The sequence below is a fragment of the Halioxenophilus aromaticivorans genome (assembly GCF_042850945.1).
In the GTDB taxonomy this organism is placed as follows: Bacteria; Pseudomonadota; Gammaproteobacteria; order Pseudomonadales; family Cellvibrionaceae; genus Halioxenophilus; species Halioxenophilus aromaticivorans.
The window spans coordinates 1-57671 of record NZ_AP031496.1; the positions used below are offsets into that span (position 1 = coordinate 1).

Annotated in this window: 55 protein-coding genes and 1 pseudogene (1 of these 56 running past the window's edge); 25 read left to right on the forward strand and 31 right to left on the reverse strand. The window is 50.9% G+C overall.

Features of this window, described 5'->3' with window-relative positions; translation table 11 throughout:
- The first annotated feature begins 10 nt into the window (after positions 1-10).
- The 4 genes from dnaA to gyrB all read left to right on the forward strand — a co-directional run bounded on the left by dnaA (position 11) and on the right by gyrB (position 6649).
- Positions 11-1798, forward strand: coding sequence for a chromosomal replication initiator protein DnaA (dnaA, locus tag ACGHM3_RS00005; RefSeq protein ID WP_345427099.1), 1788 nt, complete (start codon positions 11-13; stop codon positions 1796-1798).
- 165 nt (positions 1799-1963) lie between these two features.
- Positions 1964-3070, forward strand: a complete 1107-nt coding sequence (dnaN, locus tag ACGHM3_RS00010) for a DNA polymerase III subunit beta (protein WP_345427101.1) — start codon at positions 1964-1966, stop codon at positions 3068-3070.
- Positions 3071-3107: 37 nt separating this feature from the next.
- Positions 3108-4199 carry a DNA replication/repair protein RecF gene (gene recF / locus ACGHM3_RS00015; RefSeq protein WP_345427103.1) on the forward strand — a complete coding sequence of 364 codons (1092 nt, stop codon included), beginning with the start codon at positions 3108-3110 and terminating at the stop codon, positions 4197-4199.
- A gap of 32 nt (positions 4200-4231) precedes the next feature.
- On the forward strand, positions 4232-6649 hold the full coding sequence (gene gyrB, locus ACGHM3_RS00020) for a DNA topoisomerase (ATP-hydrolyzing) subunit B (RefSeq protein ID WP_345427105.1): 2418 nt from the start codon (positions 4232-4234) through the stop codon (positions 6647-6649).
- A 105-nt stretch (positions 6650-6754) separates the two neighbouring features.
- Here gyrB and ACGHM3_RS00025 read toward each other — a convergent pair whose 3' ends face one another.
- Positions 6755-7354, reverse strand: coding sequence for an NAD(P)H-dependent oxidoreductase (locus ACGHM3_RS00025; protein ID WP_345427107.1), 600 nt, complete (start codon positions 7352-7354; stop codon positions 6755-6757).
- Between the two features lie 149 nt (positions 7355-7503).
- Here ACGHM3_RS00025 and ACGHM3_RS00030 point away from each other — a divergent pair, with 149 nt between their 5' ends.
- A complete protein-coding gene (locus tag ACGHM3_RS00030) occupies positions 7504-7866 on the forward strand; it encodes a helix-turn-helix domain-containing protein (RefSeq protein WP_345427109.1) in 363 nt (120 codons plus the stop codon).
- Between the two features lie 126 nt (positions 7867-7992).
- A complete protein-coding gene (locus ACGHM3_RS00035) occupies positions 7993-9564 on the forward strand; it encodes a DUF2235 domain-containing protein (protein WP_345427111.1) in 1572 nt (523 codons plus the stop codon).
- Here ACGHM3_RS00035 and ACGHM3_RS00040 read toward each other — a convergent pair.
- Entirely contained in the window at positions 9561-11591 is a 2031-nt protein-coding gene (locus ACGHM3_RS00040; protein WP_390517729.1) for a methyl-accepting chemotaxis protein, read from the reverse strand. The two genes, ACGHM3_RS00035 and ACGHM3_RS00040, sit on opposite strands and share 4 nt — an antisense overlap.
- Before the next feature lie 132 nt (positions 11592-11723).
- Between ACGHM3_RS00040 and ACGHM3_RS00045 the strand changes: the two genes are divergently transcribed.
- From ACGHM3_RS00045 to ACGHM3_RS00065, 5 genes and pseudogenes are all read left to right on the forward strand, one after another.
- Positions 11724-12305, forward strand: a complete 582-nt coding sequence (locus ACGHM3_RS00045; protein ID WP_345427116.1) for a rhomboid family intramembrane serine protease — start codon at positions 11724-11726, stop codon at positions 12303-12305.
- A 92-nt stretch (positions 12306-12397) separates the two neighbouring features.
- Positions 12398-12966 (forward strand): annotated as a pseudogene (locus tag ACGHM3_RS00050) (zinc-dependent peptidase); the annotation flags it as partial.
- On the forward strand, positions 12940-13131 hold the full coding sequence (locus ACGHM3_RS00055; protein ID WP_390518280.1) for a zinc-dependent peptidase: 192 nt from the start codon (positions 12940-12942) through the stop codon (positions 13129-13131). The pseudogene ACGHM3_RS00050 and the gene ACGHM3_RS00055, both read left to right, overlap by 27 nt.
- 166 nt (positions 13132-13297) lie before the next feature.
- Positions 13298-13816 (forward strand): hypothetical protein, encoded by a 519-nt coding sequence (locus tag ACGHM3_RS00060; RefSeq protein WP_345427120.1) that lies wholly within the window; start codon positions 13298-13300, stop codon positions 13814-13816.
- 68 nt (positions 13817-13884) lie between these two features.
- Positions 13885-14727: a hypothetical protein gene (locus ACGHM3_RS00065; protein ID WP_345427122.1), complete on the forward strand. Its 843-nt coding sequence runs from the start codon at positions 13885-13887 to the stop codon at positions 14725-14727.
- Between the two features lie 2 nt (positions 14728-14729).
- On the opposite strand, the gene ACGHM3_RS00070 is transcribed toward ACGHM3_RS00065, so the two are convergent.
- The 6 genes from ACGHM3_RS00070 to glyQ all read right to left on the reverse strand — a co-directional run bounded on the left by ACGHM3_RS00070 (position 14730) and on the right by glyQ (position 21625).
- Positions 14730-15518 (reverse strand): enoyl-CoA hydratase/isomerase family protein, encoded by a 789-nt coding sequence (locus ACGHM3_RS00070; RefSeq protein WP_345427124.1) that lies wholly within the window; start codon positions 15516-15518, stop codon positions 14730-14732.
- A gap of 33 nt (positions 15519-15551) precedes the next feature.
- Positions 15552-17174 carry a sodium:solute symporter family transporter gene (locus ACGHM3_RS00075; protein WP_345427126.1) on the reverse strand — a complete coding sequence of 541 codons (1623 nt, stop codon included), beginning with the start codon at positions 17172-17174 and terminating at the stop codon, positions 15552-15554.
- Positions 17175-17279: 105 nt separating this feature from the next.
- Positions 17280-18026: a lysophospholipid acyltransferase family protein gene (locus ACGHM3_RS00080; RefSeq protein WP_345427128.1), complete on the reverse strand. Its 747-nt coding sequence runs from the start codon at positions 18024-18026 to the stop codon at positions 17280-17282.
- 27 nt (positions 18027-18053) lie between these two features.
- On the reverse strand, positions 18054-18572 hold the full coding sequence (locus ACGHM3_RS00085; protein WP_345427130.1) for an HAD-IIIA family hydrolase: 519 nt from the start codon (positions 18570-18572) through the stop codon (positions 18054-18056).
- A 9-nt stretch (positions 18573-18581) separates the two neighbouring features.
- Entirely contained in the window at positions 18582-20654 is a 2073-nt protein-coding gene (gene glyS, locus ACGHM3_RS00090; RefSeq protein WP_345427132.1) for a glycine--tRNA ligase subunit beta, read from the reverse strand.
- Positions 20651-21625, reverse strand: a complete 975-nt coding sequence (glyQ, locus tag ACGHM3_RS00095; RefSeq protein ID WP_345427134.1) for a glycine--tRNA ligase subunit alpha — start codon at positions 21623-21625, stop codon at positions 20651-20653. Before glyQ ends, glyS begins: the two co-directional genes overlap by 4 nt.
- 196 nt (positions 21626-21821) lie before the next feature.
- On the opposite strand from glyQ, the gene ACGHM3_RS00100 reads away from it, so the two are divergent.
- A complete protein-coding gene (locus ACGHM3_RS00100; RefSeq protein ID WP_345427136.1) occupies positions 21822-22787 on the forward strand; it encodes a lysophospholipid acyltransferase family protein in 966 nt (321 codons plus the stop codon).
- Between the two features lie 38 nt (positions 22788-22825).
- Here ACGHM3_RS00100 and ACGHM3_RS00105 read toward each other — a convergent pair whose 3' ends face one another.
- From ACGHM3_RS00105 to ACGHM3_RS00125, 5 genes are all read right to left on the reverse strand, one after another.
- Positions 22826-23518, reverse strand: coding sequence for an SCO family protein (locus ACGHM3_RS00105; protein WP_345427138.1), 693 nt, complete (start codon positions 23516-23518; stop codon positions 22826-22828).
- Positions 23519-23535: 17 nt separating this feature from the next.
- Positions 23536-24456, reverse strand: coding sequence for a heme o synthase (cyoE, locus tag ACGHM3_RS00110; RefSeq protein ID WP_390518282.1), 921 nt, complete (start codon positions 24454-24456; stop codon positions 23536-23538).
- On the reverse strand, positions 24425-25534 hold the full coding sequence (locus ACGHM3_RS00115) for a COX15/CtaA family protein (protein ID WP_345427143.1): 1110 nt from the start codon (positions 25532-25534) through the stop codon (positions 24425-24427). Before ACGHM3_RS00115 ends, cyoE begins: the two co-directional genes overlap by 32 nt.
- A gap of 4 nt (positions 25535-25538) precedes the next feature.
- The gene (locus tag ACGHM3_RS00120; protein ID WP_345427145.1) at positions 25539-26156 is read right to left on the reverse strand and encodes a hypothetical protein; all 618 of its coding nucleotides are present in this window, start codon (positions 26154-26156) and stop codon (positions 25539-25541) included.
- Between the two features lie 63 nt (positions 26157-26219).
- Entirely contained in the window at positions 26220-26948 is a 729-nt protein-coding gene (locus ACGHM3_RS00125) for an SURF1 family protein (protein WP_345427147.1), read from the reverse strand.
- Positions 26949-27035: 87 nt separating this feature from the next.
- Here ACGHM3_RS00125 and ACGHM3_RS00130 point away from each other — a divergent pair, with 87 nt between their 5' ends.
- Positions 27036-27287, forward strand: a complete 252-nt coding sequence (locus tag ACGHM3_RS00130) for a DUF2909 domain-containing protein (RefSeq protein WP_345427148.1) — start codon at positions 27036-27038, stop codon at positions 27285-27287.
- A 16-nt stretch (positions 27288-27303) separates the two neighbouring features.
- Here ACGHM3_RS00130 and ACGHM3_RS00135 read toward each other — a convergent pair whose 3' ends face one another.
- The 4 genes from ACGHM3_RS00135 to coxB all read right to left on the reverse strand — a co-directional run bounded on the left by ACGHM3_RS00135 (position 27304) and on the right by coxB (position 31665).
- Positions 27304-28224 (reverse strand): cytochrome c oxidase subunit 3, encoded by a 921-nt coding sequence (locus ACGHM3_RS00135; protein WP_345427149.1) that lies wholly within the window; start codon positions 28222-28224, stop codon positions 27304-27306.
- A gap of 101 nt (positions 28225-28325) precedes the next feature.
- Positions 28326-28904 carry a cytochrome c oxidase assembly protein gene (locus tag ACGHM3_RS00140; RefSeq protein WP_345427150.1) on the reverse strand — a complete coding sequence of 193 codons (579 nt, stop codon included), beginning with the start codon at positions 28902-28904 and terminating at the stop codon, positions 28326-28328.
- Between the two features lie 12 nt (positions 28905-28916).
- Positions 28917-30467 carry a cytochrome c oxidase subunit I gene (gene ctaD / locus ACGHM3_RS00145; RefSeq protein ID WP_345427151.1) on the reverse strand — a complete coding sequence of 517 codons (1551 nt, stop codon included), beginning with the start codon at positions 30465-30467 and terminating at the stop codon, positions 28917-28919.
- A gap of 40 nt (positions 30468-30507) precedes the next feature.
- Positions 30508-31665: a cytochrome c oxidase subunit II gene (gene coxB / locus ACGHM3_RS00150; protein ID WP_345427153.1), complete on the reverse strand. Its 1158-nt coding sequence runs from the start codon at positions 31663-31665 to the stop codon at positions 30508-30510.
- Positions 31666-32188: 523 nt separating this feature from the next.
- On the opposite strand from coxB, the gene ACGHM3_RS00155 reads away from it, so the two are divergent.
- A complete protein-coding gene (locus tag ACGHM3_RS00155) occupies positions 32189-33517 on the forward strand; it encodes an MATE family efflux transporter (protein WP_345427155.1) in 1329 nt (442 codons plus the stop codon).
- Between the two features lie 139 nt (positions 33518-33656).
- Positions 33657-34343 (forward strand): hypothetical protein, encoded by a 687-nt coding sequence (locus tag ACGHM3_RS00160; RefSeq protein WP_345427158.1) that lies wholly within the window; start codon positions 33657-33659, stop codon positions 34341-34343.
- Positions 34344-34362: 19 nt separating this feature from the next.
- Here ACGHM3_RS00160 and nadS read toward each other — a convergent pair whose 3' ends face one another.
- The 4 genes from nadS to prlC form a co-directional block, all read right to left on the reverse strand.
- Complete coding sequence (nadS, locus tag ACGHM3_RS00165) at positions 34363-34650, reverse strand: NadS family protein (protein WP_345427160.1); 288 nt, start codon at positions 34648-34650, stop codon at positions 34363-34365.
- Position 34651: 1 nt separating this feature from the next.
- A complete protein-coding gene (locus ACGHM3_RS00170; protein WP_345427162.1) occupies positions 34652-34867 on the reverse strand; it encodes a type II toxin-antitoxin system RelE/ParE family toxin in 216 nt (71 codons plus the stop codon).
- 440 nt (positions 34868-35307) lie between these two features.
- Positions 35308-35568, reverse strand: coding sequence for a YheV family putative zinc ribbon protein (locus ACGHM3_RS00175; protein WP_345427164.1), 261 nt, complete (start codon positions 35566-35568; stop codon positions 35308-35310).
- Positions 35569-35585: 17 nt separating this feature from the next.
- A complete protein-coding gene (gene prlC / locus ACGHM3_RS00180; protein WP_345427166.1) occupies positions 35586-37670 on the reverse strand; it encodes an oligopeptidase A in 2085 nt (694 codons plus the stop codon).
- 74 nt (positions 37671-37744) lie between these two features.
- Between prlC and ACGHM3_RS00185 the strand changes: the two genes are divergently transcribed.
- Together ACGHM3_RS00185 and ACGHM3_RS00190 are read left to right on the forward strand one after the other, a co-directional pair.
- Positions 37745-38296 carry a gamma carbonic anhydrase family protein gene (locus ACGHM3_RS00185; protein WP_345427168.1) on the forward strand — a complete coding sequence of 184 codons (552 nt, stop codon included), beginning with the start codon at positions 37745-37747 and terminating at the stop codon, positions 38294-38296.
- Positions 38297-38348: 52 nt separating this feature from the next.
- Entirely contained in the window at positions 38349-38915 is a 567-nt protein-coding gene (locus tag ACGHM3_RS00190; protein WP_345427170.1) for a GNAT family N-acetyltransferase, read from the forward strand.
- A gap of 28 nt (positions 38916-38943) precedes the next feature.
- Here the strand turns inward: ACGHM3_RS00190 and ACGHM3_RS00195 are convergent, their stop codons facing one another.
- The 6 genes from ACGHM3_RS00195 to ACGHM3_RS00220 form a co-directional block, all read right to left on the reverse strand.
- A complete protein-coding gene (locus ACGHM3_RS00195; RefSeq protein WP_345427173.1) occupies positions 38944-39906 on the reverse strand; it encodes an RES family NAD+ phosphorylase in 963 nt (320 codons plus the stop codon).
- 95 nt (positions 39907-40001) lie between these two features.
- On the reverse strand, positions 40002-40937 hold the full coding sequence (locus tag ACGHM3_RS00200; protein ID WP_345427175.1) for a sce7725 family protein: 936 nt from the start codon (positions 40935-40937) through the stop codon (positions 40002-40004).
- A gap of 18 nt (positions 40938-40955) precedes the next feature.
- Positions 40956-41795, reverse strand: a complete 840-nt coding sequence (locus ACGHM3_RS00205; RefSeq protein ID WP_345427177.1) for a sce7726 family protein — start codon at positions 41793-41795, stop codon at positions 40956-40958.
- 191 nt (positions 41796-41986) lie between these two features.
- The gene (gene aroE / locus ACGHM3_RS00210; protein WP_345427179.1) at positions 41987-42808 is read right to left on the reverse strand and encodes a shikimate dehydrogenase; all 822 of its coding nucleotides are present in this window, start codon (positions 42806-42808) and stop codon (positions 41987-41989) included.
- Positions 42805-43713 carry an oxygen-dependent coproporphyrinogen oxidase gene (gene hemF, locus ACGHM3_RS00215; protein WP_345427181.1) on the reverse strand — a complete coding sequence of 303 codons (909 nt, stop codon included), beginning with the start codon at positions 43711-43713 and terminating at the stop codon, positions 42805-42807. The genes aroE and hemF overlap by 4 nt, the downstream gene beginning before the upstream one ends.
- Before the next feature lie 60 nt (positions 43714-43773).
- Positions 43774-44343: a Sua5/YciO/YrdC/YwlC family protein gene (locus ACGHM3_RS00220; RefSeq protein WP_345427183.1), complete on the reverse strand. Its 570-nt coding sequence runs from the start codon at positions 44341-44343 to the stop codon at positions 43774-43776.
- Positions 44344-44635: 292 nt separating this feature from the next.
- Here ACGHM3_RS00220 and ACGHM3_RS00225 point away from each other — a divergent pair, with 292 nt between their 5' ends.
- Entirely contained in the window at positions 44636-44785 is a 150-nt protein-coding gene (locus ACGHM3_RS00225; protein ID WP_345427185.1) for an entericidin A/B family lipoprotein, read from the forward strand.
- Positions 44786-44988: 203 nt separating this feature from the next.
- Here ACGHM3_RS00225 and ACGHM3_RS00230 read toward each other — a convergent pair whose 3' ends face one another.
- From ACGHM3_RS00230 to ACGHM3_RS00240, 3 genes are all read right to left on the reverse strand, one after another.
- The gene (locus tag ACGHM3_RS00230; RefSeq protein WP_345427187.1) at positions 44989-46131 is read right to left on the reverse strand and encodes a carbohydrate porin; all 1143 of its coding nucleotides are present in this window, start codon (positions 46129-46131) and stop codon (positions 44989-44991) included.
- Positions 46132-46448: 317 nt separating this feature from the next.
- Positions 46449-47582 (reverse strand): DNA-processing protein DprA, encoded by a 1134-nt coding sequence (dprA, locus tag ACGHM3_RS00235; protein ID WP_345427189.1) that lies wholly within the window; start codon positions 47580-47582, stop codon positions 46449-46451.
- Between the two features lie 42 nt (positions 47583-47624).
- A complete protein-coding gene (locus tag ACGHM3_RS00240; protein ID WP_345427191.1) occupies positions 47625-48680 on the reverse strand; it encodes a LysM peptidoglycan-binding domain-containing protein in 1056 nt (351 codons plus the stop codon).
- A gap of 362 nt (positions 48681-49042) precedes the next feature.
- Between ACGHM3_RS00240 and def the strand changes: the two genes are divergently transcribed.
- The 3 genes from def to rsmB all read left to right on the forward strand — a co-directional run bounded on the left by def (position 49043) and on the right by rsmB (position 51891).
- Positions 49043-49552, forward strand: coding sequence for a peptide deformylase (def, locus tag ACGHM3_RS00245; RefSeq protein ID WP_345427193.1), 510 nt, complete (start codon positions 49043-49045; stop codon positions 49550-49552).
- 66 nt (positions 49553-49618) lie between these two features.
- On the forward strand, positions 49619-50572 hold the full coding sequence (gene fmt, locus ACGHM3_RS00250) for a methionyl-tRNA formyltransferase (RefSeq protein WP_345427195.1): 954 nt from the start codon (positions 49619-49621) through the stop codon (positions 50570-50572).
- Positions 50573-50574: 2 nt separating this feature from the next.
- Positions 50575-51891 carry a 16S rRNA (cytosine(967)-C(5))-methyltransferase RsmB gene (rsmB, locus tag ACGHM3_RS00255; protein ID WP_345427197.1) on the forward strand — a complete coding sequence of 439 codons (1317 nt, stop codon included), beginning with the start codon at positions 50575-50577 and terminating at the stop codon, positions 51889-51891.
- A 12-nt stretch (positions 51892-51903) separates the two neighbouring features.
- Here rsmB and ACGHM3_RS00260 read toward each other — a convergent pair whose 3' ends face one another.
- Positions 51904-52830: a signal protein PDZ gene (locus ACGHM3_RS00260; RefSeq protein WP_345427199.1), complete on the reverse strand. Its 927-nt coding sequence runs from the start codon at positions 52828-52830 to the stop codon at positions 51904-51906.
- A gap of 102 nt (positions 52831-52932) precedes the next feature.
- Between ACGHM3_RS00260 and trkA the strand changes: the two genes are divergently transcribed.
- The 4 genes from trkA to ACGHM3_RS00280 all read left to right on the forward strand — a co-directional run.
- Positions 52933-54318: a Trk system potassium transporter TrkA gene (trkA, locus tag ACGHM3_RS00265; RefSeq protein WP_345427201.1), complete on the forward strand. Its 1386-nt coding sequence runs from the start codon at positions 52933-52935 to the stop codon at positions 54316-54318.
- A gap of 30 nt (positions 54319-54348) precedes the next feature.
- Positions 54349-55797, forward strand: a complete 1449-nt coding sequence (locus ACGHM3_RS00270; protein ID WP_345427203.1) for a TrkH family potassium uptake protein — start codon at positions 54349-54351, stop codon at positions 55795-55797.
- Positions 55798-56109: 312 nt separating this feature from the next.
- Positions 56110-56784, forward strand: a complete 675-nt coding sequence (locus tag ACGHM3_RS00275) for a response regulator transcription factor (protein WP_345427205.1) — start codon at positions 56110-56112, stop codon at positions 56782-56784.
- Positions 56781-57671: the 5' portion of a HAMP domain-containing sensor histidine kinase gene (locus tag ACGHM3_RS00280; RefSeq protein WP_345427207.1), read on the forward strand. It continues 486 nt past the right edge of the window; 891 of the gene's 1377 nt are visible here — the first part of the coding sequence; its start codon is at positions 56781-56783; its stop codon lies beyond the right edge, outside the window. Before ACGHM3_RS00275 ends, ACGHM3_RS00280 begins: the two co-directional genes overlap by 4 nt.

Here is a 57671-nt window from a genome sequence, read left to right on the forward strand (position 1 = left end):
GGGCCCCATCTTGCCGCATTCAGTGTGGGAAAAATGCGTTTCAGCATTACAGAGTGAACTTCCCAGCCAGCACTTTAATACCTGGATTAAGCCGTTGGAGGTGGATCCTAATCCGTCCTCTGGCGGTGAGTTGCGCCTGGTGGCTCCAAACCGATTCATCTTGGATTGGGTAAACAACAAGTACCTCACCCGCATAGAGCGTTTGGTAAGCGAGTATAACCAAGGGCAGGTGCAATCCATTGGTATCAGCGTGCGGCCCAAGCAATCGCTAGCTGGTCGCCAACAACGCAGTGTTTCTAGGCCGCTTAACGTAGGTGCCAGTTCAGCGCAGCCGGGGGCCGGTGGCTTTGGCAGTAGCCCCAACAACGCTTTTTTAAGCACTAATGGTAACAACAGTGGTGGGCGCAATAACAATCGTAGCGCGCCGGTGTCTGCAGCGCAGCTGTTGGCCGGTGATCATTCTGCCAATTCGTCCCCCATGCCGAATGCCAATCGTTTTGAAATTACCGGCGGCGAGCTAACTAACCGAACGTCATCCGGCGGCGATGATGATTGGGCGGATTTTGATTGGTCTGAAGTTCAGGGCGCTGGTGATTCGCCCAGCAAGAATAATCAGGGGCCCAGTGCCGCGGCTCAATCTGTGCACAGTACGAATACCCTGAATAGTGCTGCACCGCCGGTTCGTAGCCTTGGTGGCATGGGTTATGGCGCTGGAGCCGATTTGGGCTCCAGCCGGAGAGAGACACCGCGAGCCCAGGTTGAAGGAGCAATTAATCATGCTGGTGGTCTTAACACAACTTTTACGTTTAAGAGTTTTGTTGAGGGTAAGTCCAACCAGTTAGGTTTGGCTGCTGCCCAGCAGGTGGCAGAGAACCCCGGCGGTGCCTACAACCCGTTGTTTATCTACGGTGGTGTGGGCTTGGGTAAAACGCACTTGATGCACGCCGTGGGTAATGCCATACAGAATAGAAACCCCAACGCTAAAGTTATCTATTTGCATTCCGAACGCTTTGTTGCCGATATGGTGAAGGCGCTGCAATTAAACGCCATTAACGATTTTAAACGCTACTACCGCTCCGTTGATGCCTTGCTTATTGATGATATCCAATTTTTCTCTGGTAAAGAGCGCTCCCAAGAAGAGTTTTTCCATACCTTTAACGCGCTACTCGAAGGCGGTCAGCAAATTATTTTGACCTGTGACCGTTACCCCAAAGAAATTAAAAATGTAGAAGAGCGATTGAAATCTCGCTTTGGTTGGGGGCTTACCGTTGCGGTTGAACCGCCGGAGCTGGAAACCCGAGTAGCGATTTTGATGAAAAAGGCGGTGTCCGTGAATATGGATCTGCCAAACGAAGCGGCCTTTTTTATTGCCCAACGCGTGCGCTCCAATGTGCGTGAGTTAGAAGGCGCGTTAAAAAGAGTGATTGCGCACTCGCATTTTACCCGCCGTCCCATTGATGTGCCCTTGGTGACCGAAGCGCTGAAAGACCTGCTTGCTTTGCAATCTAAGCAAGTCAGTATCGATAACATTCAACGTGTGGTCGCTGAATACTACAAAATCAAAGTTAGCGATCTACACTCTAAGCGTCGCAGCCGTTCTGTTGCGCGGCCACGCCAAGTAGCCATGGCCTTGGCGAAAGAGCTCACCAATCACAGCTTGCCTGAAATTGGTGAGGCCTTCGGTGGCCGTGACCACACCACTGTGTTGCATGCCTGCCGAAAAATTAAAGAGCTCAAGGAGATCGACGGTGAAATGCAGACCGACGTGAAAAACCTGATGCGCTTGTTAACAACCTAAGGCCAGGAAATTAACTTACTAGTCCTGCAAACTTTCGTAAATATCTTCGAAACCGCCATAATCTCCAATCGTTACCGCTAATAGGGTTCTGACAAAGGCCCTATGGTGAGGTAAAATTGACTCGTTATTGATCCCCAATTTGCTGACATCGTTCGAGAATCTTCCATGAAATTTACCCTAGCACGAGAGCAACTTTTAAAGCCATTACAACTGGTGGTAGGCGTTATTGAGAAACGCCAAACCATGCCGATCTTGGCCAATGTGTACATGGTGCTTAGGGATAATGAGTTGTCTTTAACCGGTACCGATATGGAAGTTGAAATGGTGGTGAGGGTACCATTGGACGGTGAGTTCGAAGACGGCGAAATTACGGTCCCAGCTAAAAAGCTCACCGACATCGTCCGCTCACTGTCTGAAGATAGCCAAATCAAGTTTGAGTTAAAAGACCAGCGCGTGGTGGTAAAAGCCGGCCGCAGCCGCTTTCAATTGTCCACTCTGCCCGCCAGTGATTACCCGGCCACAGAGCAGGGCGACAAAGACATAGTGTTCTCCGTTACCAAGGGCGGAGTGAAAAGGTTAATCGACCGTACGGCCTTTGCTATGGCGCAACAAGATGTGCGCTATTATTTAAACGGCATGTTGTGCGAAGTGGCTCCGTCACATTTCCGCTCTGTTGCCACAGATGGCCACCGTTTGGCGCTGTGCGATTTAAAAGAAGTGTCCATTCCCGTTGCTGAAAAGCAGCTTGCTATTGTTCCGCGTAAGGGCATTATGGAACTGGCTCGGTTGTTGGACGACTCTGCCGAGCTGGTGGAGATTGCTTTGGGTGCGACTCATATCCAAGTTCGTTCCGATGTCTTCACCTTCACTTCTAAGCTGATCGACGGCAAATTCCCAGAGTACGAGCGCGTACTGCCTAAGGGCGGAGACAAGGTTTTGTTTGGCGCTAAATCCGATCTGAAACAAGCTTTTGCTCGTGCGGCTATTCTATCCAACGAAAAATACCGCGGGGTGCGCCTGCTGCTGAGCCAGGGCTTGCTAACCATTGTTGCCAATAACCCAGAGCAAGAAGAAGCCACAGAAGAAGTCCTAGTAGATTACGATGGTGAAGAAATGGAGATCGGCTTTAATGTAAGCTACTTACAAGACGTGGCCAATGTTATCGACGCCGATTCTTTGAAGCTCACGCTGTCTAACGCCAACGCCAGTGTACTGATTGAGGAGCCCAATGGTGGCGACTCCATGTATGTTGTTATGCCAATGCGTATGTAGCATTGGGCTGTAGCCGTCCCACTAACGAGACTTCCTTTTGATTTTAGATCGCTTGGTAGTACAGAATTTTCGTAATATCGAGAGCGCTGATCTTAAGGTAAACCCACAAGCAAACGTCATCTACGGTGCCAACGGTAGCGGAAAAACCTCAGTTCTAGAGGCAATTTCGCTCCTGGCCCACGGTAAATCCTTCCGTTCCCACCTGTCCACGCCGCTTGTGAAACACGGGCAAAGTTCCACTGTGTTGTTCTCAACTCTAATTGATCCAGTTACTGGTACTGCAATACCCGTTGGGATAGAAAAGCACCTGCGCAAGGGTACTAATATTAGAATAAATAAATCCAATGCCAAAAGCACCTCCGAGCTAGCCCGATTGCTCCCGTTTTTGGTGGTGGATGGTGCAGCTTTCACCGTTATCGATGGTGCTTCTAAGTATCGTCGAAAGATTTTGGATTGGTTGGTGTTTCACGTGGAACCAAGGTTTCACCGGGCTTGGTTAGGATATCAGACAGCGTTAAAGCAGCGTAATGCGTTACTCAGACGTGGTATACTTAGCGGCCACGAATTTGATATATGGGGCCAGCAGTGCGTCGAATACGGTGATTTGGTAACGCACCTTAGGATGCAGTGGTTTAGCCGCTTACAGGCCGAATTAGAGGGACTCTGGGCCGATTTGGGGTTATCTATCAATCTCTCGTTTCACAAGGGTTGGAAAGAACCATTGTCTTTAAATGACGCCTTCATTGAATATCACGAAGGCGATTGTCAGCGGCAGACTACACGTAATGGCCCCCACAGAGCTGACCTTCTTCTTAACTGTGACGAAGGGAAGGTAGCGGAAGTCTTCTCCCGAGGGCAAAAAAAGACTGCAATCCTAGCGCTGTATTTGGCCGTGGTTAGCCAATTTATCAAAGCTAACAACAGCAAGCCGGTGATTGCTCTGGATGATCTCCCAGCAGAGCTTGATAAGAATCATATTCAGTCGGTACTAGCGGTGTTGCTTGAGAGAGCGCACCAGGTGTTTATCACCACCATTAACAAAGAGCAGGTTCTTGAACTACTGCCTGCAGATATACAACTGTCTGTGTTTCACGTGGAACACGGCCGCATAACACAAGAATCAATCTAATAACGTCCGACTTATAGTCTTCGGAGCATTTTATGTCAGATGAGCAAAACTACAATTCCGATAGCATCAAGGTGTTAAAGGGCCTAGATGCTGTGCGCAAGCGCCCCGGCATGTATATCGGAGATACCGACGATGGCACGGGTCTACACCACATGGTATTCGAAATTGTAGATAATTCTATCGATGAGGCCCTGGCTGGCCATTGTTCGGAAGTTAAAGTTACCATCCACACCGATGAATCCGTGACCGTGAGCGATAACGGCCGTGGCATACCGACAGAGATGCACGAAGAAGGTGTTTCCGCTGCCGAGGTTATTATGACCGTACTTCATGCAGGTGGAAAATTTGATGACAATACCTACAAGGTCTCTGGCGGCCTACACGGTGTGGGTGTATCCGTAGTTAACGCTCTATCCGAAACCTTAAAGCTGACAATACGACGTGAAGGTAAGATACACGAGCAAGTGTACAAGCACGGTGTACCGGAAGCCCCGTTGGCCGTGGTGGGGGAGAGTGAAACTACCGGAACCATGGTGCACTTCAAGCCTTCGGACAAGACCTTTACTAATATCGAATTCCATTTTGACTACCTAGCCAAGCGCCTACGCGAGCTGTCGTTCCTCAATGCCGGTGTGCGCATTGTGTTGGCGGATGACCGTAGCGGCGAAAAAGAAGTATTCGAATACGAAGGTGGCCTTAAAGCTTTTGTTGAGCACCTTAATCAAGCGAAAACGCCCATTAACAATGTGTTGCACTTTAACAACCAGCGGGAAGACGGCATTAGTGTTGAAGTGGCTTTACAGTGGAACGATGGCTTCCAAGAGAACTTATTCTGTTACACCAATAACATTCCTCAGCGCGATGGAGGTACCCATTTAGCGGGCTTTAGAGCAGCGTTAACCCGCGGTCTTAATGGTTACATCGAAGCCGAAGGCTTTGCTAAGAAGCAAAAGGTGAATACCACAGGCGACGATGCTCGTGAGGGTATCACCGCAATTATATCGGTCAAAGTACCAGATCCTAAATTCTCCTCTCAGACTAAAGATAAGTTGGTTTCTTCTGAGGTCAAGTCCGCTGTGGAACAGGAGATGGCTTCAGCCTTTAGTGAATACCTGCTAGAAAACCCCGGCGACGCCAAAGCCATTGTCTCTAAGATGATAGACGCCGCCCGGGCTCGTGAGGCAGCCCGTAAGGCAAGGGAGATGACCCGACGTAAGGGGGCCCTGGATATTGCTGGTCTGCCGGGTAAGCTGGCAGACTGCCAGGAAAAAGACCCTGCGTTATCTGAAATATACCTGGTGGAGGGTGACTCCGCTGGGGGATCTGCAAAGCAGGGCAGGGACAGACGTACTCAAGCTATTCTGCCGTTGAAGGGTAAGATTCTGAACGTAGAAAAGGCCCGCTTTGACAAAATGCTATCCTCCGCTGAGGTGGGCACCTTAATCACGGCGCTAGGTTGCGGTATTGGTACCTCGGAATTCAGCGCAGACAAGCTGCGCTACCACTACATCATCATTATGACCGACGCCGACGTGGATGGATCGCACATCCGTACCTTGCTGTTAACTTTCTTCTTCCGCCACATGCGTGAGTTGATTGAGCGTGGTCATGTGTACATCGCCCAGCCGCCGCTTTATAAAATTGCCAAAGGTAAGTTCGAGGAGTACCTGAAAGACGACGATGCACTCACCGCATTCCTATTGCGTGCCGCTATGGAAGGTGCCGCACTGCACGTCAATGCCGATGCACCGCCTATGCAAGGGGCTGCGTTAGAGAGCCTAATCACCGAGTACCGCGCGGTTATGGCCACCATCCAGCGCCTAAATAAGATCTACCCGCCAGAAGTACTGGAGCAAATGATTTACCACGAGCATCTCAGCGTTGAGGATTTAGCCGATCAGTCTAAGGTGAGTGAGTGGTGCAGTAAATTGGAAGGCACTCTACTGGGTGAATCTCGTTCGGGTGATGCCTCTTACGTATTGGTGGCCAGGGAAGATACGGAGCGCAGCCTGTATGTGCCCAGGCTCACAGTAACTACACACGGCATTGCCAGCGACTACACCTTTGAGCACAGCTTCTTCAACAGTGGTGAATACCGCTCTATTGCTGAGCTAGGTGATAAACTGAGCGACTTATTAGAAGAGGACGCCTTTGTGGCCCGTGGAGAGAAACAGGAGCCGGTTACGTCCTTTAAAGATGCCTTGGATTGGTTAATGACGGACTCTAAACGCGGCTACGCCATACAACGCTACAAAGGTTTAGGCGAAATGAACCCAGACCAGCTATGGGAAACTACCATGGACCCAGACTCACGCCGCATGCTGCAAGTAACTATCGAAGATGCCATTGGTGCTGACCAAATGTTCGCCACGCTAATGGGCGACCAGGTAGAACCCCGAAGAGACTTTATCGAAACCAATGCCCTGTCGGTGGCCAACCTCGATATCTAAAAGGACCTGGCCTGTTTTTATTGACTAAACGTGAAATACCCCGTGTTCTTCATAGGCACCGCGGGGTATTTTTTTGCTTCTAAAAGCCTCAAATGAACGGTGTGGTTAGGTTAAACACGGTTCAAAATTCTGTTCCAAATGCGCCACAAACCGCACCAGATCACTCTCGGTGGTAGGGTTCTTCATTACGTCGTAGCAAACAAAAGTCTCCATCCCCTCCATAGCGAAGAAGCGGAAGTTCATATGCAGTGGGAAAAACAAATCGTCTACGCTCTTACCTTGAAACAAATACTCTCTGGGGTTGTTAAAGGCTTGCTTGGGAGCGTTAAACGTCAGCGACAGCATGTATTTTTTACCGTGTAGGCTACCACCGGTACCATAACCCAGGGCAGGGGCTTTGCTGCTGCGGCCGTCGCCATTGCACAGCTCGCCACCCATGCCGGCGGTATATACGTCATCCATATACTTTTTAAAGGTCCAGGGCACGTCCATCCAATTTACAGGCGTTTGCACTAGGATCACATCCGCCCAGAGGTGGTTTTGCACCTGCTCATTGGCATCCCAGGGCTCATCCACAACCACTAACCGCGTGGCATGACCCCTAGATTCCAATACCTCAACGGCCCTGGCTGCCAGTGCAGCGTTGAGTTCGCCCTTAGAAAAACTGTAATAATGATGGGCATTAATGATTAAAATATTACTCATAATATTTGGTATCCGGGTATGAGAAAGGCCTAGTTAGGCCGTTGTTTAGTGAGGAACACTGTTTGGTGATATAGGTATATTCTGGTAACCTAGGTTATTTAGTCAACCAGTATACTTTTGGTAACCACAAGAGTGTTGGTGGGTAATTTATGAAAAACGAAGAAAAATCAGAGCGTTACAGAGAGAAAAAAAATTTAGAAACTTGCCTCGAGCCCTGCTCAATTGAAAAGGGCATGCGCATTTTGGGGGGTAAATGGACCGGCTCCATTATTTACCACCTAAAAGATGGACCAATACGGTTTAACGACCTAACCCGAGCACTGGGCGGCGCCAGCAAGAAAATCATTGATCAACGGCTAAAGGAGCTGGAAGCCAGGCACATGGTAAAACGGACGGTGATCAGTGAGCGGCCCATCGCAGTGACCTATGCGCTGACGGACACCGGCGCCAGCGCATTGGACTGCCTGGAGGCATTGCGGGCATGGTCGGAATCCGTGCACGGGCCGGCGTAGATGCTGGCTGTAATACATAGGCTTTAGTACTTAGGCTGTAGTAATTACCGGCCATAGGTGAGACTATTTTCGAGCACTAACACAAGATCATAAAATAACCGAAAAATGGCGCTTCAAGGATGGGCTATGAAACGAATCATTGTGTGTTGTGATGGTACCTGGAACGACCTAGACATGCGGTATATCACCAACGTTGGTCGCTTGGTGCAATGCTTGGGCAAGACCGGTAAATCAAAATCCACCAGCGTCAAACAAAGTGTCTACTACGATGACGGCGTAGGCGCGGCCGCCAGTGGTGTACGGCGAGCCCTGGAGGGCGTCACCGGCATCGGCATCGACGAGCAAATCTACAGTGCCTATCGCCATATCTGTATCAACTACGAGCCCGGCGATGAAATTTGCCTGTTTGGCTTTAGCCGCGGCGCCTTTGCTGTGCGCAGCATCGCCGGCATGATTGGCCGCTTAGGTTTGGTGGCTCCCACCAATTTAAAGCATCTGTCCCAAGCCATGGATGTGTACCGCAACAAAAACACCAAGCAGCAAAACACTTTTAAAAAACAACAGGCCAGCTTTAGTAACGTAAAAGTGACCTTGCTCGGTTGTTGGGATACCGTGGGTGCCCTGGGTATTCCGGATAAAATTCCGTTTTTCCCCCTCGATAATATTTTTCGTAAACGCTACGAATTCCACGATACTGAACTGGGCAACCACATCGAACGGGCCTTACATGCCGTGGCCATTGACGAACGCCGCAAAGAATTTGGCGTTACCATGATGAATAAGCCCAAGGGTGCCCCGGCCAGCCAGAAATTAATTCAAACCTGGTTCCCTGGCGACCACGGTTGCGTGGGGGGCGGCTCGTGGGAGAAGCGGGCGTTCTCTAACCACTGCCTGAAATGGATGATAGACCAAGCTCAGTCGCTGGGTATCGACCTTGGCGCCAATGTAGACCTGCTGCACGATGCCGCCATCACCGACCCCGGCGTATTTTTTAGCCAGCAGATCAATATCATCTACGGCCGAAAAGATCGCCCCATGCCAGACAAACTGGTGCAATGGAAAGACATCGACGCGACCGCAAAATATCGTTGGCAAGAGCTGCCCGATTACCGACCGTCGGTGTTAAAACGCCGGTTTAAAAAGCAACTGGATGCGTGGCAAGCCAGTGAGGTGCGGGTACCGGCACAGGAGGTTACCAGCTTAGCGACAGACCAGTCGCTGCCTGTACGGGTATTTTCCAAGGATTTGGTGAACCGTAGCTATGTGCAGGTTAGCCAAGGGGAACGACTGATAATAATGGTTAATCGGGTGCAAGTTTGGAAAGACGGCGGGCTGGACCCCTGCGATATTCAGGGTTGGAACACCATCACTGGTAGCGACGCCAAACCGGCTTATAAAGATGGTGAACAGGTGGATTCCGGGGCGTTGAAAAAACGCTTTATACGCTCCGCCAACAGCAAGCGGGTGGTGAAAACCGCCGATTGGTTTGAGTTGATTATTAGCTGTGGTGAAGACAACTACGAGCGCTTGGCGATAAAACAGCCCAAGTTAGAAGCAGAACCCTACGCTATTGAGTACCAAGCCAAACGCGACGGCGAGTTGCTATTTACCGCCAACGATCTCTCCCACACCATTAACGCCATCGATAAATACGACAACAATACCGGCTGGGTGTGGCTCACCGTTACTAAGCGCTAGTGCGCTTGGCTGGCGGTGAGCTTTTCAATGGCGGAGATTTGCTCGTCGATGGCATTGATATCGGCGGATACTTTGGCGATGTGATCGATGCTTTCTCTAACCTTGCGATTGGCGTCGATAGACTCTGATACCAAATTGGATAGGTTGCCCTGCAGTACCTGGGAACCTTGATGAATCGCTGTTAGGAATTTTTCGTTGTTACTGATGGCCGTATGGATGGATTGGATCGAGCTGGTCACGGTATTAATGGTGTCGCCGGTTTTGTTTAAGCTGTCTTGGGTACTGTGAGAAAGCTGACGTACTTCATCGGCCACCACGGCAAAACCGCGCCCAGCGTCGCCGGCCCGGGCGGCTTCAATGGCTGCGTTCAAAGCCAGTAAATTGGTTTGCTCGGATATCCCTGATATTACTTTTAAGATGGTGAGCACTTCTTCGGAGTTGGATTTTAAATCCTCCACCTTGCCGCTTAATACCTTACGTTCGTCGCCACTTTGTTCAATATCATTACTGAATTTGGAAAACTGCTCCTGAATATTATTAAGAATATCCACACTGTTGCTAGCAAACCCAGATAGGTGATTAAAACTCTCTACCATGATGTTTAATAAGTGGCGATATTCAGCCAGGTTAGTGATCAGCTTAGATTGAATTTTATTGACGTACTTCAAACTGTTTATCTTTGAGTGCAGGTAATGCTCGCTAAACTGGCTGGAGTAATAGGGGAATCGGTTGGCGTATTCGTCGTAAAAGGTCTCACCGGGTTGCACATGAAAAAACATCACCGCGGTAAGGGTTTGATTCATATGGACGCCCAGCAGCTCACCAAAAGTGGAAAACCCAGCCACTGGCGTGTTATCAAATAGTTTTACCCGGCCCAATTGATTGGCGTTATTGAGGCGGCGCAAAATGCAGTCGTTGGCGATAACGGCCACGGGTTTGCTGGATTTGCGTTGCATAAATTGGTCAACCGAGTGGCTGGTGGCCGAGGCAATATCCGTGGCTTGCATCAAATACAGTTGGTCGCCAAAATTTAAATCACAAAAAAACACGCAACTATTGGCTTCAAAATCCAACCCAGCCACGGAGCGAATATTAAAATCGCCATCCACATTGACCGCAAAGGTGTACTTTTCCAAAGCCTGGTTTAATTGATCTCTGCCGCATTTAAAGTGTTGGCACAGGCTATCGATAAAGCTACGGACCTCAAAGGTATCCGGGTCAATTACCGAGGTTACAGTGCGCTTGTGAGGGTCGGATTCGGCAATAATAAAGCTCTTTTGGGTAGGCTTAAAATTGTGTGATTTTAATAATCCGTATTTAATATTCTGCGCAAGTTTCACAAATATCAACATCGCTTTATTCTTGGCAATGCCGCGCCCGTCATAAACCTGGGCACTCTTAAAATCCAGTTTGCCACCGGCGGAGCCACCCACAAAGTAGCAAGGGAAGCGGCCACTGGCGTACAAAGCCTGCACAAAGAAGCTTTCACTGCCGCACAGACCGTCGAAAAACGTCAACGCTAGGGTATTTTCATAGTTGATATCAAACGGCACTGAAACCCGATTGATCTCCTCTTTAATCTTCTCAATACGCTGTTCGCTGCTGTACTGCGGGTTGGGCAGGGCTAAGTCCTCGCAGTGCAAAGGCACACTGCGAACCTCGACGTGGGCAAACAAATCTGGGCTAAAGGCCTGCACCACAATATTGTCCCAGCTGCCGTTGGCGGGATGATAAAGCGATTGGCTGCAGCTACTCAATTCGCCTGCGGTCATCACGCCAATTACGTGGTCCACACCGGGTAAAGCCTGCTGAATTTTCTTAACGGTGGGTTCAAAGGGCACGTTTGGCGATACGTAGGCAATCACCAGCTGTGGCGGCCTGCTACTAAACGAAAGTTGCTCGGCCAGAGAGTTGAGCTGATGGCTTGAAACCGATATGACCTGGGTAAAGGGGCCGTTATACCCCGTAACTTCGTCTTTTTGTCGCCTAAATAAACGCATCGTGTGTATTCCGTTCAATAAAGTCATTGCTACAGTGGGATAGCGGCAAGGAATTGCGTATCTTAAATAGGTATAAGTTATAAACGTTTGGCACTATTATGCGTATGGCATAATTCTAAGAAATAACACAGTGACAGGTTTTGAAAGGTGTCTACCAAGGTGTCTAGAAATAGGGCCACATCCGCTGGAATTGGCCGCAGCAGAGTTCTGATAACAGTGGTCGCCGTGCTTATAGCGGTGCATTTGTTGAATATGATGTCCGGCGGCGTACTGGTGGCTTACGGCATCTTCCCTCGTCAGCTCGGCACATTGCCCCATATCATCACCGCACCGGCCATTCACGGTGACGTTAGCCATTTGCTAAACAATCTTATCGGCTTTTTGATCTTTGCTTCTTTGTGCTTGTTCAACTCCGTTTCGCAATTTGTTAGAGCCAGTGTGTTCATCATTTTTCTTAGTGGGCTGTTGGTGTGGTTGTTGGGGCGGCCGGCTTGGCACATCGGCGCCAGTGGCTGGGTGTATGGCCTGTGGAGCTTTGCCATATTTAGAGCGTGGTACCATCGCAGCTTAACCAACTGTATCGCCGCCATGGTGGCGTTGTGTTTTTACGGGGTAATGCTCTATGGCATTCTGCCGGCTTACCCCGGCGTATCGTTTGAGTCTCACTTGTTTGGTGCCATAGCCGGCGTTATCGCTGCGGCTCTCATTACGCAGAAGGGTAGGCGGTTTAAATTCCTGTGATTGGTCGGTTTTTTAGGTGGTCGCTAGGATTGGAGCGTTCTCAACCCCAGGTACAGTGGCAGCAGCGATGGACGGATATTCTCACGCAAAAAGTGGCGTTTTATCGAGCCCTGAGTAGCGATAACCAAACGCTATTTAATCAGCGGGTGTTGTTGTTTTTACACACCACCGCAGTGGAAGCCGGGCAATTTGAAGTCACCGAGGAAGATCGCTTACTAGTGGCCGCCAGTGCCATCATTCCGGTGTGGGCGTTTCCAAAATGGCACTATTTCAACGTACACACGGTTTATCTATTACCGGCATCGTTTAACCAACAATTTGAATGTGGTCAGCCGGATTCTCTTATCACCGGTATGGTAGGCACCGGCCCTATGAGTGGTAAATTGGCACTGAGCCGCCCGCACTTGCATCTAGGTTTTAGCAACAGCCGAGACAAGCGCAATGTGGGGATACATGAATTCATCCACTTAATCGATATGGCCGATGGCGACTGCGACGGTTACCCAGAGGCGCTAAAAGAATTTGCTTACGCCATCCCTTGGTTTGAACTGGTCGATAAAAAACCGAACAGATTTACCAAAAAGTTTCCAACATAGATGACTACGCTACCATTAATAAAGCAGAGTTTTTATGTGTGGTATCGGAGTATTTTTTTGAGCGGCCTAAAACGCTTAAGCAAAAACACCCAGCTCTATATAAAAGCCTACAAACCCTTTATCAACAGGATACCGCCGCCATCGGTTTGGATGTAATAACCGCACGCAACGCGCAATGCCCATGCGGTAGCGGCAAGAAATTCAAACGTTGTTGTATGCCTAAAGACTAAATTAGACACCAAAAGTTACCGGCGTAAAAATAATAATAAATTTTGCGCCACGCCAATTTACGCAGCTATACTTTTAATGAGATTAAAAATAAAGCGAAAAATAAAAAGCCAAAGAGACAGGCTAATTTAACTGTTTCTATATTAGGATTGGTTAAAAGAGGTGTTTATGCATTGTCCACAGTGTAAAGGCATGGAACTTCAACTCAGTGCCTTAGAACTCGAACTTTCCGCCAGCAGTTGCCCTCGCTGTGATGGCACCAGCCTGCCATTGCAACACTACAAATACTGGGCAAAAAATCATTTTAATGGCCAAAGCGTCTACCTTAATACTTTCTCTAACAGTAATACCAATAGTTGCACCAATAAGCCCAAGGCGTGCCCTAAATGCTGTGAGTTAATGTACTGCTACGATGTGCACTTGGATTTAGGTAACCACCTACACGCCTGCGACGAATGCGAACTGGTGTGGCTTACCCATGCGCAATGGGGCACCTTAAAAAACTTTTATTTAGAAAGCGCCTATCCGCCAGCCTTTGATGGCAATTGTTCAGTGTTCAACCACGGGCCCCGTGGTCAAAGCATTCGAGATTTGCTCGGTAGAGACGACTATCGCACCGCTGCTGAATTCAAACTTTGGCTAAAGCGACATCCGTTGCAAAGCGATATTCTGGATTTTTTGGAATAGCCCGGCTATGACAGCAGCAACCACCAACGTTAGATTGCTTGATAGTTTGAATGGTAAGGATGTATTCGGTGACTGCTTTTTATGAGGAAACCAAAGCCTGTATAGACGCGGTTTTTGAGGCCCACGCACCGTCTGAAGTGACGCTCACCTTAGATGCCACGGGTGTTAATGGGCACGTACAGTTGCTGGTGCTCTCCATCATTGGTTACCAGCGCCTAACCCAGTTAAAGCGGGTAAATGCCATCTCTGGTAGTTGCTATGCGTATTTGGTTTACCACGCACTCAATACCACGGGCATTGAGGGCTTAGGGGCTATAATGCAGAGGTGGGATTCTAATATGCGCAGGCATTTTCATAAAACCCGTGTCTTAAAAACCCTGGCTAAATTGCCCATGGCAGCGGTGGGGAAGGGCAATATTTTTAATCCGCAATGCCTTGAGGCCATGTTGCGAGGAACGGTAAACGACCATAACGCTAATAGGCCGTTGTCTACAGTGCCCGATAACGCGGTTTTTTGGGTGTACAACCAAACCCGGGGCTGCCCGGTGGGCTTAAACGCGCGTGGCGAATACCAAGATTACTCCATGGCAGAATTGGCCAGAACCTTTGCCGCTATTCCTAAATTGTATGGCGCGGCCAAGCTCGGCGATGATTGGTTTATAGACCCGGTGTTTTCCAAGGACTACAGTGCTCTGCGTACGGCGCTAAAAAAAGACGCAAAGCCCGGCCATCATATTTATTCAAACATTGCCTTTGCCAAGCAAACGCCCAATATTACCTATATAAAAACACATCAATACGGCGATGGAAAACGCATGGTGGTGGCAGACTTCATTAAACTCATGTTGAATATTCCAAACAGAAAAATCTACCACGCGTTTCAGCAAGCCAATATTCCGTTTTCGAAATAGGTTTAACGTTTCACAAATACCCCGGGCCGTTTTTGTGCTAGTGACAGTATCCCTTCTTCGGCATCCTGGGTCACTCTAAGGCGGCTTTGTTCGGCGATCTCAACCTCGATAGCGGCGGTAACCTGGGCTTGTAATCCCTCCCGCACGGCGGCTCTGATGCTCTCCACGGCCAGTGGCGCATTGGCGGCTATCTCTTGCGCCAGGGCAATGGCTTGTGGGCGGATGTCATCGTTATCGCTTAGCACGTCTACCAAGCCAATCCGCACGGCTTCAGTACCGTCGATGCGCCGTGCGGTCATTAATAACTTGTGTGCCTGTTGAATGCCAATAACGCGGGGCAGGGTAACCGTAGCGCCAAAGCCGGTGTGAATACCCAGTTTGGTGAAGTTGGCCCAAAATTTTGATTGGGCATTGGCGACTCTAAAATCCGCCAACAACGCCAAGCCTAGGCCACCGCCAGTGGCACTGCCTTGCACAGCTGCAATTATAGGTTTTTGGTTGCCAAACATGCGCGCCGCCTGGCCGTACACCTGGCGAATACCCGTGGCAAATTGCTCTGCGGTAAACGTATTGTAGCCCGATCCTACCTGGCCGGTGCCAAAGTTACCGCCGGCGCAAAAGTTCTTGCCGTTGGAGCACAGCACAATGGCTCGGCAATTATCGTTGTTATCCAGGGCCAGTAGCTTATCGGCCAACTCGGTTAATAGGTCGATATCGAAAAAATTGTGCGGAGGGTTGTTGAGTTCCAACAGGGTTACCGCACCATCGGTTATTGTATTGATCAGGGGCATGGTTATTAACTCTATCAACGTGAACTGTAATGGCTACGGATTTAACCAAACCAATATGCTGAGCAAGGCCATAAACCACGCAACCAATAAAAGAGATGCTAAACGCCAGTTTACTTTGGCCTCTGTGTTGAGTACTTCTGCGGCGGTGGCGAGGTGAACGGCTTCCGGTGTTAATCGCAGATTATTTTTATTAATGCGGGTTAAAACTGCTGCGATAACACAGGTAGTGAAAAAGCCAATCACATTCCACCACAGCCAGGAAACCTCCGGCAATAATTGCCAGCATAAGGCGTTAACGATAATTCCGCTTAATAAACCTGCCTGCACGCTTAGGCCAGTAATGTTGTGGCTGAGTAAAGCCAAAATAAATACCGCCAAAATAGAGCCATTGGCTAAGGAGCCGATTTTATTAATGGCTTCCAGTACAGTTGGGGCGATATCGCCGACGAAAAAAGCCATGGTCAAGGTGATGGCTCCCCACACGGTTGTTACCAAGCGCGATGCCCAAATTTCTTGCTCCTCGGTGAGTGGGTGGCTACGAAAACGAACGATAAAATCTTCCATGGTGGTGGCGCTGAGCGAATTTAATACGCTGTCCAGGGATGACATAGCAGCGGCAAATAAAGCCACTAGTGCCAAGCCCACCAGGCCCGTGGGCAGGGTTTGAATCATATAAAGGGGCACGGCTAAGTTGTATTGCGGGGCACCTTGGTCGTTGCTGGGTAGTTGGTTAATAAAGTCGCCGTGGTTAATGGCAAACACAGCAATACCGACACCCACAAAACAATAGAGCAAAACCAGCGGAAACCGAAACACGCCGTTGATAAACAGAACCTTGTTGGTGGCGTCGATATCGCGGGTGCTCAGTTCCCGTTGCACCTGGCTTTGGTCGCAGCCGTAGTAGGCCATATACAAAAACAGCCCACCAAATAACATAGGCCAAAAGCCAAAGGTTTGGCCGTCGCCCAGGCCATGGTGGTCAAAAGCCAAGGTTTGTTTGCGGTCATCGGGCAGGCTGGCCCACAGTTGCCCTAGGCCGCCGGCGTCTGCGGTGAGTAAATAAAACACCAGCAGTAATACCACCAGCAAAATACCCATTTGCAGTAAATCGCTGTACACCACGCCGCGCATGCCACCAAACACATCGTACACCACGGTAAATACGCCCAATAAAATCACCGACCAAAAAAAGCCAATACCGGTAATTAAATCGATAACAATGGCGATGCTGTACACGGTAACGGCGGTGGCAAAGGCTCGGATAAATAAAAATAAACCGGACAACATCAAGCGGGTGCGCAGGTCGTAGCGCTGCTCTAAAAACTGATACACCGATACCAGCTTAAAATGGCGGAATACTGGCATCACCAACAAGATTAAACCAATCATGGCCAGGGGCAGGGCCAGTTCGTATTGCAGCCACAACAGGCCGCCGCCGGTAAAAGCCACAAACGCCGGCGCGCCCAAAATGCTGTTGGTGGAACATTGGGTAGCCATGACTGATATCGCCACTGGCCAGTGACCGATATTGCGGCCGCCCAGATAGTAGTCGGTGCGGTCGTGCTGGCCGCGGGATAGATACACCGCCCAGGCAATCAGCCCTACCAAATACACGGCGATTACCAGCCAATCGGCCCAATGGAGGGATTGGGTCATGGGTGCTCCTTGCGCTGTGTTGTTTACCTAAACCCAATTACCTTAAAGCAACGGTTGGGTGTGACTCAAGTGCTTGTTGGTTACACGCAGTGGCGAGTTTGGAATCTAAGTGCCTTGGTCTGGAGTTGAATCAGCTTGGGCTAGGTTTTCTATTTTGGCCTGCTGGGCTTCAATCCAGGCGTGCACTTCTTCGGTGAGTTGGCGGGAGGTTTTGCCTTCGGTGGGGATGGGGTCGCCGATGACCACGGTGATGGTGCCGGGCTGTTTGGTGAATTTTTTGTTGATCCAACAGTGGCCGGCGTTGTGTGCTACGGGCACCACCGGTACACCGGCGGCAATAGCAATATCGGCACCGCTGCGGGCGTATTTTTGTTGGTTGCCTGGGGCCACGCGGGTGCCTTCGGGGAAGACCAATAAATTGCGGCCCTTGGCCAGCCGGGCGATGCCCTGTTCTTTAACCTGTTTAAGGGCTTTCAACGGGTTGGAGCGGTCGATGGCCACGGGCTCGGTTAGGCGCAGCCCCCAGCCAAAAAACGGTATGCGCAGTAGCTCGCGCTTGAGGATGGTACTGAGCGGCTTAAACACCAACTGTAGGTAGAAGGTTTCCCAGGCGGATTGATGCTTGGACATCACCACGAAGTTTTGATCGCCTTGGGGTCGTTGGCCAATCTGATGAATGCGCAAGCCACAAATTAACCGCACCGCGTGCACGGTGGAGAACAACCACACATTTAACCCTTTTTGCACGGTGGGCAGAGGCAAAAACAGCGCACCAATGGTAACCAGGGTACCAACGGTAACGGTGAGCGTGGCGTAAACAATGTTGAACAGCAGCGAGCGAATAAAATTCATAATGGGATTGTCTGCACGGCCCAGCGTTTAGTAGTGCGCCAGCAAGTATTCTGCGGCGGCGGCTAGGTTTGCACAGGTGGTGAGGTCCGCTCCTTGATAATTGACTTGGGTGTTGTGTCCTTGATCCGTTAATACCACCAGGGCTGTGGCGCCGGTGGCTTCGGCCAGTAGCAAATCACAGCGTTGGTCGGTTAACAACACCATGTCGTTGGCCGGAGTGGCAAACTCCAGCTCTATGGCATCTATCAAGCCGGTTTTGGGCTTGCGGCAGTGGCATTGCTCGGCGTCGGTATGGGGGCAGTAGAAAAACCCGGCGACGGTGCCGCCTCGGTTTTCTACCAGCTCGCTCAAACGGGTGTGGAAGCCTTCCAACTCGTCTAAATCCAGATCACCGGTGCTAATGCCCGGCTCGTTGCTGGCCACAACCAGGGTAAAACCCGCGTTGCTGAGCCGGGCCAGGGCATCAGCCACCCAGGCCAAAGAGTGCTCGGCCGGGGGTTGTAATACCCCGGTCCGGTCCAGTACCACCAGTTTGCCGCTTGCCACAGCCGTGGCCTAGGCTTTGGCCGGCACAAGCAGCGAGATATCCGCCACTTGTAGGAACAGATCACGCAACTGCGATAACAGTGCCAGGCGGTTGTTGCGCACTTGGCTGTCGTCGGTCATTACCATGACCTGATCAAAAAAGCTGTCCACCGGTGCACGCAGGGCGGCCAGTTGCTTCAGGCTTTGCTGGTAGTCGCCTTGGGCCATCAGTGGTGTTACCTCGGCTTGCATATTGGCCACGGCTTGGGCCAGGGTTTTTTCGGCGTCGTCGCTCAGCAGGTTGTTGTCCACCTCGGCTGTGCGGGCCGACTCTTTGGCCAGAATATTGGATACCCGCTTGTTGGCAGCCGCCAGAGCCTGGGCCTCGGGCAGTTGAGTAAAGGCCGCCACGGCGTGGATGCGCTGGTCGATGTCGGTGGGTGTGGTGAGCTGTTTTGCCGCCACCGATAAAAACACCTCAGCGCTGATGCCGGAATCTTCATACCAAGCGCGTAAGCGCTCTAACATGTAAGTAAGTACTCGCTCCGTAAGATCGTCTGCTTTGGGTAGGCTGCTGTACTGGGCTATGGCCAGGTTGACCAGCTCGGCCAAATCCAGTGGCAGTTTTTTCTCAATCAGTAGGCGCAGCACGGCCACACTGGCGCGGCGCAGAGCAAACGGGTCTTTCGAGCCGGTGGGCTGTTGGCCAATGCCAAAAATGCCCACTAGAGTATCCAGGCGATCGGCCAAGGCTACGCACAGGCCAATGTCGCTCTCGGGCAGTTTGTCGCCGGCGAACTTAGGCAGGTAGTGCTCGGCCAGGGCGTTGGCCACAGGTTCGGGTTCGCCCTGGGCGCTGGCGTAATATTTACCGGCGATACCCTGCATTTTATCGAACTCCAGCACCATCTCTGAGGCCAGGTCGCATTTGGATAACTCACCGGCGCGTTGGGCTTGGCTGGTATCGGCGCCGATTTTACCGGCAATGGCGGCGGCCAGTTGGCCAATGCGTTCGGTCTTTTCGTACAGGCTGCCCAACTGCGCTTGGAAGACGATGGTTTTTAGACGATCGCGGAAACTGACAAAGGGCTGCTTTTTATCGGTTTCAAAGAAGAAGGCGGCATCGGCCAAGCGAGGCCGAATCACTTTTTCGTTACCCGAGATCACCGCTTGTGGGTCTTTGCTTTCGATGTTGGCCACGGTAATAAAGTTGGCCATGAGCTTGCCGTTGCCGTCCACCACGTGGAAGTACTTTTGGTGCTCCGACATGGACGAAATTAACGCCTCGGCGGGTATTTCTAGGAATTCTTGATCGAACTGGCCGGTAAGGGCCACGGGCCATTCCACCAACGCCGTTACTTCGTCTAGCAGGTCGTCTTCAATCACAGCTTGGCCGTTAATGGCTGCGGCTGCGGCTTCAACTTGGCTGCGAATCATGGCTTGGCGGCGGCCAAAGTCGGCAATCACATAGCCTTGCTCTAGGGTGCTGGCGTACTCGGCGGGGCTATTGATGGACAGCGTTTGGTTGCAGTGGAAGCGGTGACCACGGGTTTCTCGGCCAGTACTTAAACCAAGTACGTCACCGGGTACTACCTGGTCGCCCAACAGCATAACCAACCAGTGCACTGGGCGTACAAACTCGGTTCGGCTGGCACCCCAACGCATGCGCTTGGGGATGGGCAGCTGTGCCAGGGAGGCCTCTACTATGCCGGCCAGCAAGCTCTCGGTGGCTTCGCCGCCAGTGGTTTTATCGACTACCAGTTTATCTACTTTGCCATCGTTGGCGGTGGTCAGCTCGCTGGGCTGCAAGCCGTTTTTGCTGGCAAACGCCAGGGCCGCTTTGGTGGGGTTACCGGCATCGTCAAACGCGATTTTGGCCGGTGGCCCCCACAGTTGTTGGGTTTTTTTCGGGGTGGCGTTGTCCAGGCCTTTGATCACCACGGCCAAACGGCGCGGGGCGGCTAGGCTGGTGACTTCGCCAAAGGCCAATCCCTGGGCAGTTAGACCGCTGGTAATGCCCTGGGTAAAGGCTTGCGATAAACTGGGTAGCGCTTTGGGTGGCAGCTCTTCGGTTCCCAGCTCCACCAAAAAATCCAAACTCATGCTTGTTCTCCATTAGCCTCTTGGTGGGCGGCGATCACTTCGTTGCGCAGGGCCTCTGGCGCCAGCGGAAAGCCCAGGGCCAAGCGACGGTCAAAGTAGGCTTTGGCCACGGCGCGGGCCAGGGTGCGTACACGCAAAATGTAGCGTTGGCGCTCGGTAACGGAAATCGCATGGCGGGCGTCTAGCAGGTTAAAAGTGTGAGAGGCCTTCATTACCATCTCATAGGCGGGTAAGGGCAGGCCTTTGTCCACCAGGCGCTGGCTCTCGGCCTCGTACTTATCAAAGCACTGGAACAAAAACGGTACGTCGGCTTCTTCGAAATTGTACTGCGACATTTCCACTTCGTTTTGGTGGAAGACATCACCGTAGGTGACTTTTTCGCCGCTGGGGCTGATGGCCCACACCAAGTCGTACACGGTATCCACGCCTTGCAGGTACATGGCGATACGCTCTAGGCCGTAGGTGATTTCGCCGGTGACGGGGTAGCACTCAATGCCGCCCACTTGCTGGAAGTAGGTAAACTGGGTGACTTCCATGCCGTTAAGCCAGACTTCCCAACCCAAACCCCAGGCGCCCAGGGTGGGGGATTCCCAGTTGTCTTCCACAAACCGGATGTCGTGCACCAAAGTGTCTACGCCCATGCGCTTGAGCGACTCCAGGTACAGCTCCTGGATGTTGTCCGGTGAGGGCTTCATCACTACCTGAAATTGGTAGTAGTGCTGCAAGCGGTTGGGGTTTTCACCATAGCGGCCATCGGTGGGGCGGCGGCTGGGTTGCACGTAGGCGGCGTTCCAGCTCTCCGGGCCCAGAGCCCGCAAGGTGGTGGCCGGGTGGAAAGTGCCTGCGCCCACTTCCATATCCAATGGTTGCAAGATAACGCAGCCCTGTTCTGACCAGAACTGCTGTAGCGCGAAGATCAGCCCCTGAAAGGTACTAACATCCGCAACCGATGGGTTTTGAGTTTCCGCCACGGCAAAATGCCCCTGTAATGCTCGCTAATAAAATTTAAGAGGGCGGATTATAGACGTGTCGCCGCAATATCTCACCACGCAATTGCCGGTTTTGGCGGTGAGGTCAGCTGTGGCTGGAAAAATTTGGGCAATCCGCAAGGCTTAGGGTAGTCTGAGCGCCCAAAACCATCGCTCAAGCAGAACGTTTCTCACAATCATGGCAGACCAACGCAACTCAAACATTGGCCAAAACCCTAAGCCGTCTACCCAAGCTAAGCGTCGTGTTAGGGCACAGGGTGCGGATATCAAGGGCACATTGCTGGTGGCGGTTTTGCGCGCTATGTCCATTCTGCCTTTGGCGGTATTGCGCTTTAAGGGCTTGTGTTTGGGTTGGTTGTTGTGGCGCTTTAACGCCCAGGCGGCCAAAGTGAGCCGAGAAAACCTCACCTACGCCTACCCAGTGCTGCCGGATTCCCAGCGAGAGCGATTAGTGCTCACCTCTTTACAAGAAAGCGGAAAAACTGGGTTTGAAATGGCGGCGGTTTGGGCCCGTGGTGAGGGTTGGTTACAAAACCATATTGTGGCGGAAGAAAACCCGGAATTGCTGCACAGTAACGATATGGGCAAAGGTGTTATGGTGCTGTCGCCCCACGTGGGTAATTGGGAAGTGCTCAGCGGCTATCTTGGCCAAGCCTGCCGGGATATCACCGTAATGTATCAACCGGCGCAATTACCGGCCCTAGACGATTTAATTCGCACCGCGCGCTTGCGCAATATCAAAGTAGCCCCGGCAGACCGTTCCGGCGTAATGATGTTGATGAAAGCCCTGCGCGGTGGTGAAGCCGTGGGCCTGTTGCCGGATCAGGTGCCCACCGAAGGTGCCGGAGAGTATGCCGATTTCTATGGCAAGCCGGCGCTAACCATGACGCTGATTCGCCAGCTGCATAAAAAGACCCAGGCCAATATTGTGATGGTATTTGCGCTGCGGGTGCCCGGCGGTTTTAAAATTGTGTGTCAAAAACCCCACCCGGATATTTATTCGGAGCAACCCGATATAGCATTGCTAGGTTTGAATAAATCGGTACAGCAATGCATTGATCCTCAACCCTCACAATACCAGTGGCAATACAAACGCTACCGGCGCCAGCCAGAGGGTGAACCTCGGCCCTATCGATTTAAATAACGCTCACTGATTGGTGACAATGTCCAGGTTTACTAAAACTAAAACGCCGCCATCAGCCCTGGTATCTGCCGAGCGACCTCAATGCCTTTAACGGGGGCATTAAAAAAGGCGTGGTATTCACCATTGGGGTTTATCACCACCACCTGAGAGCCGTGGTCCACTTGGTAGTTGGCCATACCCATATGCTCCGCGTGTTTACCGTGGTTGTGATCCACAGGTACTTTAAAAAACGGCACACTCACGCTATTGGCTAATTTTTTTAATGATAAAAACTCCCCGGTTATGCCATCGAACTTGGCGTTAAAGCCGTGCACATATTGTTGTAATTGTTCACTGGTATCCCGGGCGGGGTCGACTGAAATTAAGGTTACCTGAATTTTATCGGCCTGCATGGGTGGCAGCTGCTTAATGGCTTTGTTGAGTTCAAATAACGTAGTCGGGCAGATATCCGGGCAATGGGTGAAACCGAAAAAAATTAAATTCCAGCGGCCAGTAAAATAAGCGGCGCTGATGGCTTCGCCGTTTTGATCGATTAATTCGCCCAGGGCCAATGGCCGGGGTATTTGCAGCACTTTTAACGTATCGCTGGTGAGCTGCTGCGGTGTGGCACGGCTAGGTGCAAAAAATTTATTGGCAAACAGCAAAAGCACCAGAGCAATAAACAGCAGCGCGCCACAAACGGTAAACCAAATACCGCGAGTGTTTTTCTGTGGTACAGCAACAGTATCCATAGCATTCACAACAATAATTAAAATAAAGCTGGTTTAGGTAATAGGTAATGGTCGAGTAACATCGCTCCAAACAGCGCCAGCAAGTAAATTATAGAATAGCTGAAGGTGGCCATGGCGTGTTCTTTGCCGGGCGCGCGCAGCATCAAAATGCTGTACACCATAAAACCAATACCCAAACAAACCGCACCCAACAGATATAACCAGCTTAGCATGCCGGTGGCGAAAGGCAGCAACGACACGGCAAATAGAATTAGGGTGTAAAGCACAATATGTATCTTGGTGTAGCGTACACCGTGGGTGACCGGCAGCATAGGCACGCCGGCGCTGGCGTAGTCGTCTTTGCGGTGCACGGCTAAGGCCCAAAAATGGGGAGGCGTCCAAGCAAAGATAATCAGCATCAACAGCAGCGCCGGGCCCTCTACGTTACCGGTGACAGCCACCCAGCCCAGTAGGGGCGGCGCGGCGCCGGCAATACCGCCAATGACAATATTCTGTGGTGTGGCTCGTTTCAGGAATACGGTGTAAATCAGGGCGTAGCCTATTAACGAGGCGAGGGTTAACCAAGCGGTGAGTGAGTTAACCCACACCATCAACACCAACATCCCCAGGGTACCAATGGCGGCAGAAAACATCAGTGCTTTGGCCGGCTCAACCTTACCGGTGGCCACCGGCCGGGACAGAGTGCGACGCATTTTTTGGTCGATGTGCCGATCTACCACATGGTTGATAACGGCGGCGGAGGCGGCGCACAGGCCAATGCCAAGGTTTGCTGCCAGCAACAGCCCAAAGCTAGGCAATTGCGCGTCCGCCAGTAGCATGCCGATAACAACAGTTACCAGCATCACCATAACGACGTTGGGTTTACACAGCTCCCAATAGCAGCGCCAATTGGCGTTCGGTTGTGTTTTATACAGCGGAGTGATTTGCTGGCTCATGATGCAGGCCTCCAGAGTGAACCTTGGATGGTTGTAATTGTGATTGTGCAGTGGGCAACAGCTGCAATTGATAGCGTGTGGTAACCACGGCCAGTAAAAAAAGCGCGCCGACACCGTTGTGAGCCACGGCAATAGCCAGTGGCAATGCAAACAGCACGTTAGCTAGGCCCAGACACAGCTGAGTAATAAGCAGCCCGGTAATGGTGGTGATATACACCTGGGTGCCCGGTAACCGGGCCAGCCTAAATAACGCTAATAGCGTCACTAAGGTCACGACTATCGCGCCCAACCGATGGCTGATGTGAATGGCTGTGCGTGCTGGGCCATCCAGTTGGCCACCGAGGTAATTGGGGCCAATGGACTGCGCAAAATTAAATCCGTTTTTAAAATCGGCCTCCGGTAACCACTGGCCATGGCAGGTCGGTAAATCGGGGCAGGCCATGGCGGCATAGTTAGCGCTGGTCCAACCGCCCAGGGAAATTTGCAGCGCAACTAACACAATTAACGCAGACAACAGTGTTTTAACGGAGCCAATATTTGCGGCCGGGTTTAATGGCGCTGCTTGTACTTGCAAAAATCGCTTTAAACGCAATCGCAACAGCCAAATCAATGTCAGTGTGGTAAAGCCACCCAGTAAGTGCGCCGTTACCACTTGGGGCCACAGTTTTAAGGTCACCGTCCACATGCCAAAGGCCGCTTGCAAAAATATAATGGCTAGCAATAAAAACGCGTGCTTTAGCGGTGGCTTGTGGCCGCTTTCATTTTTTTGATGTTGGCTTTTGAACAGTACGCAAGTAACGGCCAGCATCAGTAAACCCAGGCTGCCGGCACAGTAGCGGTGTACCATTTCTGGCCAGGTTTTGTCGGTTTCTACGGGGGCTTCGGGGAAGACCTTTTCTGCGGCGGCAATCTCGGCGCTGGTGGTTGGCCATGTGAGGTGGCCGTAACAACCTGGCCAATCCGGGCAGCCTAGGCCTGCGTGTACCAAACGGGTAAAGGCTCCCAGGCTCACTACCAAGCAGGCCAGTAAAAAGGCAATGGTGGTCAAGCGTAACGCTGTTTTTATAATGGTATTGTCCATAGCGCTACTCGTAAGAATACTTAAGCAGGCGTTTTAAATCGTCTAGCACATCCGAGCCGGTGTTAACGTCGGAATAGGACATCATGGCAAAACCTTCTTGGTCTACCAGCATTAAAGAGTTAAACGCATTGATCAGAGAAGTGTCGGCAAAGGCGTTTTGCCATGGTTGTGTGCGGATGGTAATAATCTGCAAGCCGGAATCGTTTAAGGCGATTTCGGGTAGTGCCTTGATATTGGGGTTGTCACTGACCACCAATAAAAACCGTCGAATGCGCTCCGCGTCCTTGGCTAGGCGTACGTGAACCTGGTGGCTGACGTATAGGTTTTGCATGCAGCGAGAATCGCACTGGCCGTTAATCACAGTGACCATTCGCCATTTGCGACTGTTGAGCCACTGGCTGGGCAGTTGCTCACTATCGCTCACGGATAGGTCTTTTAATTGTGTTGCCGGAACAATCAATAAACCTTTATTGACGGTACCGTCTGGAATGGCCGAAGCATTATTGTAAACCCAGTAGGCTGTTACCATGGGCATGGCTACGGTTAAACACAATAATACGAAGGTGAGTTTACCCGGCCAAAGCGATTGCCTTGGTTCAGGAATGGCATTTTCAGCTGTCATAGTAGTGCATACCTTTGGTTGTTATATTTATTGGTTCGGTGAGCTTACAAAGCAATCTAGCTGTTAGGTGGGGTTTTGGTGTTGCCTCCAAATTTGCAAAACATTGGTGCTGGCTAATAGAAATGCAAGGCTTAAAACTGCGGCCATAGAAAACCACTGCACGGCGTAGGCCGTATGTTTTGCAGGGCTAATGGTTTTGCCCTGCCAGTGCGTTATTTGTGCCAGCGGGTGCTCCGAGCTGATCTGTAAATACCAGCGTTTTTCTAAATTATTATATGGAAAACCATCAGGTGTAATCTCTACGACAGAATCACCACCGGGTTTAAACACATTGCTCACAAACGGTAAGTCCATGGGTTTTCTTACCTTACCTTGGATAACAATTGTTTGGCCAGAATTATTTAGCCAACCGGGCAGGTCGGTGGTGGCTTGCCAACCCAAGTTAATTAAAATAGATGGGCCGAGTTCCGGTAGGAAAGGCACTAATAAATCGTAGCCGAGTTGGTGATTGACCCGCTGATTTTGCAAAAGCCAAGCCTTGTCCTTATCAATTCGACCGCGTAGAGAAATAGCAGTAAATTCCTCACCGGAAAAATAACTGAGATCGTTAATAAAATTGGCCAGGGGAGTTGGGGACTGGTCTCGCTGGATTAGCCATTGGTGTTTTTGTTCAGCACGGGATAACTGCCAACAACCTAGGATGGTTAACAGGCAAAAAAAGAACAAGAAAAAGCACAGCAGTGGTTTATTCGGATGCCATTGTAGTTTTTTTATTGCTGCTGTTAATTGCATACGTTACCTTGACCATTACTGCTTAAAAGTCAGACTGCAAAGTGATTAAGCGACATTCCTAATTATTAACGCCAGCGAGCGTGAAAAATGTTACTCAAAACCATTATCGTTGTGTTGTTCTTGCTTGTGGTATTTAGCCTAAGCCGTGCCCTAGTGTATTTGTTGAAAGATCAACAAGAGCCTAGAAAACGGGTGCTCTATGCTCTGGGCATTCGTATTTCTCTAGCCGGGCTTTTGTTACTGTGCATCTTTTATGGCTTGGCCACCGGCCAGCTAGGTAGCAAAGCACCCTGGGATAAAGGCCCGGCCAATGCCGGGCCCCAACCCGAGGCCGATTAACCCAAATGTTAAACGGCTAACCTAAGATATAAACAAAGATAAACAAGCCCAACCAAACCACGTCCACAAAGTGCCAGTACCAGCTGGCCGATTCAAAACCGAAACAATCGTCGTGTTTAAAGTGGCCTTTAACGGCGCGCACCAGCATCACCGCTAGCATAAATGTGCCCAGGGTTACGTGTGCGCCGTGGAACCCGGTAAGCATAAAAAAGGTAGTACCGTAGATACCAGAGTTCAGTGTCAGCCCTAGGTGATGGTAGGCTTCATAGTACTCGTAGACCTGTAGAATCAAAAACAATACGCCCAGGGCAACAGTGCCGCCAAGCCACATTTTAAATTGTTGGCGGTTATCGTTTTTTAAGCCCGTGTGAGCAAAGTGCACGGTAACGCTGGAGGTCAATAAAATAACGGTGTTCCAAAAGGGTAGCCATGTCCAGATGGAGCCAGCATCGTTAATGCTCATACTGTGAGCAGGGCCCTGCATGGTTGCACTGTCGCCATTAACCACTTGATCCGGGGTGGTCATTAACGGCCAGGTAGCTTCAAAGCCGGGCCATAAAATACTGTTAGTGGTGGCCAAGTCGTGGCTGCCTTCACCGCCCAGCCACGGCAACGCAAAATGGCGCACATAAAATAGGGCACCAAAAAAGGCGGCAAAGAACATAACCTCACTAAATATAAACCAGCCCATGCCCCACACGTAAGAGCGTTTCAGTTGGTCGCTGTTCAAGCCCTGCATGTTCTCGCTGATAACGATGTTAAACCAGCGATAGAGCACGAACGCAAATACCAAAAACCCGGCAAACATGATGGTGCTGCCAGATTCTTTGCCGGTAAGGATACTGGCCAGCCCGTACACCGTTGTGGCTAAGCCAATGGAAGCAAATATGGGCAGTTTGCTTTGTTCCGGGACGTAGTAACTGTTGGGTGTCGACATAATCGGATCCATTGTTGGTGGCTTGGCTAATCACTCAAAAGATCAAAACAGCAGGCTGATCAACAAGCCTTTTATCGTTATTGTTTACAACTCGGTTGGTCTTACTGGCCGGCGCTGGTGGAAACCTCTAGCCGTGGTTCGGCAGTGCCGGTGATATCAAAAACGGTGTACGCCAGGGTGAGCGTGTTAATGTGCTCTGGCAGCTCTGGGTCAACAATAAACTGCAACACCAGCTCGGCTTCTTCGCCGGCGGCTAGGGGTTGGCTGTTAAAGCAAAAGCATTCGGTTTTGTGAAAGTAACGGGTGGCTGCAAAGGGCACCAAGCTGGGTATGGCCTGGCCAACCATATCGGCCTGGGTTGGGTTTTTAGCGTAATAACTAACCAAGGTGGGCTCCCCCGGGTGGACTCGAATCTCGCTGGTCACAGGCTGAAATTGCCAGGGCATGGTTTCGTTATTCTTGGCAATAAATTGAACCTTCACCGTGCGCTTCTCATCCACCGGCGTAGCCTCGGTAGCGCTGTAGCGGCCTTCGGTTTTACCGTTAAGGCCGGTGATATCACAAAACACATCGTAAATAGGCGGCATCACAAACACAGCAAAGGCAAACATGCCAACCCCGGTGGCCAACAAGCTGGCCACCAGTTTTACGATACTCTTGGGTTGGCTGTTCGCGCTCATGTGCAGGGCCTACTAGCGAATTTCCGGTGGCGTACTAAAGCTGTGGTACGGCGCCGGTGAAGCCAGTGTCCATTCCAATCCTTCTGGGTTTTCCCATACCTCGTCGGTGGCCTTCTTACTGCTTTTGATGGTGCGAATCACGTTAAACAAAAACAGTACCTGGGCCGCGCCAAACAGAAAGGCGCCGCAACTGGCGATCATGTTGAAATCGGCGAATTGCAACGAGTAATCTGGGATGCGACGGGGCATGCCGGCCAAGCCAACAAAGTGCATTGGGAAGAAGGTTAGATTCAGGCCGGCAAATGCCATCCAGAAGTGGGTTTTACCCATGCGTTCGTTGTACATTTTGCCGCACCATTTTGGCAACCAATAGTAGACGCCGGCGGTGATAGAGAAGATCGCACCTGGCACCAGTACATAGTGGAAGTGCGCCACCACAAAGTAGGTGTCATGGTATTGGAAATCTGCCGGCGCAATGGCCAGCATCAGGCCGGATAAACCACCGATGGTAAATAAAATAACGAATGCCACCGAGAACAGCATGGGGGTTTCAAAACTGAGCGAACCCTTAAACATGGTGGTTACCCAGTTGAACACCTTAACCCCGGTAGGTACAGCAATCAGCATGGTGGCGTACATAAAGAAGAGTTCGCCGGCCAGTGGTATACCCACGGTAAACATATGGTGGGCCCACACAATAAAGCTTAAAAAAGCGATGGATGCGGTGGCGTACACCATGGAGGAATAACCGAACAATGGCTTACGTGCAAAGGTGGGGATGATGGCACTGACAATACCGAAGGCAGGTAAAATCATAATGTACACTTCGGGGTGGCCAAAGAACCAGAACACGTGCTGGAACAGTACTGGGTCACCACCACCGGCGGCGTCAAAGAAGCTGGTGCCAAAGTGAATGTCCATCAGCATCATGGTAACCACACCGGCCAGTACCGGCATTACGGCAATTAATAGGTAGGCGGTAATGAGCCACGTCCATACGAACAGCGGCATTTTCATCATGGTCATGCCTGGTGCTCGCATATTTAATATGGTGGCGATGATATTGATAGCCCCCATAATGGAGCTGGCCCCCATAATGTGCACGGCAAAAATAAAGTAGGTAACGCTGGGCGGGGCGTAGGTGGTGGATAGCGGGGCGTAAAAAGTCCAACCAAAGTTAGGTGCGCCGCCCTCCATAAATAACGTCGAAAGCAAAATGCTAAAAGCAAAAGGTAAAATCCAAAACGACCAGTTATTCATGCGTGGTAGAGCCATATCTGGCGCACCAATCATGATGGGAATCATCCAGTTAGCCAGCCCCACAAAGGCTGGCATCACTGCACCAAACACCATAATTAATCCGTGCATAGTGGTCATTTGATTAAAGAACTCCGGCTCCACAATTTGTAAGCCTGGCTCAAATAATTCTGCGCGGATCACCAGCGCAAAGATACCGCCGATAAAAAACATTAAAAAGCTAAACCATAAATACAGGGTGCCAATGTCTTTATGGTTTGTGGTGAACAACCAGCGGCCTATGCCAGGTGCGGGACCGTGCGCCATGCTGTTTCTCCCTTATTTTTATTGAAATGCGGGTTAAAAGTTAGTTGGACTCTTTGTACTTTAATACATCAATGGGTTGTAAACTGTCGCCCATATTGTTACCAAAAGAATTGCGCTGATAGGTAATTACCGCGGCCAGTTGAGCCTCGGATAACTGTTCGCCAAAGGCCTGCATGGCGGGGTTCTTTTTACTGCCGTGCACTACCATATCCATATGCCCGGCTATGGCACCGGTGGCCACTGCGCTGCCGGCAATGGCGGGGAAGGTTGGAGGAACACCTTGGCCATTGGGCTGATGGCAAGCCGCACAGTTGGTGTTGTAGACGGTTTGGCCCAGCTCCATTAGCTCATCAAAGCTGAAGTTTTTCTCGGTGAGTTCTTTCATTTTGGCGGCCATGGCTTGGCGTTCGCCCAGCCATTGGTTGTAGTCGTTCTCGGCCATAGCCACTACCACAACGGGCATAAAGCCGTGGTCTTTGCCGCACAGCTCCGCACACTGGCCGCGGTAGATACCGGGCTCTTCAACGTAGGTCCAACTTTCGTTAATAAAACCGGGTATGGCGTCTTTCTTCACCGCTAGATCAGGCACCCACCAAGCGTGGATAACATCGTTGGCAGTGATTAAAAAGCGTACCTTTTTGTGGGTAGGGATCACTAACGGCTCATCAACTTCCAGCAGGTAGTTGGGATTCTTCTCAGCCTGGTTGTAGATTTCGGCATTGGGGGTAGACAGATTGGAAAAGAAGCTGACGTCTTTGCCAAGATATTCGTATTTCCATTTCCACTGGTAGCCAGTGATCACGATGTCGACGTCGGCTTCTTCGGTATCGTAGATTTTAATAAGACTACTGGTGGCCGGAACCGCCATTACAATCAAAATGGCAAACGGGATTATCGTCCATAGAATTTCCAGTGCGGTACTTTCATGGAAATTAGATGCCTTGGCACCGCGTGATTTACGGTGGGCGATCATGGTGTAGAACATAACACCGAACACCACCACGCCAATGCCCACACACCACCAGAAGATATCCATGTGCAGGCCATGAATTTCTCGGCTTACTGGAGTAACGCCGACAGGCATATTAACGCCCCAGCGGTCGGTGACAGTTTCTTGTGCCAGGGTGGAATAGGATAACAGGCAGGCGGGTGCGGCGATAAAAAAGGTTTTAATGGATTGTTTAACGTTAGCGAGCATTGCTCAAGTCTCCGTCGCGTACTTATTATTTTTTTACTACAGCCGGTGATCTAAAGGGCAGACAAGTAAGCTTGAGACTTAGTGTTAACAATGTAGATGAGTAAAAGCAGCAAGCCCAGATACAAACAGGAACATCAGCCCTAGTTTTATCGATATTTATGTCGATTGTGGCGCATTCGTTATTTCAATTATAAATTATAAAAAATCTTATTATTATCTTTTGTTTGCTATGGGCAGAACACGAAGCTCTGTAGCGAACACTTTTACAGATCGATTGCTTGACGCATTTTTAGGGACATCGTTTTTTTTTAGCTTTAAAATTCCCCAAGAGCGTTAAAGAAGCCACAGCACTAGACCAAAGTCAAATAATTTATTTTTAAACGGCATTACAGGTTTTCTGCTCATCAGCTTTTTACACAAGCAAATCCAGGGGGGCACCTAATTTTTATCTGTAATCGCTATTAAAATAAATGCTGTTATAGTGATTCAGTTTGAGACAAGAGTACTTAATTTAAGGAAAGACATGCCCGTGAAAACCTGGGATGTAAACCATCGTTACGTTTGGCAGTTGGCTTGGCCAATGATTGTTAGCAATTTGTCAACACCCATGTTGGGTTTGGTTGACACCGCTATTCTGGGCCATTTACCCCAGGCCGATTACCTTGCTGCGGTGGCACTGGGTGCCGCTCTGGTTACTTTTGTATTTTGGAGTTTTGGTTTTTTACGCATGGGCACCACCAGCTTGGTGGCGCGGGCGGTGGGCGCCCAAGATACTCCCCGAGTGCGACAAATTTTTTGGCGCAGTGTGGAAATTGCCTTGGTGCTCAGTTTGCTGCTGTATGCGTTGCAGTGGTGGCTGCTGCCGAGTTTGCTGGCGGTAATGGCCGAGCCAGCGCCGGTGCGCGACTTGGCGTTGAGCTATTGCCAGATTCGAATGCTAGCGGGACCGGCAACGCTATTTAATTATGTTTTGGTAGGCTGGTTTGTTGGCCGCCAAAACACACGTTTGCCGTTGGCACTGATGCTGGTACTCAACTGCGCCAACATAGTATTTGATGTGATTTTGGTGTGGTGGCTAGGCTGGGGTAGCGACGGCGCCGCCTGGGCCAGTGTTGCAGCGGAGTATCTGAGCGCGGGTGTGGGTTTGATTATCGTCGGCCGTTGGGGCATTTTTGCCGTGGTACCCGGTGGCAAAAAGCTTGGTCGTTGGCGGCAAATTAAAGAGTTGTTAGCCATCAATGGCCATTTATTTGTACGCACCGCGGCGCTTTTGTCGGTCACGTTGTTTTTTACTGTTCAAGGCAACCGATTGGGCGTCAATGTGGTGGCTGCCAATGCCATCTTGCTGCAACTGGTGGGAATGGTCTCCTATGGGTTGGATGGCTACGCCCACGCGGCTGAGGCGCTGGTAGGGCGAGCCACCGGCGCGGATAATCGGCCGTTATTTATGAAGGCGGTAAAGTACACGGCGATATGGTCTGCGATCACAGCGTTGATGATCAGTGCTTTGTTGTGGTTATTGGGCAGCCAAACGCTATCGTGGTTTACCAACATTGCCGAGGTAGCTGCAACTGCGGAGCAATATTATCCCTGGTTGGTGGCGTTTCCTCTGGCGGCGGCGGCGGCCTATCATTTGGATGGCGTCTATCTGGGTTGGGGCAGGGCGGATGCCATGCAGATCACCATGTTGATGTCTGCCCTAGGTGTTTTCTTCCCGATGTGGATTGCGTTGGCCAGTTGGCAGAACACCGGACTATGGTTGGCTTTTGTGGCATTTAACGCCAGCCGGGGTGTTTTTTTGGCGTCTTATTTCACGTGGCAGGTAAAGAAGGGCAATATTCTCCGCAAGTAGCGGCCATTACGGCACATTTAGTTTATAAATGGTCTGAATAGGTTATGCCGTCACCCGATTTTCTGCAAGTTCGCCCTGGCCGTCTATACTGGTTTAGGTGCCAATTGGCAGTGCTCTTACTTTATCGCGTGGGTGGGTGATGGCTATTCCACAGAAGAACTTAGTTGTATCCGGTGATGTTAAGCCTATGATTCCGGAAAAAATATCGCAAATCCGCAGCGTTATTGCGCAAGAGAAAGCGCGCACCGACGGTGACCGAGACTTCAACTATTGGATGTTGGAAAAAGCCGTACAGGTGCACCACCTGGTGGCCTTACCCCGAGGCCAAGAGTTTGATGCGCTGTCCAAATTTGTGGTGGCCTACATTGATGCGCTGCCCGATTGCCTAGAGCACTTCCACCGTGTGGCCGAGCAGGCCAACCTAAGTCCCTACACCGATCTTTTCCTCAACCTCGCCACCGATTTTGTTCTAGCGCCGCCGGCGGAACTGGAATTAGAAGTGGGTTTTGGCCATTTAATGGACGAGGCCTTTATGGCCCACCGTTTGTTAGAAGAGCTAAACGACCGCTGTCTGCATTACTTGGGCGGGCCGGGCTTGCCTGTGGATAACTCTTTTGCCAACGTTATTGTGCACGGCCTAATTGGCGACGAATTTGCCAACGACTTAGATTTGGCAGTGCATTTCGCCATCGAATCCCAAGCCGCTCAAGAGCGCGCAGTTACCGCTAATTTGCACGCCAAACCGCTGCAAGCGGTGGCCGATGCCGCCAAAGATTGGCCGACCCTGGGAGAAGAGCTTATGGTGGGGATTCGGTTTCAGTTCTAGTGGGCGAAGCTTGGGAGGCCTAGGAAGCGAGAGCTCGCATAACCAATTCCGGCTCTTTGGCTACAACATTCAGCAATACGAGTGCAGGGCCTTGTGGTGTGCGATCTCCACGCTCCCAGTGACACAATGTGCTAACGCTAATGCCAAAGGCTGAGGCAAATTCATTTTGAGACATGGCGAGCTTGGCGCGCAGTGCTTTCACATCCACTGAGCTAAATTCGTGAACAATGGCTTTTTGAGTCTTGCCGCCTGAGAACTCGAGCGCTTCAGATAGGCCCTGTTTGATACTGTCGAATGTGCTTTTCATCTCAGTTGCCATAACTATTGCAGAGTAAGTGAGTGAGTTTTGCCAATTCGTTTCGCTCAGCCTTACTGAGATTGGCTTTGTCTCCCTTGCCAAACATCGTGAGCAGAAACAAAGGCACGCCACGGTTGTGGTAATAATAGATCACTCGCATACCACCACTTTTCCCTTTGCCGTGGGCGGACCAGCGCAGCTTCCTTATTCCCCCTGTGCCCTGCATGATGCTACCAGCAGTGGGATTGAACCTAGGGCCTGCTTACACTAATTTGGCACCACTGCTGGAGGCTACGCGCCCCGGGCAGCTTCCCGCGCAACTAGGCGCCATGAGTGATATGTAGTGGGCCTACATGAGCGATTGGCAACAACGTTGAGCGGGAAGCGGGTCGGGGGCGCCCAGCCCTTCGGGTTGAGCCAGGAAAAAGCCCACTCGTTGTTGCTCACCGCTTATTTGGGCCCACCAAACTTCGCGGCTCGCGCCTAGACTGGGCTATTTCCTGACTCAACAGAGGCTCCGAATTGGTGTTAGCAGGCCCTAGTTAGTTGATGATGCTCAACTTTTCGTCGTCCTTGAGGTGCAGAGAGGCTTTTTCCCGAAATTCGGGAAGTTCCACAACCGTCTGCATCTCTGCAATTCAATGGATTACAGCAGTCAAATATTCCCTAGTCTTCGCTTTTGTCCAACGGAGGAAAATTCAGCACCTGGGTTTCCTCTTGTTTTACTTCCTTCGGTGTATTCACCCGAGTTTCCAACTCTCTAAATTGCGGCTGTATGTGCAGCTTGTCGTGAAAGCCACAGGCCACGCATTCGCGGTAGTTATGCACGTCGTCGCGGTAGGCCATGATCTTGTCCTGAGCACTGCAGCGGGGGCACACGGCCCCGGCTATAAATCGCTTTACGGGTTGGCTGGGCGTATCACTCATAGTTAGTAACTGCTCACTTACGCTGGTTTGGGTTGGCTCACATCAATGCCGCTGTGGCGCAAAAGGGCGTCATTTTCCGGTTCTCGGCCACGGAAGGCAACAAACAGGCTATTGGCGTCTCGGCTGCCGCCTTTTTGCAGAATTTCGGTCAAAAAGCGCTGGCCGCTGTCAGCGTCAAAGATGCCGTTTTCTTCAAATACGCTAAAAGCGTCGGCAGAGAGCACTTCAGCCCATTTATAACTGTAATAACCCGCCGCATAACCACCGGCAAATATGTGGTTAAAGCTGTTTTCAAAGCGGTTGAAGGCCGGTGGTTGAAACACCGCCACGCGCTGGCGAACGTCGTTTATAACGCCGGCCACATCCACCGGGTTTAGGCTGGGATAGTGCCAGTGCAGGCGCAAATCGAACAGCGCAAACTCAATTTGGCGCATCATCATCATGCCGGATTGGAAGTTCTTGGCCGCCAGCATTTTGTTGAGCAGGTCCTCAGGCAGCGGCTCGCCGGTTTCATAGTGACCGGACAGCAAACCCAATACCTCGGGGTGCCAGCACCAGTTTTCCAAAAACTGGCTGGGCAGCTCAACTGCGTCCCATTCCACGCCAGAAGTACCACTCACCGCTGCCACGTCCACCTGGGTGAGCATGTGGTGCAAACCGTGGCCAAATTCGTGGAACAGCGTGGTGACCTCGTTGTGGGTTAACAGCGCCGGGATGGACTCACTAGGCGGGTTAAAGTTACAGGTGAGGTAGGCCACCGGCAGTTGCAGGCCTTGGGCGGTTTTACGGCGGGTGCGACAGACGTCCATCCAGGCGCCGCCACGCTTGTGCTCGCGGGCGTAGATGTCCAAGTAAAAGCCCGCAATCTCCACGCCGTCGCGCTCTACACGGTAGTAGCGGGCGTCTGGGTGCCAAGTGGTAATGTCGCTATCTTGCTTAATTGTGAGCCCAAATAGCCGTGATGCGACGCTAAATAGCCCAGAAATGACTTTCTCCGCTGGAAAGTAGGGGCGCACCGCTTCCTGGGAAATGGCGTGCTGCTGTTCTTTTAACTTCTCGGAGTAGTAGCTCACATCCCAGGCTTGTAACTCATCCAGGCCATCTTGCTGAGCAAAGGTGCGCAGCTCGGCCAGCTCTTGCTCGGCCATGGCTTTGGACTGGTCGGCTAGGTTGAGTAAAAATTCTTCAACTTGCTCTGGTGTTTGCGCCATCTTGCGCGCCAGGGAGAGCTCGGCGTAGTTGGCAAAGCCCAGCAGCTCGGCCTGTTGCTGGCGCAGAGCCAGGGTTTCGGAGATCAGTTCGCTGTTATCCCATTCGGCGGCGCTGCTGCCATCGGCCTTGGTGCCCTGGTCACTGGCGCGGGTGGTGTAGGCGCGATACATGGCCTCGCGCAGTGCGCGGTTATCGGCGTGGGTCATCACCGCCAAGTAGGCAGGGATATCCAAAGTGATCACCCAGCCCTCAAGGGATTTACTGGCCGCCGCCTGCTTGGCCACGGCCAGGGCGGAGGCTGGCAGGCCGCTTAGTTCGCTTTCATCGGTGATGTGTTGGTACCAGGCGTGGGTGGCATCCAGCACATTGTTGGAAAATTTACTGGATAACTCCGATAAACGTTTACTGTTGGCCGCAAATTGCTGTTGTTTCTCTTTGGGCAAACCAATGCCCGAGAGGGTAAAGTCGCGCAGGGCGTTGTCGATGGTTTTTTGCTGGGCCTGGCTCAGCTGTTCAAACTGGGCGCTGTTGCGAAGGGTGTTGTAGCCCTCGTACATGCCCTGGTGTTGGCCCATGGCGGTGGCAAACTCGGTAATCTTCAACAGGGCTTCATTATAAGCCTCGCGCAGGGCCTCGCTGTTGAGTACCCCATTGAGGTGGCCCACCGGCGACCACGCTTGGCTGAGGTCATCGTCGCAATCTTCCATGGGGTAAACAAAGTTGTCCCAGCTGGGGGCGCTTTTGGCATTGGTGACAATGTCTTCCACCAGCGCTGTGTTGCGCTCTATAAAGTACTCCACCGCCGGCACCACGTGCTCGGGTTGGATCTCGGCAAAGGGCGGTAAGGTGTGTGGTTCAACCAGGGGATTGTGCGATGGGGGCTTGCTCATTGTGTCTCCGACTTGGTAGCGTTGCCTACTGCAAAATACAAACGTTAGCTGATAAGTTTAGATGGGGGTAGTGGATGTCAACTTCAATACGGGCACATAAGGGAATTCGGCCCACCCTGGGCGATCGGGTATATGTCGACCCGCAATCCGCCGTTATTGGTGATGTGCAGATGGGCGACGACTGCTCGGTATGGCCCTTTGCGGTGATTCGCGGCGATATGCACCGCATCCGCATCGGCTCAAGGGTGAGCATCCAAGATAACAGTACCCTACACATTACTCACGCAGGCCCCTTCCAACCCGACGGCTGGCCACTGACCATTGGCAGCGACGTTACCATCGGCCACAACGTGTGTTTGCACGGCTGCAGCATTGGCAACGAGGTGCTGATCGGTATCGGCTCCACCGTGTTGGACGGCGCCGTGGTGGAGGACCAAGTGGTTATTGGTGCGGGTACCCTGGTACCGCCGGGCAAGGTGTTGGAGAGCGGCTACATGTATATGGGCGCACCGGCCAAGCAAATTCGGCCGTTAAAAGAAAAAGAGAAAAACTTCTTTAAATACACCGCCGGTAATTACGTCAAACTTAAAGACGAGTACATCGCGAACAGCGATTACTCCAGCTAGCGTCTATCTTTTAAGTTAGTGATTACCACATTAGTGCCGGCGGTATGACTGCATGGAATTACCCAAGCTCGCGTCGCCGGCAACTTTAACCACCGCCCGGTTAGAACTGCGTCAGTGGCAACCGGGCGATACCGCCGCCTTTGCCCGCCTGTGCGCAGACCCAGATGTAATGCGGTTTTTTCCTGCAACGCTAACGTCTGCACAAGCCGAGCAAATGGCAAACAAAATTCACGGGCTTATTGCCCAGCGTGGCTGGGGATTTTGGGCCGTGGAGGTAATAGGCCTGCAAAAGTTTATTAGCTTTGTTGGACTGCACACACCCCAACCAGAATTACTCTGCGCGCCCTGCGTAGAAATTGGCTGGCGGCTAGATAAATCCCATTGGGGCAAAGGCTACGCCACAGAAGCTGCCCGTGCAGCACTGCAATTTGGCTTTGACGAATTAGGCTTAAAAGCAATCGTTGCCTTTACACCCGCACCCAACAAACCCTCCCAGGCAGTTATACGTAAAATCGGCATGCACAACACCGGTAATAATTTTAACCACCCCAGTTTGCCTAAGGGCCACTGGTTAAGTGAGCATGTGTTGTATGCTAGCCGTGTAACTTTTAAATGTTAAAATGTAGCTTACTATTATTCGAAGGCCTTCAAAAGGTCGAAGTTTCGTGATTAAATTCATGGGTTGTCTTTCTAACGATACATTTTTCGTAGCGCTCAAAGTGCACTGCCTCGTTACTGTCCTCGCAAAATAGAACTACATTTGGTTGTTTGGTTAATGAACTTAAGAACTTAATCCCGTCAAATTGCTCTTGAGATTTTATGAATTCACAGAAAAATTGTGTAGGTAGGTAGCTAAGTTGCTTTGCTTCAGCTACTGGAGCCGTTAATTCTTCAGATAGTTTTTCTAATAGAACAATTAGTTCTAATGCTAGATGTGCAAGATTATCGGGGAAATGGAAGGCGCTGAACATTCTTCTAGGAGATGTTAGATCCAGCAAGTTTACACTTCGTTTGGTTTTTAAATCAGCTAAATAGATAACGCTACCAGTGCTCGGTCTAACTTCTGTTAGTGCTGTATCACGATCCGTGGAGCAGTACAGGTAAGATATTCCCGCAGGATTAGCTCTTCCATCTCCTGCTAGTGCTGATGGGGGCTTGTCTAAATCCTGTGGGAAGCACTGAATTTGGTCCGTTATTCTAGCTCGGAATAATTGACAGCCAATCGGTAATTTAGTCGTAAGTTGAGAGAGTAAAAGTTCAAAAACAATGAGTTCATCGGATTTTCCTCCTCTGAACAGGCTGGAAAAAATCTTAGTTCTAGGGAAAAATCGATTTCGAGAGATAAGCTCGGATCTTAGATCATCCCATCCGTTACTTAGTCTGGAACTGTCAGATATTAGTTCGAATTTTCCTTCAGTAAGAGAAGGATCATCTATTATGGCGCGTAATAGTTCGTCAATATTTGCTACATTGTCTTCATTGAATACTTTGAACTCATACTGAAAGGAATTTGCTAAAGTCCTGCCATCGTTCGACGATAGAAACATATTGTCTTTCAAAAATTCAAACTTTTCTTTTAATTCTAGTGGGTCAAGTAAATTAGATTGCATTCCGCAAAAATCGCAGTTCCCAATTTTTGAGGAGTTTCGTTGAATGTGATTCTTTAAGTCTGTATCCCAAAAGCAATCCTTGCAGCAATACATTTTCAGCTCCCTTCAATATGCTTTAGAATCGATTCGATATGGTGGAGCATGGAGAGTTTTTTGACTGCCCCTAGACCTGGAAAATGTTCGGATTTATGCAGCTTTCTAAACTCACTTATTGAGCTGGTCTCCAATATCTCGGTATTGTTATTAAGAAACTTTATCAATTTAGTCAGTGCGTCATAAAATTTTCCAGCCGGATCAGAGTATGATCCATTATTCGCGGAGCAAAAATGGTTGACTATAATTTTAGTATTCGAGGAAAAAATACTGGAGGGGTTGGATATTATTTGAGTGAGATGGATTGCGACGACGTATGCTGGGCCACCACTTTCAGTGAATGAGTTGCCGGTGATTGTATAGTCGCCAAAACCATGTAAATCTAGAGTGGAGTAATCTTCTATAGAAGAACTGAAGTTTGTATAGGGTGGGTAGTCCGCGTTTTTAACTTTTTTATCGAACCCATCTTCAATGACAACTGTGGGTATATTTAGAGCCGCTTGCGCATTTTTTGCAATATCAGGTTTTTGTTCAACTAATAACAATTCAATGTTATCAGTGTTTTTAAAAATACTCTCTTCGTTGATATTTTTAGCATATAAAGCGAACTTTTTCCCGGCTATTGCGTTTCGTGTGTCCAAAAAATCAGATTTGCTGTGATGATCTTCAAAGGATATGCATGGAAGGTAGTTTACTCCAGCTTGCTGAAGTTGAGAGAAAATATCCTTCGGGTTTTTCTCTTCGCCTAATGTAGAGTTTATTATTATGAGAGGAGTAATGTTTGATTGATTTAATTCTTGGATAGTTTTAATAAAGGGATTTGAGATAATTTTAACCGGTTCAATTACTGGGGTGACGTAATTTATTCCCTGAAGTTTTGTAAGTTCTCTCAAGGCAATTAGTTCGAACTGTTTCCCACGTAAAATTGGATAATACATTACACCGTCCTTGGGTATTTAAATTGGAGTTGATAGCGCTTCGAAAAAAGCATCCTGTTTTCTTTGTGATATTTTAAGGCTTAGTGCCCTGCCGGATAGTTGATATGGAAGTCTTGAAACAACTTTGTTTTTACTCAGCCCTCTGGACTTTAAGGCTTCAAATACATTTTGTTTTATTTGCGAGGGAGGTAGGGTGCTGATTAGTTTATTGCACTTTTTTACCAGCTGAGTGTTCGGAACGTTGTCGATGTTGTTATTAATTTCTCTAGATATGTTCCTTAATTCTGGCGCCGTTAGGAGGGAGGTTGCTTTATCCGCGGTGTAGCTGGGATTGAACAATTTCGAATCTCTCATAATTGAAAATGAGCCTCTTTTATTCAGCACCATTAATCCGAAAGAGTTTGAGATTTTATTTTTTATGGGGTCGGCGTTTTTGCTAGAGCAAACAACGAATACCTTGTCAGAATAAGCGGTGTAATCAAACAGTTGTTTCTCAAGTCGATCAAAATTATCGAACTCTGATTTTATTTCGTAACTCGTCGCGATACCATTTATGATCATAGCGTCGACTTTTGAGGTGCCAAGTTTGAGTTCGCTTAACATCGCTGTCGTATTGGGGGAATGAACTCCGAGCACAATGTTTTTGAATAGTGTGCATTTGTATACGTATTCATAGGGGTAGTTCTTTTTCAAGAACTCAAATGATTGTTTGACGATATCGATAACTTTTAGTTCGTCAGTTTCGGAAAAGCCTAAAATCTGCTTTGCAAGAGAGAATTGAGAAAAGTTCCCGTCTAAGAGTGCGTTGATTGAGCTGGCACTGAAAAGGCTCGCTATCTGATCTATCTCTGATCTCAATTCTATAACTCCTAGCCTCTAAAGTTAGGTTTAATACTTGCCTTAGGGCGAATTTTACTTTCACATCCGAGTGCTTTTTGCCTAGAAGTTGTTTATATATTTGTAATTCGAAACTAGGCAACGCTGCAATAGTAAACAAATATTAGCAATTAAGACATAAAATCTTAAATGTCAGATCTTTCTAAAGCTAACTAAGCTAGTTGATCTCTTAATATCTTAACAACTTTCTTGATTTCAGGTTTTACCCCGCGCCAAATCGAAAACGATTCTGCTGCTTGCCCCACCAGCATGCCCAGGCCATCGGCCAGTTTTGTGCAGCCGTTGGTTTTTGCCCACTGTAAAAATACCGTGGGTTCGGCGCCGTACATCATGTCGTAGCAGGCGGTGGTGCTGTGAATTACGCTGGTGTTGATGGGCGGGAGGTCGCCGGCGAGGCTGGCGGAGGTGCCGTTAATGATGACATCAAACCTGCCGTCTACATCGGCAAATCCACAACCGGTAATGGGGCCAAATTGGGCGAAGCTTGCGGCCAGCGCCGTGGCCTTTTCGGCGGTGCGATTGGCCACCACCACCTGGGCTGGGTTTTGTTGCAGTATGGGTTGCAGCACACCGCGCACGGCGCCACCGGCACCCAACAGCAGCACGCGCTGGTCTTTTAACGGCCAACCCTGGTTGCGTACGATGTCGTCCACCAAGCCCACACCATCGGTGTTATCGGCGCACAGCTGGCCGTGTTCGTTGAGCCATAGAGTATTCACGGCGCCGGCGGTTTCCGCCCGCTGGGTAAGATGCTCGGCCAAGGCGAAGGCTTCGAGTTTAAACGGCGCGGTGATGTTTAGGCCTCGGCCCTGGCTGGCAAAGAACTCCACCACGGCTTGGTTAAAGCCATCCAGCTCTACCAATTGGCGTTGGTAATTCACATTTTGGCCGGTTTGCTCGGCGAATAAGCGGTGGATATCCGGCGACTTGGATTGGGCGATGGGGTTGCCAAAAACTGCGTATCGATCACTCATAGCCAGTCCCGCCCGGTGAGGTAGTAGTCGGTGAGCTTGGCTTCGGCCGAGCCGGGCTCCGGTTGGTAGTTGTATTCCCAGCGCACCAGAGGTGGCAGCGACATCAAAATGGATTCGGTACGGCCGCCACTTTGTAGGCCAAATAAGGTGCCGCGGTCAAACACTAGGTTGAATTCCACGTAGCGGCCTCGACGATACAACTGGAACTGCTTTTCGCGCTCGCCGTAGGGCGTGGCCTGGCGTTTTTCCAGTATTGGGCAGATGGCATCCACGTAGGCGGAGCCCACCGCTTGGGTAAAGGCAAAGCTTTTATCAAAGCCCCATTCATTGAGGTCATCAAAAAACAAACCGCCCACGCCGCGGGGTTCATCGCGGTGCTTTAAATAGAAGTAGTCGTCGCACCATCGTTTGTAGTGCGGGTACACCTCATCACCAAAGGGTTGGCAGGCGTTCCTGGCTGTTTGGTGCCAGTGAATGCAGTCTTCGTCAAAGCCGTAGTAGGGCGTTAAATCAAAGCCGCCGCCAAACCACCATACCGGTTCTTCGCCGGGCTTTTCGGCAATAAAAAATCGTACATTGGCGTGGCTGGTGGGGGCATAGGGGTTGTGGGGGTGAATCACCAATGAGACGCCCATGGCCTCAAAGGCGCGGCCGGCCAGTTCTGGCCGATGGGCCGTGGCCGAGGCGGGCATCTGGTCGCCCATCACATGGGAAAAATTCACGCCGCCTTTTTCAATCACCGCACCATCGGTAATGACCCGTGAAATACCGCCGCCACCGGCGTCTCTTTCCCAGCTGTCTTGTTCAAAGCGGGCTTTGCCGTCCAGTCGCTCCAGCGCTTGGCAGATGTTGTCTTGCAGCGACAACAGATAGGCTTTTACGGCGTTTTTGTCCACAGCTTGCATGTTGGGCCTCGGTTTAGGGTGGCGGGCTGGCCGCACAGGGTAATTGGGCGACAGAATAAATCAAGCCGAGCGCAGCACCTGGCCGGTTAGTAGGTGGCATATTTGCGTGGGTTGCCGCTCTTTACCAACGTTACCAGGGGCATAGGTTAAGGGCTGGTGCCGAAAATAACGCCGGGCCTGCAGTTGATCCCGGGCTGGGGGCAATCCTGCTGGGTTGGCCGAGGTAGACACAATGGGCCCACCGAATTGCTCGCACAGCGCCTGCACCACCGGGTGGGCACTGACCCGCACCGCTAACGAATTATGGCTGCCGCGAATCCACTGGGGGCAATGCCCGTTGTGCGGAATAATCCAAGTATTGGGGCCAGGCCAGGAGTTGGATAAGGTGTCCAATTGCTCCTCGCTGAGCCCCAACAAAAATGGGTGTAACTGTTCCATAGTGGCGGCCACCAGAATCACGCCCTTGTCGTAGGGGCGTTGTTTTAGGCGCAGAATCTCCCACAGGGCGATTTCATCGTAGGGATCACAGCCCAGTCCCCACACGGCCTCGGTAGGGTAGGCGATGACCTCACCGCGTTTCAGCGCGCGGCAGGCATTGTGTAGTTTGATATTGTGCTGATAGTGCTGCATAGCCAGAGCCCGGAAGACGCTTTATCAATTGTCTAAGAACAATCAGTTGTCAAAGAACAACCGTTGTAAAAACCCAGAGGTGCAGTGAAGCGTCCGCACCGCCAATGAAACCGGTGCATGGTAATTGCTGAGCGCGACCTGTGCAAAGATGACCGGCTGGTGGCTGGGCCAAATGAGTAGAGAGAAGTAGAGATAAGCGAGAAAAAGAAACAAAAAGCAGTAAGAACATGGCGCGTTGATTGCTCTAACCCATTTACAAACAAGCAGCTTCCTGTAAACGGAGAGGACAACCATGAATAAATTAACGGGTAAAGGCGGCGTGTACGCCCTATTGATTAGTGCAGTTATAGTGTTGGCGGGCCTTACAGGCTGCGAAACCACTGAAGGTGTGGGCCGTGATATCCAAAATGCCGGTGAAGCCATTGAAGATGCCGCTGAATAAAAACGCTGCTGTGATGCTGAGTCTGGCCGTGGGTGGGTAGGAAAAGGTTGGTAAAAAAGCCAGTGAGCTAGAAAATTTTACAAACCAGAGAGCGTTTTAGCGCACAGGCTACCGGTGGTGCTGCTGGTGTGGTGTTAGCGGCCAGTACTACTGGCCGCAAGCTCAGCCATCGAGGCTAGACTGGTGGTGTTAGTACTGTGGCTTTAATACATAGCGCGGTAAAAGCGCAATCCCAACACGCCGCTGGCTTCTTCCTCTACCCGTAGGTAGGGGTTGTGTTGGTAGAACAGGCTGGTTTGGATGTCTTTGGTCAGCAAGGTGGGGGTGCGGTAAGTGACTTCCCACGCGGTGGTGGTGGGTTTGCGCTGGTCGGTAACCTGGGTTTTATCCATGGCGACCTTGGTAAACGCAACGCCCAACGTGTCTTGCTCGGCAAAAATGTCTTTAATGACGGCGCCGGCGCTGCGGTAACCAGAAATAGAATTCAAGCCGGTGTTGGACAGGCCCATTTGCATAAACAATGCGGCGCGCTCGGAATATTTGGTTTCAGCGATAACGTAGTAGCCGTACTGCGCGTCTTTGCTGAGATACTCGCGCTGATCCTTACCAGAGCGGTGATTCCAAGCTCCGGCAGCCAACTTCAGCTTACCGTATTTGTTGATGCCGCTTTCAATGGCGGTGAACAGACCTTCATCAGTGTTAAAGGCGAGCTTAGCCGGCTCATAGTTGGAAGAGCTGTCGTAGGTGGCTGCGCGCACGTAGTAGTGATCAAACTGATAATTGATTTGCACGCCAACCGCACTGGAGGAAAACGCCGTGGCACTGGGCAAGGTTAATTCTGGCCCACGCTTAAAGGCGTTCATGGCAAATAGGTTGGTGGCATCCAACTTGTAGAACGAATTACTAAAATCTTGCAGGCCAAACGTCAGGTTGGCGCGCAATTCTTGGAACTGGTGGCGGTACAGAAGCATGTTAAGACGAGTGGCGCCTTCTGTATCAACACCGGCCAAACGATTTAAATCAACGGATTTACTCCACTCGCGCAGGGCGTTGGTATCTACGCCATAATCCGCTGAGGCGGTGGCGACGATTTCGCCATCGTGCCACAGGCCGATAGATTCGGTTTTAAAGCGGTAACTGAACTGGTTACTGATGGCATCGCGCACTAGTGTGTCGCCATTGTCCATGGGGCTGTTATGGCTGCCAAAGATAGACTCCGACAAATCCATAAACTCAGTGTTGGAGTAATCTAGGTTGGTCAGGGCTAACTCGGATAAATCGAGTTGCTCAGCGAAAGTTGCACTGGCCAATGTCCCTAAAGTCAGTAATGCGACAACTTGTTTCAAAGCTCTAGTCCGGTATGGTTAGTTGTGTTGATTGATTGCTACATCAAATCTAGCCAAGAAATACACGAAGCGTGTAAATAAACACCAAATATCCAGTGACGTAAATCACAAATAGAACAAGTGGTTATTTTTGGGCGCTATGTTACATGACTTAAGAAACGACATGAACTATGCGCTCTAACTGATTACTAGTTTAGTTAAAATATGAAATTTGCAAGTGTCGCTTTGCTATCAAAGATAAGCAATTGCTAAAAAGCGAAGCGTTTTCAAACACTTACCGGGCAAAAAATTGTTAATAAACTATTCTGCCCAAATGATCAAAATATGCGCTCAATTTGGCCATCGGTTTGCGCAACTACGCCCGCCAACTCCAAATTCAGAACCTCTATCATTAGCTGGTCTATGTTGAGCCCGGTGCTGGCGGCCAGTTGGTCTAGGTTTTTGGCGTCGTGGGCCAGGGCCTGCAGTATTTGTGCTTGTTCTTCGCTGCAGTCCGGCGGGTTGTTTGGGTTGGCTTGGTTGAGGTCTAGCTCACGCTGCTTCAGCGCCAGCATGCCACCCAGTTCTTCCATGATATCGTCGGTGCACTCCACCAACTTGGCGCCATTTTTAATCAGTTGATGACAACCTTTGACCACGGGGTTGTGAATAGATCCCGGAATGGCAAAAACTTCTCGATCTTGGTTGGCCGCTGTGCGAGCGGTAATTAACGAGCCGCTTTTCACCTTCGCTTCCACCACCAACACCCCTAAGCTCAAGCCACTGATGATGCGATTGCGCTGGGGGAAGTGTGCCCGCAGGGGCTTGCTGCCCAGGGGCAGTTCGGTGATCAAGGCGCCCTCATTGGCGAGGATATCTTCAGCCAACTTGCGATGCCGCGCCGGGTACACTTGATCCAGCCCGGTGGCCATAACCGCCACCGTAGTGCCATTGCCGCGCAATGCGCCGAGATGAGCGCGGCCATCAATGCCGGCGGCCAGCCCACTGACGATGCAAAAGCCACCGGCGGCTAACTCTGCGGCAAAGCGCTCGGCGTTTTCGCTGCCCTGTGCCGTGCAGTGGCGCGCACCCACTAGGGCAATGGCGGGTATATGCAGGGCATTAACGTTACCTCGCACGTACAGAATGGCCGGAGCATCGTGGGCTCTGGCCAGCAGTTGTGGGTAGTCGTCGCTTCCCAGCACCACCAGCTGCCCTTGCAGCTCAGCCACCGAGTTAAGCGTGGCCAGGGCTCGCTGGGCCAGTGCGGATGACTCCCCGCGATCAATAAATTCAGCCAAGGCGGGCCAATGGCTGCTGGCAATTAGGGGCTTTAATTCCGATGGGTGTTGAATCAACTGCTCGGCGCTGCCGTGGCGACGCAGGGCATGGTAAAGCTTAGCAGGGGAGGGGGCTTTGCTGAATTGCAGCGCCAAGGCTGCCCGTTGTTGCGAAGTGTGTGGTGTAGTCATTTGCCCTCCTTGGCATCGGTATCCCTGTAGAATCTCGGTTGTTTAGAGTGGCCTTGCAGGGCTGTAGAGTTTGTCTTGCAGCCTGATCGGGCGGTCTGTTTCCAGCACAAGTGCATAGCAGAGCTTATCAAAGGTGCGGAACACCATGGCCAAGCCCACGCGCTCTTCGGGCAGCTGGACGCTATCGCCAGAGATCTGATCTTTAATCAACTTACCTTCCTTGTACACCGCCAGCACATCGCCAGAGGCAACGCCTTCGCGGGTGCCCAGATTAAGCACGATCACATCCATGTTACCGGCGTGGGTTAGACCTTCGTCCATGGCGATCACCATACCTTCGATGTTCTCGTTGGCCGGAGACGAGGGGTAAAAGGTGGATTCGATGGCGCGTTCTTCATCGGGCAGCACCCGGTCGCCGATGCGCACTTCCTCGGTGGTGCGGGTAACCATCATGCTGCTCACCTGGGAATGAATGCCGGTAACCTTCACCGAACCCACGTCTTTAGCGCCGTAACCCAACACCTCGCCGGAGGCTGGGTCAACATAGGCATCGCCCAGGCGGTAAATGTTGTAGTTGGGGATGTTGTCTGCCAGCGCGCCACGCACATACACCTTATCGCCATTGGCCAAAATTAAGCGTTGTTCTTGGCCGGCAACCACGTAGGGAGCGACTTCAAATTCGGCTTTGTCCACCACTCGGTTTTTGTTGAGGAAGGCGTCTACCACATCCAACGGAATGGCGGGGATGGCATCACCCAAAGGCACCACGCGCACGGAAGGTGACAATTTACCCTCCAGTTTGGCGCCCCGGCGGCCCACGGTAAGACGTGGTTGGCCGTCCAGGTAGATCAGTTTAATCACGTCACCTGGGTAAATTAAATGCGGGTTGGCAATTTGTTGATTAACGTGCCAAATCTCCGGCCACATCCATGGGTTGCGCAAAAACGTACCAGAGATATCCCACAGGGTATCGCCTTTCACCACCACGTACTCATCGGGGTGGTCGTTACGCAGTTGAATTTCTTCAGCCACAGCCCCAACAATAATGGACGCGGCAAGCAAAGTGGCAAGCGCCACTTGGGTGAAGAAGTTTTTCATAGAATCCTATCCTGTACTCGGCTTGACCCTTGTATCAGGGTTATAATAGCCCATTTGGCGCAGTTCGTTGGTTGAGCTGGCCGGCGGTTGTGCCGCTGGCGAGTGCAATTACCCGTGCTGCTGGCTTTGCTAAGCTGGTAACCAGCGCAGCGGCGGTGACGGCCGGCGGGTAGAATCGGCTCCAGCAGCAACATGCCGATAGTCGGCATCCCCGCAAAAAACCCCTGCTAACTCATAATGTTAGCAGCGCTTATTGTGTTTTTGCTAACGCTTTTGCGCCGAGCTTTTCTTCTGCGGATTGGTTCACAAAAAGCTTAGCCGATTGGCAAACATTCGGTCGATTTACTACAGATGGCAACAAAATGGCGAAATTAGAAATACTGGAATTCCCCGACCCACGGTTGCGAACCATCGCTAAACCGGTGGCTGCGGTCGATGACAGCATCCGCGCAATCATCGACGACATGTTCGATACCATGTACGAGGCGCCGGGCATTGGTCTGGCAGCCACCCAGGTGAATATCCACCAACAAATTATCGTGATTGACGTCAGCGAAGAGCACGACCAGCCCCTGGTGTTTATCAACCCTACTATCGAGGTGGAAGAGGGCGAGCTGTTCAGTTACGACGAAGGCTGCTTATCGGTGCCTGGTTTCTACGAAAGCGTAGAGCGCCCCACCAATATCACCGTTAAAGCGCTGGATCGCAACGGCGAGGCCTTTGAGCTAAAGCCAGATGGGCTACTGGCGGTGTGCATTCAGCACGAAATCGACCACCTCAACGGTAAGTTATTCGTCGATTATGTCTCGCCCATGAAACGCAATCGCATCCGCAAAAAATTGGAAAAACAACACCGCTTGCAGGCGGGTTAACCGCCAGTCATTCCCCGGCAGGCTGTGGCTGTCGGGCACCACTTAACTACCCTCCCAAGGCTACTTGTGACTCAATCGCTCTCCATCGTTTTCGCCGGCACGCCGGATTTTGCCGCCTTTCATCTCAGTGCCGTGCTGGCCAGCCAGCATACCGTAAGCGCCGTTTACACCCAGCCAGACCGCCCAGCAGGGCGTGGTAAAAAGCTGCATGCCAGCGCCGTTAAGCAGGTGGCCCTGGCCCACGAGTTGCCGGTGCATCAGCCGTTGAATTTCAAATCCCAGGAAGACCGCGATGCCCTGGCCGCGCTTAAGCCGGATGTTTTGGTGGTGGTGGCCTACGGCTTAATTTTGCCCCAGGCGGTGTTGGATATTCCCAAATACGGCTGCCTTAACGTGCACGCATCCATTTTGCCTCGCTGGCGTGGCGCTGCGCCCATTCAGCGCGCGGTTGAGGCCGGCGATGCCCTGAGCGGTGTGACCATTATGCAAATGGAGCGCGGGCTGGATACCGGCCCCATGTTGAACAAAGTATTTTGTGACATAACCGAACAGGAAACCGGCGGCAGCCTGCACGATAAACTGCAAGCCCTAGGTGCCCCGGCGTTAATTGACACCCTGGATCAGCTCAGCGACGGACAACTGGCCCCCGAAACACAAGATGACAGCCAAGCCAACTACGCGCACAAAATCGAAAAAGACGATCTCAACATCAACTGGCAACAACCGGCTGAAGTCGTCGCCCGCACTATCCGCGCTTTTAGCCCGTTCCCGGTGTGTTTTAGCCAGCTGGGTGACAAGCGCATTAAGCTCTACCAAGCCACTATGGTAGAGGCCGCCACGCCTGGTAACGCCGGCGAAATCCTCAGCTTCGATAAAACCGGCGTCATGGTGGCCTGCGGTGTTGGTGCGGTTAAATTACACAACCTACAAATACCGGGCAAAAAGCCCATGACGGCGGATCAGTTACTTAACGGCTATAAAGAGTTATTCGCCCCCGGCCAAGTGTTCCGGCAGGCGTAACCATGGCCAGTGACGTACGCTTAGTGGCCGCCCAAACCCTGGCTGCCATATTGGTGGAGGGCAAAACCCTTGCCCAGCTCATGCCCAAGGCCGCCGACCGAGTGGCGCCGCGTGACCAGCCCCTGCTGCAAGAGCTGTGCTACGGTACCTGCCGTTGGTATCCACAGTTAAAGCAGCTGTATTTGGCGTTGGTGGATAAACCCCTAAAAGCCAAAGACACCGACATCGAAGCCCTGTTCTACCTGGGCTTTTACCAGTTGCAGTTCACCCGCATCGCCCCCCACGCGGCCATTAACGAAACCGTTAACTGCGCTAAAAAGCTGAAAAAGCCCTGGGCCGTTAAACTGCTCAATGCGGTGCTGCGTCGGGCCCAGCGGGAGCAGGAATCTCTGCAACAAGAGTTACAGCAAAACCCTCAGGCAACTACCGCCCACCCCAATTGGTTAATCAAAGCCATCACTAAACACTGGCCGGATTTCGCCGAAGCAATATTTGCATCCAACAACGCGCACCCGCCCATGACATTGCGGGTAAACCGCGCCCAAACCACCCGCGATGATTACCAAACAGAGCTGGTGGAGCAGGGTATCGAATGCCAAGCGACCGAATATTCAGACGTTGGCATCACCCTGGCCCGAGCACAGGATACCGCTAAGTTACCCGGGTTTGCCCAGGGCCAGGCCAGCGTGCAGGATGAAGCCGCCCAGCTGGCCGCCAGCCTGTTGGATTTAAAACCCGGCCAGCGGGTGCTGGATGCCTGCGCCGCTCCCGGCGGCAAAACCTGCCATATGTTAGAAACTGAGCCTGGCTTGGCCAGGGTGACGGCGCTGGATATCTCTGACAAGCGGCTTACTAAGGTGCAAGAGAATATTCAGCGTATTAATAGGGATTGGCTGCAGGGCCAGGTTGAACTCACAGCGGCGGATGCCCTGGTGCTGGAGGATTGGTTCAGCGGCGATCAATACGACCGCATCCTGCTGGATGCACCCTGTTCTGCCACCGGCGTAATACGCCGCCACCCGGATATCAAACTGCTGCGTTTGGCTAACCAAGTGGAGCAGTTGGCGACCCTGCAATTTGAACTGCTCACCGCCCTATGGCAAACCCTGAAACCCGGCGGCCGCCTGGTGTACGCCACCTGTTCGATATTCCCTACAGAAAACACCCAAGTTATTGAGCGCTTTTTACAGCAAACCGACGATGCAGCGGAACACAAGCTGGCGGTTACCTGGGGCATGGAGCAGCCCGCTGGGCGCCAGTTGCTGCCCCGCCAAGGCGGCCACGATGGGTTTTACTATTGCGTGCTCGATAAACGCTAGCTATTAGTGGGGTTAGCTCTCAGTAGGTAAGCCGACGTGCATGCGTTGGTTTTTAAAATCCATGGTGATGACAAAGTGTTTGAACACATCGTAGCCGACGATGCCCTCAAAGGATTTCTTTTTAAACTTGGTGCCAGTTTGGCCCTGCTCCCCCGGTAAATTCAACTTTGCACCCTTGGCCGGCGTTGAGCCGAGCACATTTTCCAAAGTGAAGGGGCCAAAAGTGACTTCTGGTAGGGTAAAACCAATCATATTGGCAGACCGAACGGCGCCTCTTCCCTGGTGGGTGGCTTGGTCATTTGGGTCGATCCAGCCTCTCATCGTCGCCATACGGCGCGTCACCATCACCCCGCCATTAAAGCCAGTATCAAATAGCAGCCATTCCTTTTTGTTATTGCCCAGGGTCACTAGTACCTGGGGCTGCTGGTATTTCTTTTTCCGCAGGCGAATGTTCTCAGACTTTTTTAGGTCAACGGCGTCATGGGTCATGATGCGTATACGCTGGTTGGGATAATCCATTTGCACAACTAATTGGTTAAAAAAAGATTCGCCCACCACCAGCAATAAATCGTCGCCAAGGTCCGCATCTACCAGTCCGCTCCATTCGAAGGTGGAACCGAAAAGATCCACAAGGACATCGTTGTAAACCTTGCGTTTTTCATTGCCATAAACGCCAGCAATATTTACAGCAACGCCTTCTTTTAAGTCCACGTCGTTGGCAATTAAGCGCTTGTTAATGGCAAATATCTCCGCACCGGTATCCAGCAGAGCCCAGCCTTTTGCGCTGCCGATACTCACCGGCACATAGATATGGCCCTGGCGAATACTGACGTCCGTCCACTGACTTACCCCCGCGTTAGAGGCTGGCCCCCACAAAATCCCGAAAAGGCAGATTACTAGATAAAATAAATGCGGTAATGGTGCTACCGTGGGTTGCATGGCATTGCTTCCTTTCATTGCGTGCAAGGGTAAATCCGTTGGCCTTATTGTGGTGTAAATGGATATAGGCCAGAATTACAGCCCCGTGTTTAGGTTATTTGAATGAAGATTATCATACTTGGCGCCGGCCAAGTTGGGGGCTCCCTCGCAGAAACGCTCACCAACGAAGCCAACGACATCGTTATCATCGATACCAGCGAGGCGCGACTGCGTGAGTTAAGAGATCGGATCGACATTGGTGTGGTGTCTGGCCAGGGCTCGCACCCGAGCACCTTAATACAGGCCGGCATTGAAGATGCCGAAATGCTGATCGCCGTCACCAACGACGACGAAACCAATATGATCGCCTGCCAAATTGCCCATAGCTTGTTCAATACCCCCACCAAAATTGCGCGGGTACGCGCCAGAGAATACCTAGATCACCCAGCCCTATTTCAAAACGAACGCATTCCCATCGATGTGTTGATCAGCCCAGAGCAATTGGTATCGGATTACATCTCGCGCTTAATTCACCAACCGGGCACCCTCCAAGTATTGGATTTTGCCGGCGGAGAGGCGCAGTTGGTGGCGGTACGCGCCTACTATGGCGGGCCTTTGGTGGGGCAAGAGCTGCGCTTTTTACGCCAGCACATGCCCGCCGTGGACACTCGGGTGGCGGCCATCTTCCGCCGCAACCGCGCTATCATGCCGGAGGGCTCCACGGTCATCGAAGCCGACGACGAAGTCTTTTTTATCGCCGCTAAAAGCGATATCCGCGCAGTGATGAGCGAACTGCGCAAATTGGAGCGACCCTACCGGCGCATATTGATTGCCGGTGGCGGTAACATCGGCGCCGGGCTGGCGCGCAAACTGGAACGCAATTATTCAGTTAAGGTGATTGAATACAGCCGCGAGCGCAGCCAACAATTGGCCGAGCAGCTGCGCCACACCATCGTTTTGCACGGCAGCGCCTCCGATCAAGACCTGCTGCTGCAAGAAAACATAGAAGACACCGACGTATTCCTAGCCCTCACCAACGACGACGAAGCCAATATTATGTCGTCCATGCTGGCCAAGCGCCTGGGGGCGCGCAAAGTGATGGCGTTAATTAACAACCCGGCCTACGTCGATTTGGTGCAGGGCGGTGAAATTGACATCGCCATATCGCCACAGCTCACCACCATTGGCAGCCTGCTCACCCACGTGCGGCGCGGTGATATGGTTAGCGTGCATTCCTTGCGGCGTGGTGCGGCGGAGGCCATTGAAGTCATTGCCCATGGCGACGAAAGCAACTCCAAGGTGGTGGGTAAAGCCATCGATATGGTAGACCTGCCCCAGGGCGCAACCATTGGCGCCATCGTGCGCGAGAAAGAAACCGGGCCGGAAGTTGTTATCGCCCACGACGACACTGTCATCGAATCCGGCGACCACGTAATTGTTTTCTTGGTCAACAAAAAATACACCCGTGATGTAGAAAAACTGTTCCAAGTGGGTTTCAGTTTTTTCTAACCAAAGCCTTAGGAATACGCCAGCACTACCATGCATATTAAATTGATTTTTCGCGTATTGGGGGTGCTGCTTATGTTATTCAGCCTAACCCTAATGCCACCTGTGGCGGTTTCGCTCTGGTTTAAAGATTACTCCTACCCGGCTTTTTTGTTGGCCTTTTTTATAACCTTCGCCACCGGGCTATTTTTTTGGTTGCCGTTTTACAACATTAGACAAGATCTACGCACCCGCGATGGTTTTGTCATCACCGCGTTGTTCTGGACGGTACTGGGCTTGTTCGGTGCCTTGCCGTTTTTGTTCTCCGAAAGCCCCAATCTAAGTTTTACTGATGCCGTTTTTGAATCTCTCTCGGGGCTAACCACCACCGGAGCCACCGTTATTACCGGGTTGGACCAACTACCAGAATCGATTTTGTACTATCGCCAACAACTGCAGTGGCTGGGCGGCATTGGTATTATCGTAATCGCCGTGGCCATATTGCCCATGTTGGGTGTGGGTGGAATGCAGTTGTACCGCACCGAGGCACCCGGCCCCAACAAAGATTCCAAACTCACACCGCGCATAACCGAAACCGCTAAGGCGCTGTTCTTAATTTATCTAATGTTAACCGTGGTATGCGCGCTGTGCTATTGGGCGGCTGGTATGACGCTGTTCGATGCCATCGGCCACGCCTACGCCACGGTCGCCATTGGTGGCTTTAGCACACACGATGCCAGTATCGGTTACTTTGATAGCTCGTTAATCATGGCCATTTGCATGGTGTTTATGATTTTATCGGGCATTAACTTTGCGTTGCATTTTACCTCCTGGCGAGATCGCAAGTTGCGCCAATACTGGTACGACCCAGAGTGCCGGTTTTATTTAAAGGTAATCGCCGCCACCACCGTGGTCACCGTAGGTTATTTAATTTATACCAAAACCTACCAATGGCAGGATGCTTTCTGGCAGGGTAGTTTTGAACTGGTTTCCATCTTAACCACCACCGGTTTCGGCGTTACAGATTTCACCATATGGCCGGCTTTTTTGCCGTTCTTTTTGTTTTACACCGCGTTTATGGGGGGTTGCGCAGGCTCCACCGGCGGTGGAATGAAGGTGGTGCGAGTACTGTTGGTTTGGAAGCAGGGGGTGCGAGAAATTTCCCGCTTGATCCATCCCAACGCGGTCATCGCCATCAAACTAGGTAACCGCGCTGTATCAGATCGGGTGGTAGAAGCGGTGTGGGGATTCTTCGCCGTTTACGTGATCAGCTTTGCGATTATGTTTTTGATTTTGCTCGCCACCGGCCTGGATTTTATTACTTCGTTTTCCGCCGTGGGTGCGTGTATCAATAACCTGGGCCCCGGCCTAGGCTTAGTGGCAGCCCATTACGGCGACATAGACGGCGTAGCAAAATGGGTATTGTGCTTCGCCATGTTACTGGGCCGGCTAGAGGTGTTTACCTTGTTGGTTTTATTTACACCGATGTTCTGGCGGCGATAATCTGGCAAATATCTTTCCGTCTAACTTATAGTCTAAAGAGCGATAACCCGCGAATAGTCGGCCACTAACACCCGTAAGTAAGGTAGCCCACTAGGTTTACTTGCCGTTCATTTTTATACGAACCTGTCTGAATTGCGCTGTTAATAATTGAACACCTTGTCACGTTTCTGTTACCCGATCTTAGCTAACATCTAAATGTAGATTCTCTCGTTGTTTAAATACGGAGAGATACGCATATCAAGCGTTTCTAAATGTATCAAGCCGCTATTAGCCAACGTTCAAAATCAGATTGCAGGAGTACAGAGGCGAAAAATGCGAGTTCTAATCGTAGAAGATGCTCGATCGATTGCACAAAGCATCACAGAATTTTTACAGCTTCATAATTACACCTGCGACTATGCCCACGATGGTGTTAGCGGATTGAATTTAGCTAGAGAAAACGAGTACGATATCTTTATCTTGGATATCTCCCTGCCGCACATGAGTGGTTTAGAACTGTGCACGCGGCTACAGGATATCGTGGTGAATAACCCAGGTATTATGTTTTTAACCGCGCGGGACACCTTAGACGATAAACTCGTTGGCTTTTCCAAAGGCTGCGACGATTATCTGGTTAAGCCGTTTAGTCTAGATGAGCTGAAGGCGCGAATAGATGCTATTTATGAGCGCACACATCATGCTCGCAGTAAAGTTTTGTCTATTGATACTTTGACCGTAAATCTTGAAACTCGTGAGGTTAAACGCGAGGGGCAAGATATTGTTTTGACAAAAAACTGCTATAAAATTCTGACAGTTTTATTAAAAAATTCGCCGGCCGTGGTCTCGAGAGACACATTAACTCATGAACTGTGGGCTGATAATTTCCCGGACAGTGACTCGTTAAAGAGCCACATCTATCGGTTGCGTCAAGAAATCGATAAACCTTTTGCTAAACCGCTAATCCATACGATACAAGGCGAAGGGTTTAGGATTGCAGTTCTATTATGAAGCTGGTTAAGAGCCTTAGGTTTCGTATTATTGCCGGGTATTTATTCTTCACGGCAGTGACCACCCTCTTCTACAGTTTCGGCGTATTAACTGTTTTAAGAATTGGCGATGACGAGCTGTTCAATTGGCACATAGCAAAAGTGGCTGAGCGAGAATGGTCTTTGTTGCACGAACTAAGTCCGGCACCACGACAGCTATATATCAAGAACAACCCGCAGTTTGTTATTGGTGACAATCAAGCTATGCTGAAAAAATTGTATCTTGTAGGTGATCAAAGCCAGCCGCTGGTTGGCTCTTTGATGGATAATGTTCGGCACGTTTCCCAACGTAGCGGCGGTTGGTTGGAAATTATAGAGTTGGAAGTGGGTGAGTCCAACTATCATATTGTTAAGATTCCCATGGATCTTAACCAGCCCAAACAGGTTCCGTTTTTTTACTACATTGTCGATATAACCGGTTACAGTAAACTAGATGTCTGGGCATTTCAGGGTGCCTTCGCGGGATTGTTGTTATTGGTTATTTTGTCCTTGACCATATCGATGATTGTCGGGCGGTTGATAGCTAATAAAGTAATGTCGCCGTTAACGCAACTTATGGACGACGTTGACAATACGTCTGTTGGCAAGAATATGAGCAGCTATTTCCCAGATGAAGTGGGTGTGCTTGCTAAAAAAATTGACGATATGACCAGTCGTATATTTGGGTTTATCGAACGAGAAAAAGCATTTTCACGTGACGTCAGTCATGAGTTGAGGACTCCCATCACCAGTAGCCAAGTGGCCTTAGAGCTGGCCATGCGCCTAACAGAATCCAGCGACGACAACGTGAGAAAAGCGCTTTTAAGAATTCAAGAAGCCAATCGCGATATGACGCACCTCATTGAAACC

Bases quoted from the DNA above. Each gene is read 5' to 3' on its own strand.
- dnaN (WP_345427101.1), top strand. From the start codon at position 1,964: ATGAAATTTACCCTAGCACGAGAGCAACTTTTAAAGCCATTACAACTG.
- gyrB (WP_345427105.1), top strand. From the start codon at position 4,232: ATGTCAGATGAGCAAAACTACAATTCCGATAGCATCAAGGTGTTAAAG.
- ACGHM3_RS00025 (WP_345427107.1), bottom strand. From the start codon at position 7,354: ATGAGTAATATTTTAATCATTAATGCCCATCATTATTACAGTTTTTCT.
- ACGHM3_RS00030 (WP_345427109.1), top strand. From the start codon at position 7,504: ATGAAAAACGAAGAAAAATCAGAGCGTTACAGAGAGAAAAAAAATTTA.
- ACGHM3_RS00035 (WP_345427111.1), top strand. From the start codon at position 7,993: ATGAAACGAATCATTGTGTGTTGTGATGGTACCTGGAACGACCTAGAC.
- ACGHM3_RS00040 (WP_390517729.1), bottom strand. From the start codon at position 11,591: ATGACTTTATTGAACGGAATACACACGATGCGTTTATTTAGGCGACAA.
- ACGHM3_RS00060 (WP_345427120.1), top strand. From the start codon at position 13,298: ATGCATTGTCCACAGTGTAAAGGCATGGAACTTCAACTCAGTGCCTTA.
- ACGHM3_RS00070 (WP_345427124.1), bottom strand. From the start codon at position 15,518: ATGCCCCTGATCAATACAATAACCGATGGTGCGGTAACCCTGTTGGAA.
- ACGHM3_RS00075 (WP_345427126.1), bottom strand. From the start codon at position 17,174: ATGACCCAATCCCTCCATTGGGCCGATTGGCTGGTAATCGCCGTGTAT.
- ACGHM3_RS00080 (WP_345427128.1), bottom strand. From the start codon at position 18,026: ATGAATTTTATTCGCTCGCTGCTGTTCAACATTGTTTACGCCACGCTC.
- glyS (WP_345427132.1), bottom strand. From the start codon at position 20,654: ATGAGTTTGGATTTTTTGGTGGAGCTGGGAACCGAAGAGCTGCCACCC.
- ACGHM3_RS00100 (WP_345427136.1), top strand. From the start codon at position 21,822: ATGGCAGACCAACGCAACTCAAACATTGGCCAAAACCCTAAGCCGTCT.
- ACGHM3_RS00105 (WP_345427138.1), bottom strand. From the start codon at position 23,518: ATGGATACTGTTGCTGTACCACAGAAAAACACTCGCGGTATTTGGTTT.
- ACGHM3_RS00115 (WP_345427143.1), bottom strand. From the start codon at position 25,534: ATGGACAATACCATTATAAAAACAGCGTTACGCTTGACCACCATTGCC.
- ACGHM3_RS00120 (WP_345427145.1), bottom strand. From the start codon at position 26,156: ATGACAGCTGAAAATGCCATTCCTGAACCAAGGCAATCGCTTTGGCCG.
- ACGHM3_RS00125 (WP_345427147.1), bottom strand. From the start codon at position 26,948: ATGCAATTAACAGCAGCAATAAAAAAACTACAATGGCATCCGAATAAA.
- ACGHM3_RS00130 (WP_345427148.1), top strand. From the start codon at position 27,036: ATGTTACTCAAAACCATTATCGTTGTGTTGTTCTTGCTTGTGGTATTT.
- ACGHM3_RS00135 (WP_345427149.1), bottom strand. From the start codon at position 28,224: ATGTCGACACCCAACAGTTACTACGTCCCGGAACAAAGCAAACTGCCC.
- ACGHM3_RS00140 (WP_345427150.1), bottom strand. From the start codon at position 28,904: ATGAGCGCGAACAGCCAACCCAAGAGTATCGTAAAACTGGTGGCCAGC.
- ctaD (WP_345427151.1), bottom strand. From the start codon at position 30,467: ATGGCGCACGGTCCCGCACCTGGCATAGGCCGCTGGTTGTTCACCACA.
- coxB (WP_345427153.1), bottom strand. From the start codon at position 31,665: ATGCTCGCTAACGTTAAACAATCCATTAAAACCTTTTTTATCGCCGCA.
- ACGHM3_RS00155 (WP_345427155.1), top strand. From the start codon at position 32,189: ATGCCCGTGAAAACCTGGGATGTAAACCATCGTTACGTTTGGCAGTTG.
- ACGHM3_RS00160 (WP_345427158.1), top strand. From the start codon at position 33,657: ATGGCTATTCCACAGAAGAACTTAGTTGTATCCGGTGATGTTAAGCCT.
- nadS (WP_345427160.1), bottom strand. From the start codon at position 34,650: ATGAAAAGCACATTCGACAGTATCAAACAGGGCCTATCTGAAGCGCTC.
- ACGHM3_RS00170 (WP_345427162.1), bottom strand. From the start codon at position 34,867: ATGCAGGGCACAGGGGGAATAAGGAAGCTGCGCTGGTCCGCCCACGGC.
- ACGHM3_RS00175 (WP_345427164.1), bottom strand. From the start codon at position 35,568: ATGAGTGATACGCCCAGCCAACCCGTAAAGCGATTTATAGCCGGGGCC.
- prlC (WP_345427166.1), bottom strand. From the start codon at position 37,670: ATGAGCAAGCCCCCATCGCACAATCCCCTGGTTGAACCACACACCTTA.
- ACGHM3_RS00185 (WP_345427168.1), top strand. From the start codon at position 37,745: ATGTCAACTTCAATACGGGCACATAAGGGAATTCGGCCCACCCTGGGC.
- ACGHM3_RS00190 (WP_345427170.1), top strand. From the start codon at position 38,349: ATGGAATTACCCAAGCTCGCGTCGCCGGCAACTTTAACCACCGCCCGG.
- ACGHM3_RS00195 (WP_345427173.1), bottom strand. From the start codon at position 39,906: ATGCAATCTAATTTACTTGACCCACTAGAATTAAAAGAAAAGTTTGAA.
- ACGHM3_RS00200 (WP_345427175.1), bottom strand. From the start codon at position 40,937: ATGTATTATCCAATTTTACGTGGGAAACAGTTCGAACTAATTGCCTTG.
- aroE (WP_345427179.1), bottom strand. From the start codon at position 42,808: ATGAGTGATCGATACGCAGTTTTTGGCAACCCCATCGCCCAATCCAAG.
- hemF (WP_345427181.1), bottom strand. From the start codon at position 43,713: ATGCAAGCTGTGGACAAAAACGCCGTAAAAGCCTATCTGTTGTCGCTG.
- ACGHM3_RS00220 (WP_345427183.1), bottom strand. From the start codon at position 44,343: ATGCAGCACTATCAGCACAATATCAAACTACACAATGCCTGCCGCGCG.
- ACGHM3_RS00225 (WP_345427185.1), top strand. From the start codon at position 44,636: ATGAATAAATTAACGGGTAAAGGCGGCGTGTACGCCCTATTGATTAGT.
- dprA (WP_345427189.1), bottom strand. From the start codon at position 47,582: ATGACTACACCACACACTTCGCAACAACGGGCAGCCTTGGCGCTGCAA.
- ACGHM3_RS00240 (WP_345427191.1), bottom strand. From the start codon at position 48,680: ATGAAAAACTTCTTCACCCAAGTGGCGCTTGCCACTTTGCTTGCCGCG.
- def (WP_345427193.1), top strand. From the start codon at position 49,043: ATGGCGAAATTAGAAATACTGGAATTCCCCGACCCACGGTTGCGAACC.
- rsmB (WP_345427197.1), top strand. From the start codon at position 50,575: ATGGCCAGTGACGTACGCTTAGTGGCCGCCCAAACCCTGGCTGCCATA.
- ACGHM3_RS00260 (WP_345427199.1), bottom strand. From the start codon at position 52,830: ATGCAACCCACGGTAGCACCATTACCGCATTTATTTTATCTAGTAATC.
- trkA (WP_345427201.1), top strand. From the start codon at position 52,933: ATGAAGATTATCATACTTGGCGCCGGCCAAGTTGGGGGCTCCCTCGCA.
- ACGHM3_RS00270 (WP_345427203.1), top strand. From the start codon at position 54,349: ATGCATATTAAATTGATTTTTCGCGTATTGGGGGTGCTGCTTATGTTA.
- ACGHM3_RS00275 (WP_345427205.1), top strand. From the start codon at position 56,110: ATGCGAGTTCTAATCGTAGAAGATGCTCGATCGATTGCACAAAGCATC.